42 protein-coding genes (2 of these 42 cut by a window edge) are annotated in these 57,671 nt (G+C 39.9%); 18 read left to right on the top strand and 24 right to left on the bottom strand.

Annotated features, from left to right (window positions below; genetic code table 11):
- Together KO529_RS15725 and KO529_RS15730 are read left to right on the top strand one after the other, a co-directional pair.
- Positions 1–317, top strand: the 3' portion of a protein-coding gene (locus KO529_RS15725) for a hypothetical protein (RefSeq protein ID WP_215948821.1). 82 nt of this gene lie to the left of the window's left edge; the window shows 317 of its 399 coding nt (coding positions 83–399); its start codon lies off the left edge, out of view; its stop codon occupies positions 315–317.
- A gap of 51 nt (positions 318–368) precedes the next feature.
- Positions 369–734 (top strand): hypothetical protein, encoded by a 366-nt coding sequence (locus KO529_RS15730; RefSeq protein ID WP_215948822.1) that lies wholly within the window; start codon positions 369–371, stop codon positions 732–734.
- On the opposite strand, the gene KO529_RS15735 is transcribed toward KO529_RS15730, so the two are convergent.
- From KO529_RS15735 to KO529_RS15745, 3 genes are all read right to left on the bottom strand, one after another.
- Positions 731–1,495, bottom strand: a complete 765-nt coding sequence (locus KO529_RS15735) for an exodeoxyribonuclease III (RefSeq protein ID WP_215948823.1) — start codon at positions 1,493–1,495, stop codon at positions 731–733. The genes KO529_RS15730 and KO529_RS15735 overlap by 4 nt on opposite strands.
- Positions 1,496–1,634: 139 nt before the next feature.
- A complete protein-coding gene (locus KO529_RS15740; RefSeq protein ID WP_215948824.1) occupies positions 1,635–3,317 on the bottom strand; it encodes an ABC1 kinase family protein in 1,683 nt (560 codons plus the stop codon).
- A 5-nt stretch (positions 3,318–3,322) separates the two neighbouring features.
- Positions 3,323–3,709, bottom strand: coding sequence for a hypothetical protein (locus KO529_RS15745; protein WP_215948825.1), 387 nt, complete (start codon positions 3,707–3,709; stop codon positions 3,323–3,325).
- Positions 3,710–4,001: 292 nt separating this feature from the next.
- Between KO529_RS15745 and KO529_RS15750 the strand changes: the two genes are divergently transcribed.
- Positions 4,002–4,211, top strand: coding sequence for a YgaP family membrane protein (locus KO529_RS15750; RefSeq protein ID WP_215948826.1), 210 nt, complete (start codon positions 4,002–4,004; stop codon positions 4,209–4,211).
- A gap of 105 nt (positions 4,212–4,316) precedes the next feature.
- On the opposite strand, the gene KO529_RS15755 is transcribed toward KO529_RS15750, so the two are convergent.
- Together KO529_RS15755 and pta are read right to left on the bottom strand one after the other, a co-directional pair.
- A complete protein-coding gene (locus KO529_RS15755; protein WP_215948827.1) occupies positions 4,317–5,507 on the bottom strand; it encodes an acetate/propionate family kinase in 1,191 nt (396 codons plus the stop codon).
- 24 nt (positions 5,508–5,531) lie between these two features.
- A complete protein-coding gene (pta, locus tag KO529_RS15760; protein WP_215948828.1) occupies positions 5,532–7,625 on the bottom strand; it encodes a phosphate acetyltransferase in 2,094 nt (697 codons plus the stop codon).
- A gap of 241 nt (positions 7,626–7,866) precedes the next feature.
- Between pta and KO529_RS15765 the strand changes: the two genes are divergently transcribed.
- Entirely contained in the window at positions 7,867–8,727 is an 861-nt protein-coding gene (locus tag KO529_RS15765) for a universal stress protein (protein ID WP_215948829.1), read from the top strand.
- Between the two features lie 101 nt (positions 8,728–8,828).
- On the opposite strand, the gene glk is transcribed toward KO529_RS15765, so the two are convergent.
- From glk to KO529_RS15810, 9 genes are all read right to left on the bottom strand, one after another.
- Complete coding sequence (gene glk, locus KO529_RS15770) at positions 8,829–9,905, bottom strand: glucokinase (protein ID WP_215948830.1); 1,077 nt, start codon at positions 9,903–9,905, stop codon at positions 8,829–8,831.
- 80 nt (positions 9,906–9,985) lie between these two features.
- Positions 9,986–10,930: a 1-phosphofructokinase family hexose kinase gene (locus tag KO529_RS15775; RefSeq protein WP_215948831.1), complete on the bottom strand. Its 945-nt coding sequence runs from the start codon at positions 10,928–10,930 to the stop codon at positions 9,986–9,988.
- Positions 10,931–10,975: 45 nt separating this feature from the next.
- On the bottom strand, positions 10,976–11,665 hold the full coding sequence (locus KO529_RS15780; RefSeq protein WP_215948832.1) for a 2,3-bisphosphoglycerate-dependent phosphoglycerate mutase: 690 nt from the start codon (positions 11,663–11,665) through the stop codon (positions 10,976–10,978).
- 11 nt (positions 11,666–11,676) lie between these two features.
- The gene (locus KO529_RS15785; protein ID WP_215948833.1) at positions 11,677–12,666 is read right to left on the bottom strand and encodes a 2-hydroxyacid dehydrogenase; all 990 of its coding nucleotides are present in this window, start codon (positions 12,664–12,666) and stop codon (positions 11,677–11,679) included.
- A 211-nt stretch (positions 12,667–12,877) separates the two neighbouring features.
- Positions 12,878–13,444 (bottom strand): cupin domain-containing protein, encoded by a 567-nt coding sequence (locus KO529_RS15790; protein WP_215948834.1) that lies wholly within the window; start codon positions 13,442–13,444, stop codon positions 12,878–12,880.
- 216 nt (positions 13,445–13,660) lie between these two features.
- Positions 13,661–16,069 carry a phosphoenolpyruvate synthase gene (gene ppsA, locus KO529_RS15795; protein ID WP_215948835.1) on the bottom strand — a complete coding sequence of 803 codons (2,409 nt, stop codon included), beginning with the start codon at positions 16,067–16,069 and terminating at the stop codon, positions 13,661–13,663.
- 270 nt (positions 16,070–16,339) lie between these two features.
- Entirely contained in the window at positions 16,340–16,930 is a 591-nt protein-coding gene (locus tag KO529_RS15800) for a DedA family protein (protein ID WP_111624654.1), read from the bottom strand.
- An 8-nt stretch (positions 16,931–16,938) separates the two neighbouring features.
- On the bottom strand, positions 16,939–19,458 hold the full coding sequence (mgtA, locus tag KO529_RS15805) for a magnesium-translocating P-type ATPase (RefSeq protein ID WP_215948836.1): 2,520 nt from the start codon (positions 19,456–19,458) through the stop codon (positions 16,939–16,941).
- A 92-nt stretch (positions 19,459–19,550) separates the two neighbouring features.
- Complete coding sequence (locus KO529_RS15810) at positions 19,551–20,003, bottom strand: pyridoxamine 5'-phosphate oxidase family protein (protein ID WP_215948837.1); 453 nt, start codon at positions 20,001–20,003, stop codon at positions 19,551–19,553.
- Between the two features lie 275 nt (positions 20,004–20,278).
- On the opposite strand from KO529_RS15810, the gene KO529_RS15815 reads away from it, so the two are divergent.
- The 4 genes from KO529_RS15815 to KO529_RS15830 all read left to right on the top strand — a co-directional run bounded on the left by KO529_RS15815 (position 20,279) and on the right by KO529_RS15830 (position 24,195).
- The gene (locus tag KO529_RS15815) at positions 20,279–20,788 is read left to right on the top strand and encodes a nicotinate-nucleotide adenylyltransferase (RefSeq protein ID WP_215948838.1); all 510 of its coding nucleotides are present in this window, start codon (positions 20,279–20,281) and stop codon (positions 20,786–20,788) included.
- Positions 20,789–21,169: 381 nt separating this feature from the next.
- Positions 21,170–22,252, top strand: a complete 1,083-nt coding sequence (locus tag KO529_RS15820) for an efflux RND transporter periplasmic adaptor subunit (RefSeq protein ID WP_215948839.1) — start codon at positions 21,170–21,172, stop codon at positions 22,250–22,252.
- A complete protein-coding gene (locus KO529_RS15825) occupies positions 22,249–23,511 on the top strand; it encodes an ABC transporter permease (RefSeq protein ID WP_215948840.1) in 1,263 nt (420 codons plus the stop codon). The genes KO529_RS15820 and KO529_RS15825 overlap by 4 nt, the downstream gene beginning before the upstream one ends.
- 9 nt (positions 23,512–23,520) lie before the next feature.
- Positions 23,521–24,195 (top strand): ABC transporter ATP-binding protein, encoded by a 675-nt coding sequence (locus KO529_RS15830; RefSeq protein ID WP_215948841.1) that lies wholly within the window; start codon positions 23,521–23,523, stop codon positions 24,193–24,195.
- 39 nt (positions 24,196–24,234) lie between these two features.
- Here KO529_RS15830 and KO529_RS15835 read toward each other — a convergent pair whose 3' ends face one another.
- Positions 24,235–25,611 (bottom strand): Gfo/Idh/MocA family protein, encoded by a 1,377-nt coding sequence (locus KO529_RS15835; protein WP_215948842.1) that lies wholly within the window; start codon positions 25,609–25,611, stop codon positions 24,235–24,237.
- 106 nt (positions 25,612–25,717) lie between these two features.
- A complete protein-coding gene (locus tag KO529_RS15840) occupies positions 25,718–26,428 on the bottom strand; it encodes a DUF1003 domain-containing protein (protein ID WP_215948843.1) in 711 nt (236 codons plus the stop codon).
- A 110-nt stretch (positions 26,429–26,538) separates the two neighbouring features.
- Between KO529_RS15840 and KO529_RS15845 the strand changes: the two genes are divergently transcribed.
- Together KO529_RS15845 and KO529_RS15850 are read left to right on the top strand one after the other, a co-directional pair.
- Positions 26,539–28,269, top strand: coding sequence for an APC family permease (locus tag KO529_RS15845; protein ID WP_215948844.1), 1,731 nt, complete (start codon positions 26,539–26,541; stop codon positions 28,267–28,269).
- 147 nt (positions 28,270–28,416) lie between these two features.
- Positions 28,417–28,674, top strand: a complete 258-nt coding sequence (locus KO529_RS15850; protein WP_215948845.1) for a heavy-metal-associated domain-containing protein — start codon at positions 28,417–28,419, stop codon at positions 28,672–28,674.
- 8 nt (positions 28,675–28,682) lie between these two features.
- Here the strand turns inward: KO529_RS15850 and KO529_RS15855 are convergent, their stop codons facing one another.
- On the bottom strand, positions 28,683–30,671 hold the full coding sequence (locus KO529_RS15855; RefSeq protein WP_215948846.1) for an amylo-alpha-1,6-glucosidase: 1,989 nt from the start codon (positions 30,669–30,671) through the stop codon (positions 28,683–28,685).
- Positions 30,672–30,678: 7 nt separating this feature from the next.
- Complete coding sequence (locus KO529_RS15860) at positions 30,679–33,315, bottom strand: MGH1-like glycoside hydrolase domain-containing protein (RefSeq protein WP_215948847.1); 2,637 nt, start codon at positions 33,313–33,315, stop codon at positions 30,679–30,681.
- 192 nt (positions 33,316–33,507) lie between these two features.
- Here KO529_RS15860 and KO529_RS15865 point away from each other — a divergent pair, with 192 nt between their 5' ends.
- Positions 33,508–34,017 (top strand): hypothetical protein, encoded by a 510-nt coding sequence (locus KO529_RS15865; protein WP_215948848.1) that lies wholly within the window; start codon positions 33,508–33,510, stop codon positions 34,015–34,017.
- A 250-nt stretch (positions 34,018–34,267) separates the two neighbouring features.
- A complete protein-coding gene (locus KO529_RS15870; protein WP_215948849.1) occupies positions 34,268–35,584 on the top strand; it encodes a Gfo/Idh/MocA family protein in 1,317 nt (438 codons plus the stop codon).
- A gap of 104 nt (positions 35,585–35,688) precedes the next feature.
- Here the strand turns inward: KO529_RS15870 and KO529_RS15875 are convergent, their stop codons facing one another.
- From KO529_RS15875 to KO529_RS15900, 6 genes are all read right to left on the bottom strand, one after another.
- Positions 35,689–38,307, bottom strand: a complete 2,619-nt coding sequence (locus KO529_RS15875; RefSeq protein ID WP_215948850.1) for an alkaline phosphatase D family protein — start codon at positions 38,305–38,307, stop codon at positions 35,689–35,691.
- 136 nt (positions 38,308–38,443) lie between these two features.
- Positions 38,444–39,535, bottom strand: a complete 1,092-nt coding sequence (locus KO529_RS15880) for a DUF5007 domain-containing protein (RefSeq protein ID WP_215948851.1) — start codon at positions 39,533–39,535, stop codon at positions 38,444–38,446.
- 22 nt (positions 39,536–39,557) lie between these two features.
- The gene (locus KO529_RS15885; RefSeq protein WP_215948852.1) at positions 39,558–40,202 is read right to left on the bottom strand and encodes a fasciclin domain-containing protein; all 645 of its coding nucleotides are present in this window, start codon (positions 40,200–40,202) and stop codon (positions 39,558–39,560) included.
- A gap of 31 nt (positions 40,203–40,233) precedes the next feature.
- Positions 40,234–41,778 (bottom strand): RagB/SusD family nutrient uptake outer membrane protein, encoded by a 1,545-nt coding sequence (locus KO529_RS15890; protein WP_215948853.1) that lies wholly within the window; start codon positions 41,776–41,778, stop codon positions 40,234–40,236.
- Between the two features lie 10 nt (positions 41,779–41,788).
- On the bottom strand, positions 41,789–44,980 hold the full coding sequence (locus tag KO529_RS15895; RefSeq protein ID WP_215948854.1) for a SusC/RagA family TonB-linked outer membrane protein: 3,192 nt from the start codon (positions 44,978–44,980) through the stop codon (positions 41,789–41,791).
- A gap of 206 nt (positions 44,981–45,186) precedes the next feature.
- Entirely contained in the window at positions 45,187–46,551 is a 1,365-nt protein-coding gene (locus KO529_RS15900; RefSeq protein WP_215948855.1) for a Gfo/Idh/MocA family protein, read from the bottom strand.
- A gap of 226 nt (positions 46,552–46,777) precedes the next feature.
- Between KO529_RS15900 and KO529_RS15905 the strand changes: the two genes are divergently transcribed.
- The 6 genes from KO529_RS15905 to KO529_RS15930 all read left to right on the top strand — a co-directional run.
- Entirely contained in the window at positions 46,778–50,869 is a 4,092-nt protein-coding gene (locus KO529_RS15905; RefSeq protein WP_215948856.1) for a hybrid sensor histidine kinase/response regulator transcription factor, read from the top strand.
- Positions 50,870–50,915: 46 nt separating this feature from the next.
- Positions 50,916–52,313, top strand: coding sequence for a DUF3472 domain-containing protein (locus KO529_RS15910; protein WP_215948857.1), 1,398 nt, complete (start codon positions 50,916–50,918; stop codon positions 52,311–52,313).
- A gap of 186 nt (positions 52,314–52,499) precedes the next feature.
- On the top strand, positions 52,500–54,056 hold the full coding sequence (locus KO529_RS15915; RefSeq protein WP_215948858.1) for an arylsulfatase: 1,557 nt from the start codon (positions 52,500–52,502) through the stop codon (positions 54,054–54,056).
- 69 nt (positions 54,057–54,125) lie between these two features.
- Positions 54,126–55,748: a beta-N-acetylhexosaminidase gene (locus KO529_RS15920; protein ID WP_215948859.1), complete on the top strand. Its 1,623-nt coding sequence runs from the start codon at positions 54,126–54,128 to the stop codon at positions 55,746–55,748.
- Positions 55,749–55,761: 13 nt separating this feature from the next.
- On the top strand, positions 55,762–56,721 hold the full coding sequence (locus KO529_RS15925) for a M20/M25/M40 family metallo-hydrolase (RefSeq protein ID WP_215948860.1): 960 nt from the start codon (positions 55,762–55,764) through the stop codon (positions 56,719–56,721).
- A 44-nt stretch (positions 56,722–56,765) separates the two neighbouring features.
- On the top strand, positions 56,766–57,671 hold the 5' portion of the coding sequence (locus KO529_RS15930) for a formylglycine-generating enzyme family protein (RefSeq protein WP_215948861.1). The gene runs 234 nt beyond the window's last position; the window shows 906 of its 1,140 coding nt (coding positions 1–906); the start codon lies at positions 56,766–56,768; its stop codon lies off the right edge, out of view.

A 57,671-nucleotide genomic window follows, 5' to 3' on the forward strand; every position in this document is an offset into this window, starting at 1 on the left:
GGACCAATATCATTGCATTTTGGAAGGATGAATCCAAATTTTTTACAGATCTGCTGGATAAAGAAAAGGTAAATAACTCAGAATATGGGCAGATGCTACAATATTTGGATAAGATCCACGAATCGCTATTTGATTATTTGGCAGCGGATATAGTAAACCATGAAAGGTTATTGTCCAGATTGGTAAGGGGAGAGGAAGGCTTGTCCGATAAGGATTATAGGGAAAAACACGCTACCCTAAAGGAACAGATGGATTTGTTTACCAACGACTTTAGGGAATTTAAAAAAATGGTATTTGGGTACGCCAAAAAATTGTGATATTACCTTAGTCTCATGTAATGCTGAAAAACTAATAAAGAACTGAATGTTATGGAAATCTCTATTTATACCTCAGAAAATAAGACAATGGATAGTATTGCCAATTTTTTGGAATTCTATTATAGCTTTCGATTGAAGCATTTGGCCAGTGATTTGCTGGAACAAGGTTTGTCTCCCGCACAAATTACGGAGGCGGTGGTCAAGGCCATGGCTGTAGGGAAATCTTCAGGTTTGGATATAGACCAACATTTTAGACCGGTATTCACGGGAATCCAAAAGCAAGTTGTGAGCGACTGCAAGCTGTCACATTTAGCCTATGGATTGGTACTTATGAATGCGGACGCCCAACTCCAGGTCGTAGGTGATTTTCAAGTTAGTGTCCTGCAGGAATTTATAGGGCATTACGGATCTTTCTAGAATTCTATTTCCAAGGAGATGGGACAATGGTCGGAACCAAAATAATCCGATAGGATATCCACAGACTTTATGTGGTCTACCAAAGACTTGCTTACCAGGAAATAATCTATACGCCAGCCCGTGTTTCTTTCCCGCGACTTAAAGCGATAACTCCAATAGGTATAGGCAACGGTATCAGGATGAAAATGCCGAAACGAATCCACAAAGCCGGATTTGATAAAATTGTCCATTCCGTCAATTTCAGTTTGGGTATATCCTGCCGTTTTGTTGTAGTTGCTTTTATCGTTCTTAAGGTCTATGGCCCTATGGGCCACGTTAAAATCCCCGCAAGCAATTACAGGTTTAGTCTTTTCCAGGTTTTTAAGGTAGTTCAGAAAATCGGCATCCCATTTTTCACGATAATCCAAACGATCCAATTGTTGTCCGGAATTGGGAACGTAGACATTTACCAAGTAAAAATCATTATACTCCGCACACAGTATTCTACCTTCGCTATCGTGTTCCGATACCTGCATATCTTTGCTTACGGCAAGAGGTTCTGTTCTGCTCAGGACTGCGGTACCGGAGTACCCTTTTTTATCGGCCGAATTGTAGTCTCTATGATAATGTTCCATTCCCGAAAGTGTCTCCTCTACCTCATGATCCTGTGCCTTGGTCTCTTGAAGACAGAGGATATCTGGTGCCATTTTATTTACGGATTCAAAAAAATCTTTTTTGGCAACGGCCCTAATGCCGTTGACGTTCCAGGAAATTATTCTCATTGTTTGGATTTTATTTTGGACACGGCCATGAAAAAAAACAGTTCGGAATAAAGATAATGATTCCGAACTGTTTTTATAAAATGATCACTTAAAGTTTTGCCCCATCTGTCATAAACCATAGGCAGGAATAGAATAAGGTTTACTCTTCCTTATTTCTATAAATTGAAATTAGAATAACCAATCCAATAATGGCGGAAAGACTAAAACCTATTGCGCCCAATACGGGTATACCACTAATTTTTGGAGGCATATCGGCCATGACCAAAAGGGCAGAGCCAATGGATAGGGCTGCAATAATAACCGCATAGACCAAACGGTTAAAAGCGGTCTTTAGGGACATTCTAAATTCGTCCAGGCCATTATGCTCATGTACAATGACCAATTTCCCATCTTTTATCTTATCTACAATTTCATTAATGTCGTCCGGTAATTTATCCAAGAGCGCATTGTAATCTTGAAATCTATTCAGGTTCTTTTGAAAAAGTCGTTTTAGGCCAAACCTTTTTCGGGTTATCTTGGCCATATAGGGTTTTAGATTATCCGTTATGTTGAATTCAGGATCTAATTTTAGGCCTACACCTTCAATTATAATCAGGGCCCTTATAAGAATATATAGGTAATGCGGTATGGTAATCTTATTCTCGTAAAGAACATTTTTAAATTGTTTCAGGGTAGTCCCCAACTTAATGTTATGGATAGATGTATTACTAATACCTTCAATTAATTCGTACAAATCATACTCCAATTTTTTTTCATCCGGGATTTCGGATTTTAAGGCAATCTTTTTTAAGACGGGAATTAATTTCTTTACATCTTTTTTCAAAAAACAAAGCAGTAGATCTGTAAGTGCCTCCTTGTCATTGGGCATTATAGTACCCATCATGCCAAAATCTATGAAGCAGATTTTTTGGGCCTCGGGTAACACAAATAGATTTCCGGGATGTGGGTCGGCATGAAAAAAACCATGTTCCAAAACCTGTTCCAAATATAGATCTACCCCAACTTTGGCAACGGCGCTGGAATCAATATTACTTTCCTTTAACTTTTCCAGTTCGGAAACCTTGATTCCATCTGCCCATTCCATACATATAATATGGTCATTGCTCAATTCACGATATAAATGGGGTACATAGATAGCTTCGTTGCCTTCAAAATTTTTGGCGAAATGTTCCATATTGTCCATTTCCCTTTGAAAACTAAGTTCTTCATTGATGCTTTTTTCAAAGGACTCCACCAACCTTAATGGCTGAAAGGCCTTGGCCTGTGCACTATATTTTTCCAAGGCCTCGGCAACTTCCTTCATAATGGAAATATCGGATGCAATAACATCCGCTATATTGGGGCGCTGTATTTTTAATACTACCAAATCCCCATTGAGAAGCTGCGCCTTATGAACTTGGGCCAGGGAGGCCGCTGCCAAAGGTTTGGGATCAATGGAAAGGAAATATTGGGAGCAGTGGATATCCAGTTCATTGGACAAAACTTTTTCTACTTCAAAATTCTGTAGGGAGGGAGCATGGTCTTGTAGTTTTTCTAGCTCTTTAACCAGCTCCGGTGGCAACATATCGTCCCGGTTGCTCATAATTTGCCCCATTTTTACATAGGAAGGACCCAATTCTTCAAGCACCATACGGATACGTTCAAAAGTGGATCCTGATAACTGCTTTTCTGTGTCAGGGTGTTTTAAAAGGTATTTTTTGGGGATGAACTTTCTAGCCTGGCTACTGGCCATAACATCTTGAAACCCATATTTGGTGAGGACCACAAATAGGGCGTTGTACCTTTTAAGATTTTGTTTCTGTGGAAGTTTTATACCAAACATAAAATTTATAGGTACTTGGTCAAAAAACGAAAGAAATCTTTTTTAAGGTCCGCATAAATCTCTTCCTGTACCTCCATTTTTTTTCGGAACTCCATATGTTTTTTTACCAATATGGTGTCCATGGCATCATGTGACACCAAATCTTGACCGGCCATGCGGGTTTCATGGATTTCGATTTCTTCCAATAAATCCTCGATAACTCCACCATGTAGGATAAATTCGTTCTGAAAGTGGTCCAATTGTTTTAATACCTCTTTTTTGGTCCATCTAGTAACCAGTTCGCTAAGCCTGTTGTTAAAAATAATGAGTTCATCCTGCCAAAAGAAGAGTTCCCTTCTCCAAATTTCGTGTTCAAAATGCAGGTTTGAATTATATATGATTTCTTTTTCCATGATAATTAGATTTAAATATTATAAATGTGGCGTACCCCAAAATTATTTAAATGTATCGGCCCCTGAAATGACATATATCATTTGAAGAGGGATACATATCCATTTACTTTGAATTGTCAATATAAAAATTGGGAAAAACCGAAAATAGGTTGCAACTTTAGCAATGAGGCCCCAAATGACACTTTGGTTAGTTTGAAGTTTATAGACAAAAAATTAATAAAAAAGAGACCTAAAGAATAAAATGGTAAGTTCATTTGGGCCTTTTCAAATTGTATAACATAAATTTATCGTCATGAAGAAAAATATGGGTAATTTGGACAGAACCTTGCGTTTTGTGGTTGCGGCAGCATTGATCGCGCTTTATTATAACGGTACTATTTCCGGGGTGTTGGGTATTGTACTGGTGGTTTTGGCCATTATCTTTTTCCTGACCAGTTTTATTGGTTTTTGTCCCCTGTACCTTCCTTTCGGAATAAGAACATGTAAAACAAAAAAGGAATAAACCTTGGTTTTGCCATACGGCAATTTTGTTTATTGGGGCCACTCATTGATCATCATGGAAAATTGGGTTTTCCTGCAGATTGACTCAAAATCTCTATTGTCAAAATTATAGGTTATGGGATAGACCATAGGCTTGTTTTGCAATTTCCAACTCTTCATTTGTGGGGACTACCAAAACTTTGACTTGAGCCTTGTCACTACCAATTTCCCTTATGTTGGAAGATTTTAACTCATTTTTAGAAGGGTCCATTGTTATGCCCAAATAGTCCAATTCGTTGCACACGAGACTTCTGAGCGTGCTGGAATTTTCACCAATGCCGGCGGTAAAGACCAGGGCATCCAAACCGTTCATGGCTGCTGTATAGGCACCTATATATTTTTTTATGCGGTAGGCGTTCATTTCCAAGGCCAATTCACATTCAGGATTTCCGGATTGTGCTTTGGCTTCAATATCCCTTAGATCCATATGCCCCGTAAGCCCTAACATACCACTTTTTTTGGTGAGTAAAGTATTTACTTCTTCCAGACCATAACCTAAATTATTTACCAAATAGAAGATAATAGAATGATCCAGGTCGCCACTTCTAGAGCCCATGATAAGTCCGTTGGAAGGGGTAAATCCCATGGAATGATCTATACTTTTTCCATCCCTTACAGCAGTGATACTGCAACCATGGCCCAGATGTATGGTAATTATCTTGGAAGATTTTAATTTTAAGAAGGAAATTGCCTTCTCGGATACATATTTGTGACTGGTACCATGAAAACCAAAGGCTTGGATACGATGATCTGTATATAATTCATTGGGCAAAGCGTATTTCTTGGCCTTCACTGGCATGGTCTGGTGAAAAGCGGTATCAAAAACGGCAATTTGTTTGGCAGTAGGAAAAGCTTCCTCTGCCAATATAATGCCTTCCAAATTATGTGGGTTGTGTAAAGGGGCCAATACAGAAAGTTCCCTTATTTTATCCTTTACCTCCTGTGTAATCACGGTGGTTTCAGAAAAGGTATTACCGCCATGCACTACCCTATGGGCGACAATCGCGATATCATTAACGTCTGCAATAACACCTTGGACGGAATCCATCAGGAGTGTGGCCATTTTCTTGAATCCGGCACTGTGATTGGGAATCACCATCACCTCCTCAATATCCACGGTATTGGTTTTATACTTTACAGTTGCATTTTTGGAGCCGATTCGTTCTATTAAACCCTTGCCTATTACAAGCTCCGAAGGCATTTGAATCAATTGATATTTAATGGAAGAACTTCCTGCGTTTATGATCAGTATGTTCATAGTTTTTGTTTTATTGGATTAAAATTATAGGCCTTGTGCCTGTATGGCGGTGATGACTACAGTGTTATAGATATCCTCCACTGTACAGCCACGGCTTAGGTCGTTAACAGGTTTGTTTAGACCTTGTAACATGGGGCCAATGGCCAGGGCACCTGTTTCCCTTTGAACGGCCTTATAGGTGTTGTTTCCAGTATTGAGATCTGGAAAAATGAATACACTGGCCTGTCCGGCCACTTCCGAATCCGGCAATTTACTCTTACCTACATTTATATCCACGGCTGCATCGTACTGTATGGGGCCTTCTACTTTTAAACCAGGTCGTTTTCTTTTGATAATATCTGTGGCTTTGCGCACTCTATCCACGTCTTCGCCCACTCCTGAAGCCCCGGATGAATAGGATAGCATGGCAATTTTGGGTTCTATGCCGAAGGCCGTGCTGGTTGCCGCAGAAGAAATGGCTATTTCCGCCAATTGTTCAGCGGTGGGATTGGGATTAATGGCGCAGTCCCCAAATATGGTGACACGGTTGGGGAGACACATAAAGAACACGGAGGACACAATGGAGACCTCTGGTTTGGTCTTAATAAATTGTAAAGCCGGTCTTATGGTATGTTGTGTAGTATGTGCTGCACCGGAAACCATTCCATCGGCATGACCTTTGTAGACCATCATGGTGCCAAAATAGGAAACATCCTCCATTAGATCTTTCGCCATGGCAAGGTTAACATTTTTTTCTTTTCGCAGTTCGTATAGGGTGGTGGCATAATCCATAAAATTGGGCGAAGATTTGGGGTCTATAATATCGAAGCTATTGGAATCCAAACTTATATCCAATTCTGAAATTTTTGCCATTATTTGCTCCTTATCCCCCAACAATGTAATGGTGACGGCATTGGTGTCCAGAAGTTTTTTGGTAGCCTTCAGAATGCGTTCGTCATTTCCTTCCGGGAGGACAATATGTTTCATGGCCGATTTTGCCCGTTTAAGAAGATTGTACTGGAACATTCTAGGGGTAATTCCCTCAGCCTTAAAAGTAATAAGTCGCTCGGCTAATTCATTTGTGGGGACATATTTTTCAAATTCCTGTATGGAGGTGGCTATTTTTTCCTTGTTTTCTGGATATATCCTGGGTTTAATGGTTCCTATGCGGTTGGTTACCGAAAAAGTACCATCGGCAACTGAAATGATAGGAATAATATCGGAAAGGCCCTCAATAAGTTTAATGATGGAATCCTCCGGTAATAGTCCGCCTGTTAGAACTATACCGGATAGATTGGGGTAATTTCTGGAGATGTTGGCCTGTAAAGCCCCTAGAATAATATCTGCCCTATCTCCAGGGGTGATGACCAAGCTATCCTTTTTTAAATGGGTGATGTAATTGCGGAGCTGCATGGCGCCCACGCTAAATTCACCGGCCTGATTGTTTATAAAATCTTCTCCGAACAAAACCTTGGCCGAAAGGGCCTGTGCAATCTCCTTTACGGTCGGATTTCCCAAAACAGGGTTCAAAGGGATAGCAGCTATCAATACTTTTTTTGGCAGTTTTGTCTTGAGACCCGATACTGCCTGTTCCAAATTTTCTGGCTGTACCTTATTGGCAACGGTCAGTAGTACTTCTACTCCCTTTTCCCTAAAGGAATCATAAGCCATGTATATATTTCCGACCAATTCTTGAAGGGATTTGCCCATGCCGTTGGCAATTATAATTGCCGGAATTCCTAAATTTTTGGCGATAAGCACATTAATGTCCCATTCTATGATGGCGCCCTCACCTGAAAAATCTGTTCCTTCCACCACTACAATGTCGAACCTATCCTCAATGGCCTTGTACTTATTGATGATATTACTTATAATTTCGTCATCCTTGTCCATATTTTTAAGTTGTACCACTTGGCTACGGGTATAGGCATAGGAATCCTCAAATTTCTGGTCTACTTCAAAATGCTTTAGTACAGTATCTATATGGTCATCGATCCTGCCCTTTTCAAAGTCATCTATAATGGGGCGGAAATAACCCACTTTCGCGGTTTTTCCCAATAATAACTGCATCATGCCCAAGGATACGATAGATTTTCCGCTATTGGGCTCTGTAGTGGCAAGGTATATGGCTTTGCTCATGAACTATTAATATTCTTTGAATTTATATAAACGATTCTTTTTCCAGTTGCGAAGTTCGGGCATAGAAAGATTACCATATATGATAGAAGTCATTTATAGATACGACAATAGGTTCTAATTTTAACCAATCAAATTTGTTCCATTAACAATTTAACTTCTTAAAATAGCAAGTATCTTAGGATGTACTCCAATCGGATCTGTTGCTTGCAAGTTTTGCTGATAAATTACAATACATCATAAAATGAAAACATTGCTTTATGCCACGGATTATTCTAAAAACTCGGTCTCTGCTTTGCAGTTGGCCTATAATTTAAGTCAGGACCTGGGAACTCGACTGGTGGTCACCCACACATTTAATTTACCTACTGTTTTGGGTGTGGAGGGACAGGATGACCGGCCTGTCCTTGAAGGGAATCCGTTTAAAATTCACCGTGCCCAGCTGGAAAAATTTTGCACAGAACACCTTGGAAGCAAGTGGGACAATCCCAAAATACAATTAGAGCCTGTACAGAACAGTTCGGTAATCAAAGGAATTATATCAAAGGCAGAAGAGTATCACGCCCAACTGATTGTGGTGGGTACTAAAGGAGCAAGTGGTCTTGAGGAAATGATCATGGGCAGTACCACCAAGAAACTCATAGAGAAAGCACCTTGTCCCGTAATTGCAATTCCCAATGATATATTGCCTAGAAATATGGATACCATGGTTTATGCCACAGATTTTGAAGAGGAAGATATACATGCCATTCAAAAACTTTCCGAAATAGCCAAACCTTTAAAAGCCAAAATTAAGGTAGTGCATATTTCAACGAACGAGGAATATGCGGGAGACTTATTAATGGAGTGGTTCAAGGAGATGCTCAAATCCAAGGTAGATTATCCAGAAATTGAGTTCGAACTATTGTTTTCGGAAGATGTATTTGATACCCTCAGAATCTATCTTGGGGTCGTAAATGCGGATATGGTAGTGATGCTGGAAAGGGAAAAGAAAGGATTTTTAAAAAAATGGTTCCATAGGGATCTAGTAAAAAAAATGGAGGATAAGGGCGAGATAATATTGATGAGCTTTAATGAACACAACCATAAAACCTTATTTTTTTAAGGGTATTACATGCTAGTTTACTGGGATTAGTCAAAGAATTCTTTATTGATGCCTTACAGCTAGCTTTTACTTTTATTTCTAAAGCCGTGAGGCATCAGACCTTAGTCCCATTGCAGAGCCATAGCGCCGTAATAAGCGGCCCCAAGAAGCGCCGTTTTTTCATTAAGGATTACCTTTACCGGTATCATTTCCAAGAGTGCGTTTAATCGCCCCGATTGTACAAAGTTGTTGTAGAATACGTCCCTTTTAATACCTGTTATTATTTTTGGTAAGATGCCCCCGCCTATATAAATACCACCCGTAGCCTTGAATTTTAGGGCAAGCTGTGACGCTTCTATAGCCAAGAACCTAATAAAAATATCCAAGGTTTCAACACAAACGGAATCTTTTCCTTCCATTGCCGTCCCGGTAATTACAGCAGAAGGATTGCCTTTGGACATTTGATTGCTCAGCCATTGTGGCTCCTTTATGCCACTTATTTGCCTCAAGAACACATATAGTTCCAAGATTCCGGGACCTGACAACAACCTTTCCCAGCTGACATGTTCATATTTTTTTTGGAAGTGTTGCAGAATTTCTATGTCCAATTCATTACGAGGACTAAAATCGCAATGGCCACCCTCACAGGCAAAGGGGTGGTAGTGCGATCCGTCCCAGAACATTCCTGCTTCCCCAAGTCCCGTACCAGGAGATATAAGTGCGGCATTGCCAGGTATATTTGTTCCGGACTTAAGTGTTTCGAAGTCTTTTTCTTGGAGCGCTGCCAGTCCGTAGGCATTGGCCTCCATATCGTTGATCAATGAAACAGAACGTATATGAAGTTCCCTACTAATTTCTCCGCTGTCAATTGCCCAAGGAAAATTAGTGCCATATACCTTGCCCCGAATTACGGGTCCGGCAACACCTAGACATATTCCATTTATCCTAGGCATGTCGTCCGTATGGAAGGTAGATACCATCTCCAAAAAGGATTTATATTTTTTAGTGGGATATGATTTTTCCTTCAAAGGAACCAGGTCTCCGTCCTGGATTTGAAAAAGGGCCAAATTTGTTTTAGTGCCTCCAACATCGGCGGCCAAAATTACTCCCTTATCCCGGGATATGTTGGTATTCATAAAAGCTAAGGGAATCTCCCCTTCATGGATGGCGGGTAATGAAAATCTTTGAATATTGTCCATAAAGTCTATCTTTTATACAATGGTTATGTTCTATTCCTGTAGTTTATTCTGAATCAAATTAAGTAATCCAAGGTTTACTTTCAAGTGTTTTTTTGTTCTAGGATCCATTTGTACAAATTATCGGCGTCATCCTTGTTGCACAATTGGGTACCTTCATGCATGGTAGCCGCTGTACCACAAGCTACCCCGTATTTTGCCATTTCGCTATAGGATTTGCCATTAAGCAAACTAACTACCATACCTGCCACCATACTATCACCTGCCCCTATGGTGCTTTTTTGCAGCACTGTGGGCGCTGGTATATGTTCTATGAGATCCTTGGTGGCCAATAGGGCTCCTTTCGGGCCCAAGGATACGACAAGTATCTCACAATCATGTTCCTTCAAAAACTTTTTGGCAAGGGGTTCCAATTCCATAGCTGAAATTGATGTAACACCACACAAAGTGCTTAGTTCCCCTAGGTTGGGCTTTAGCATAAATACTCTGGATTTGGTAGCCTTAGCCAATGCCTCCCCGGAGGTGTCCAAAATAAAGTGCACTTTTTTACTTTTGGCTATTTCGGCCACCAGAACGTAGAAATCATCCGGTATTCCCGGAGGTAATTTACCGCTGGCCACCAAGTAATCTCCTTCTTCCAGATTCTTTTCCAATTTTATTAGTAGGGCTTCCCACTCTTCCTTTTCAACCAGTGGTCCCGGCACTCCAAAGCGGTATTGTAAGTTGGTAGTGGTATCGGTAACAGCAAGATTATCCCTTGTCCATCCCTTAATGGGCACTACCATTTGATCAATACCTGCCTTGTCCAAAATTTGACTTAAATGTTCTACTGTAGGTCCGCCTGCCAGATACATGCAGAGTGATTTCTCTCCCAATTTTTTAAGGGCACGGGATACATTGATGCCACCACCTCCGGCATCGTAAGTTGGTGAGGTACAGCGTAGTTTGGTATTGGGGCTGATGCCTGCTACGGAGACACTTTTATCTATTACAGGATTTAAGGTAAGTGTTACTATTTTTTTGAGCATGTTGATTGAATTTTATGTTTTCCCATTTATTCGACTTAAATGGTGTTATTCTAATTTGTGATGTTCCGTTAAATTTTGGTTGCCGTCAAATTCATATATATGTGGTACGCCAGTGGGTACTTCTAAACCGGCTATATCTATAGAAGGAATATTACAAATGTAGCCAATAAGGGCACGTAGGGAATTACCATGTGCCGAAACCATGACCGTCTTACCTTGTACCAAATTGGGAACTATTGCTTCGAAATAATAATTGACGACTCTTTTTGAGCTGTCCTCTAGCGATTCCCCCGATGGCAAGACTGCCGGGTCTACATTTTTGTAGTTCGGGTCGAATTTAGGATGTAATTTGTTGTTGGGACCCAATTTCGGAGGAGACTCATAATATCCGCGCCTTATGGCCCAATATTTTTTTTCGCCCACCTCTTTTAAGGTCTCGTCCTTATTTTTACCCTGCCAATCACCGTAGTGCCTTTCGTTTAGTTTCCAATGATAGTAGGTATCTACATGCATTTGTTCACAATTGTCCAAAACGATCCAGGCCGTGCGTATGGCCCTTTTAAGATAGGAAGCAAAACATATATCGATGTTTATTTTATTGCGTTTAATGATTTCGCCAGCATTTTTAGCTTCCTCCTTTCCTTGTGGTGAAAGGTCAATATTGGTCCAACCTGTGAAGATGTTTTCCAAGTTCCAAAGACTTTGTCCATGTCTTATAAGAATCAATTTTCCCATTTATCATTAATTTAAAGGACTTCATTTTTACAAGGAAGGCCTTGCTCCAGGGAATCCAGATTTTCAAAGGTGGTTTGTGCAATATTGCCTAGGGCGGTATCTGTTAAAAAAGCCTGGTGGCTGGTAATCATTACATTTCTGAGGGTCATTAAACGCGCTATCATATCGTCCTGAAGTATATCTTCGGAATGGTCTTCAAAAAATAAGCCTTCTTCCTCTTCATAAACATCCATTCCATAATAGCCAATTTGTTGGGATTTAAGGCCGTTAATAACATCTTGGGTATTTACCAATCCCCCTCTACCGGTATTGATTAGCATTACCCCCTTTTTCATTTTGCCGATCTGGGCTTCGTTTATTAGATAATGTGTTTGTTCCATCAAAGGGACATGTAAGGAAATAATATCGGATTGGCTGCACAAGGTATCCAAATCGGTATAGGTGGCCTTGCATTCTTCTACCAGGCTTTGGTCTTTCATGTCATCGTAAGCCAGAATATGACATCCAAAACCATGTAGAATTTTAGCTACGATTCTTCCAATTTTTCCGGTACCGATAATTCCCACGGTTTTTCCGTGCATATCAAAGCCTACCAAGCCGTCCAGCGAAAAATTCATTTCCATTATGCGGTAATGGCTTCGTATCAATTTACGGTTCAAGGCCAAAATTATGGCTACAGTAAATTCGGCGATGGCATTGGGGGAATAGTCCGGTACCCGGACAACCCTCAGACCTAAGGATTTAGCATGGGTTATATCTACGTTGTTATATCCAGCTGATCGTAATGCAATATATTTAACCCCCATTTCATGGAGCTTGTCCAAAACAGGAGCAGAACCATTGTCCTGTGTGAAGATGCAAATGCCTTCACAGTCTTCTGCCAAAACTGTAGTATCTAGGGTAAGATAGGAATCCAACAATTTTAAATCATGTTTATTTGCATTGGCCTTGATTAAATATTCCTTCTCAAATTTGTGTGTATTAAAAACTGCTACTTTCATTATTTGGATTACAGACCACTAATAGGTGTTCTATTTCAATTTCAAAGGAAGTAATTAAGAGGCTTATCTAATATGATATTAATCATTATACATGTGGCAATTACCACATTATTTCGGCACTGAAAGTATAATTTTAAGCCAGTATGGGCTAATGGGCCTAATAGCCACTAATCAGGTATTTAATATTTTTTAAAATACCCTGGTAGGTTGTTTATTCAACTTTAAGGGGTGGTCCAACTATCTTCATTTCATTATCCGCAAATAAATGTTCCATTTCTTTGGGACTGGGTTCGTGGTCTAATTGGGACACGGCTACAAAAAAATTCTCCATTTTGCCAGCGGGTTGAAAGATGACAAGCATTTTACCTCTTTCCGAGACTTGGGTCCAAGCATGTGGCACTTTTTTGGGCAAAAATATGCTGTCCCCAACATTTAGATCAAAAGTTTCTTCCCCAACCTTAAAGTAGTAGGTACCCTCTAGGACATAAAACATTTCATCTTGGAAGTGGTGTACATGCAAAGGGGTCCCTTTTCCTGGTGTAAGTGAGGTTTGTTCAAAAATGGCCAGGTCCTTATCGGTATCACTACCGGATATTTTGACATCCAAAATATTGGCGTTTACTCCTTTCAAGGTTATGTGCCCGTGTATTCTGCCTTCGCCAGCCTTAACCTTAAAGCCTTTGACTTTTCTTCCAATAGCATCTTCTATGGATGAAAAAGATAACAAAGGCAATGTAGTCAGCGCAGATAGCGCTACGATAAAGCTATTTCTTTGCATTTTCTAAAGAATAAAGGTTAAAAGGGGAAGTAAGAACATACCTTGTTGTTCCTATACCTAAGTTACGGAAAATGTAGATTGAACATGAGGAAATTATGCAATCATAAAAATAAATTTTTGCTTAGCGCGATAAGTCATTAAATATTGAGATTTATTTCAAAAAAAACTGGTTTAGAACCTAAACTGGCGATCTAGGTCTTAATGGTTTTTATCACATTAATTACTACTTTCCGCCATTCCAAAGCTGATTTTACTTTGCTCTGCCAAATTGATATTCTTGATACCATCAATGAGCGCATCCGGACTAAAGGAGATGGAATTGATACCTTTTTCTACAAGAAATTGTGCAAACTCCGGATAATCACTGGGAGCCTGTCCGCAGAGTCCAATTTTTGTATTTGTTTTATGGGCCGAAGCAATGACCATAGCGATCATTTTTTTTACTCCCGGATCATTGGCATCAAAAATGTCGCTTAAGAGTTCCGAATCGCGATCCACACCCAAGGTCAATTGGGTAAGGTCGTTGGAACCAATGGAGAAGCCGTCAAAAAAATGTGCGAACTCTTCGGCGAGAATTACGTTGTTGGGAATTTCGGTCATCATATAGAGCTGCAGGCCGTTTTCGCTTCTTTTCAATCCGTAAGCTGCCATAAGATCTACTACTCTTTCTGCTTCCTTAAGGGTACGACAAAAGGGAATCATAATCTTAACATTATTAAAACCCATTTCCTCCCGGACCATTTTCATGGCCTTGCACTCCAATTCAAAAGCTTCCTGATATTTGGGATGATAGTAGCGTGATGCTCCCCTAAAACCAATCATGGGGTTGGACTCCAATGGTTCAAATTCCTTACCACCTATTAAATTGGCATATTCATTGGATTTAAAATCACTGGTACGCACAATAACATCTTTGGGATAAAAGGCGGCTGCAATGGTGGCAATGCCCTCTGCCAGTTTATGCACAAAATAATCGGCCTTGTCAGGGTAGTGGTGGGTAAGTTTTTCAATAAGCGCTTTGGCCGAAGCATCTTTCAGGTGGTCAAAATGTTTTAAGGCCATCGGATGAATTTGTATGGAATTATTGATAACAAATTCCAATCGCATAAGACCAACTCCGGAAGTGGGATAAAATGATAGTTTGAATGCCTGTTCCGGATCTGCCAAAATAAGCATGGGTTGGGTTGCGGGTTTTTTAAGTGATTTAATATCCACTGTTTTTTCATCCCATTTCAGTAATCCATCGTACACTACACCAGTATCCCCATCCGCACATGAAATGGTGATATCTTGGCCATCCTTTATTGTTTTTGTAGCATTAAGAGTGCCAACAATGGCGGCAGCACCTACCTCACGGGCAACTATGGCTGCGTGACTTGTGCGTCCCCCTTGGTCCGTAATGATGCCGGCCGCTTTTTTAAGGATGGGATCCCAATCGGGATCTGTCTTTTCGGTGACAAGAATTTCTCCCGGTTGTAGTTTATCGGATTCTAATGGACTATGGATAATCCGTGCTTTCCCAGCCGATATTTTGTTGCCCAGACCCATTCCTCTAGTAATTTCCTTACCTTTTTCCAGTAAGGTATAGGTACTGATTTTAAGTTTGTCCTTTTTTGCACTTTGTACCGTCTCCGGTCTGGCCTGGACTATAAACAATTCATTGGTCAGTCCGTCCTTTGCCCATTCTATATCCATTGGACGTCCATAATGCTCTTCAATGATCATGGACCATTGTGCAAGTTTTATCACTTCGGCATCGGTAAGTACAAATATTTCCTGTTTTTCTATTTTGGTATCTAGGTTAAGGGTACCACTGCCCGAGCTATCGTAAATCATGGTTTTTTCCTTGCTGCCCAATTTTCTGGAAATTATGGGTTGGCGAATGCTATTTTTCAAACTAGGTTTATACACAAAGTATTCGTCGGGATTTACACTTCCCTGAACTATATTTTCACCTAGGCCCCAAATACTGGAGACAAGAACTACTTTATCAAAACCGGTGTCCGGATCTAAGGTGAAATTTACTCCGGAACAGGCCAGATCCGAGCGCACCATTAACTGAACGCCTATGGATAGCGCTACCTTTGTCTGGTCAAAATGATTGTCTTCGCGATATTTTATGGCCCTATCTGTAAACAGGGAAGCATAACATTTATGACAGGCGGCTATCAATTCATCAAACCCCTTTACATTGAGATAAGTTTCCTGTTGTCCGGCAAAACTGGCGTTGGGAAGGTCTTCTGCCGTAGCACTACTGCGGACCGCCAAGGAAATCTGGTTACCGTATTTTTTAACTAGTACATTATATCCTTTTTCAAGGGAAGATTTGATGGCTTGTGGAAAATCCGCTTTGGCTATGCTTGTTCTTATAGCACTCCCTACTTCCCGTAAATTTGAAAAATCTTTCTTATCCAATTTTGCAATTTCGGCGAATATGGATTCCTTTAATTGCCCTTCTTTCAGGAAAAGCCAGTAGGCGTCAGAGGTGGTGGCAAATCCGTCAGGTACCTGTACACCCGTTAAGGTCAGTTTCTGGTACATTTCACCCAATGAGGCATTTTTGCCTCCTACTTCGGGCACATCGTTTATATCTATTTCGTTAAAGTGTTTTATGTAGTTTTTCATCTGCTAGATTATTGCGTTTTTTGAACATATCAATTCGATAACCAATATCACCCAATCCTGCGTGGTATAAAATGATATTGATCAGTTCCTAACAGTATGCGATTGGAGATATTTTTGTTAAAGAATTTAAAAGGAAAAGCTGTCGATAAATATATGAATTACGTAGTTGTAGGGCACTTTAACTGTAAATAGCTGACCACTTTAAATTGAAGTTAAGTTTGTTTTGGTAAACCTTCCCATTTAGGTTTGCAGAGTAGTATTAAGAACATCTCACTTTGACAACCACTTACTTACTAAAACACTAATTATAACAGCCATGAGGAGTATAATGCCGCCAAAAACGGAATGGCGAACAATATCGACCTGATTTATTAGTTTTTCCATGGCACTGTGGAAGAAAAAACCCAAGCAAATATAAACTGAAACATATGCTAAGGAACCCATCATGTTTACGAGAAAAAAATTACGGTAATGCATTTTACCAAGTCCGGCAAGGATGGGGCCAAAAAATCGTACTTTGGGAATAAAGGCAATAATTAGCAAAGTGCGGACCTGATGCTTTTTCAATTTATCCTGAAATTTTTTTAAGATTTGCGCCCTCTTCTTTTGTTGTAATTTTTGTGTCCATTTATTTCCTGTGAAGGCCAAATAAAAATAAATGTTGTCTACTACCATTAGTCCCAGGAGGGCCGCTATTCCCGCAAAGATTGGGTTAGCTATGTCTGTATGCGTGAGATAACCAACGGTTACCAAAACCAATTCTTCTGGAATTGGGGTTAGTTGGTCGATTATAAAGAACCAAATAAAGATTCCTAGATAGGAGTAATGTGCAACGTAGTAGGTTATATCGTGTGTCTCCATAATCGCCTTCAAAAGTGAATCGTCCTATAAAAATATTTTTTTAGGATTTCATTTGCTATACCATATAATACCACCACACCCATAAGCATGAGCACGGTTTGAAGTGGTAATACCGAAAGTTCCAATATTTTCCCCAAAGGAGTGTAGGGCAATCCTATTCCCAGGATAAACATGCCTAAGGTGGTAAACAATAAGAATTTTCCAGGTTTACTTTTATAGAATACTTTTTTGGAACGTAGCACCCATAAAACCACAAATTCTGTTAGAATGGTTACCATAAACCAGCCAGATCTAAAATGTTCCTGATCACTTTTGGTGATATATATTAAAATAGCAAATGTCAGAAAGTCGAAACATGAGCTTAGCAAACCAAAACGAATCATAAATTTTTTAATGAACTTAAGGTTCCATTTTTTTGGCATAGCTATCCAGTCTTCATCCACATTATCTGATGGTATGGTCATTGCTGGAAAATCCGATATAAAATTTGTTGCCAAAATTTGTTTCGGAAGCAAGGGCAGGAATGGCAAAAACATGGAGATTATGGCCATGCTAGTAATATTGCCAAAATTGGCACTGGTGGTCATGAAAATATATTTGATGGTGTTGACAAAAGTTTTCCTACCGGTTATAATACCATTTATCAAGACTTTAAGTTCTTTTTCCAGCAATATAAAGTCTGCGGTGTTTTTGGCTACATCAACCGCGTTCTCAACGGAAATTCCTACATCAGCAGCCTGAATGGCAGACACATCATTGACCCCATCGCCAATATAACCTACCACATTACCGGATTTTGAAAGTAGATTTACAATTCTTTCCTTATGACTTGGTTCCAGTTCAGCAAAAATGTCTATTTCATTTACCTTTTTTATTAAAGCGATATCATCCAATTTATTTAGATCGGCCCCGGTCAATACCTTTTTTTCGCTGATGCCCAACTGTTTTCCTACGAAGAGACTTACATTTTTATTATCGCCGGTAAGGATCTTGAGAGTAATGCCCAGGGTTCTCATTTGTTTTACTGAGTCAACCACTCCGGCCTTTACCGGGTCATCCAAGAAAATCATGCCTAAAAAGGTCATTTCTTTCTCCATGGAACGATCTATAATTTTTTCCTCCAAAGGTTTATAGGCCAAAGCAATAATTCGAAGTCCCTTTTTAGTGGATTCTTCGAAAAGGGTATTAATTTTTTTTCGGTAGGATTCAATAGCTTCTATGCTGCCATTGTTATCCACATAGGTGCAGACTTCCATTACTTTTTTAAAAGTTCCCTTTGTAATTATGAATTGGGAACCATTTTGTTCCACAAGAATACTAAGCCGTTTACGCGTAAAGTCGAAGGGGACTTCATCCAATTTTTTGTAGTTGGTCAAATCCAACTTGTGTTGTTGTTTTATAGCTTTATCTATTGGGTTGGCATAGCCTGTTTGGTAGATGGCATTTAAATAGGCCATATCCATAATCTTTTCATTTTTTATGCCATTGGTATCCAAATAGTCATGTATGTGAATTTCACCAGAAGTAAGGGTCCCGGTTTTATCGGAACAGAAGATATTCATGCTGCCAAAATTTTCAATGGACACCAATCGCTTGACGATTACTTTTTGTGAGGCCATATGTCTGGCACCATAGGCTAAATTTATACTTACAATGGCGGGTAATAAAAAAGGAGTAACCCCTATGGCCAGGGTTAGGGAGAAAAGGAGGGAATCTATAAACGGCTTCTCGAAATAGACATTGACTGCAAAAATAATAAGGGCAAGCATAAGAGCAATCTCCATAAGCATATAGCCAAACTTTCGCAATCCTCTTTCGAATTCTGTTTCTACTTTATTGGATTTTATCTTTTCTGCAATTTTGCCAAATTCCGTGTCTTTTCCCGTCAATACGGCAATAGCTTTAGCAAAACCACTGGTTATATGGGTTCCTTTGAATAAGCAATTGTAGCGATCTTTTAAGCTGGTGTCCACAGGCAATTTTCCTAACTTTTTTTCCTCCGGATAGGGCTCCCCTGTCAACATTGCTTCATTCACGAAGAGGTCATTGGCTTCAATGATTAGGCAGTCGGCAGGCACAACATCACCAGCGGATAGAATAACTATATCTCCGGGAACTACTTTTTCCAAATCGATGGATTGTTGGGTGCCATCCCGTAATACTTTGGCGGTCACTTTTACCATTGCCAATAATTCTCTGACTATGTTTTGTGCCCCTCTTTCTTGCCAAAAGCTTAGTACCCCACTTAAAATAATGATGCAGAATATAATGATGGCATCCACATGTTCTCCTAAAAAAAAGGAAAGGATATCTGCAAATAATAGCAGTGCCATAAAAGGACTTCTAAACTGATTGAATAGAAGCCAAAAATCTGATACATGTGAATTAGGGGCGAGGGTAATAGCGCCCGCCTTCTCCGTACGTATTTTTATTTCCTCTTGGGTAAGTCCCTTTACAGGATTTGAATTCAGCTCCTCGACCACTTCATCACTATATTTGGTCCAAAAAGGTGCTATTGACTTGGCCATGGGCTGTGAATTGAGTGGTTCAAAAAAATGGAAGTTTCACATTTTGGGAAATGGCTGGAAAATTGGGGGAACTAACCTTGTCGATTACTTATCTAGGTCTCTTTTCTTTTTCCAGTAATCTCTACTATTTTGATGCGATATACCGTTGGAGTTCCACGAGAGTACAATTTGCTGGAAAATTCACTAATAAATTCGGTTTCCCTATGCTCTTTCTCTAGGATAAGACCTTTTACCCCTTCTGTAAATTGATGCAACTTAAATTTGGCATCGGTACCTTGGAGTTCTTCGAAAGTGCCATGGGCCATTACCGATTGCCAATTGTTGGATGATTTTATTTCCTCTACCAATAATGTCACCGCAGTATTCTTGCGCATGGCATCTATCTTATGTCCGTCCGCCGAATAACTTATTAAAGAATGATCATCCTTATCATAATAATAGGTAATAGGGAGAACATAAGGCTTGTCCAGATATATATACCCAAGGTGTCCGGTATAATTGCCTTTTAATAAACGTAAACTTTCGCTGGTGGTCAAATTTGTCATATTCTTTTCTGTAATCTTTAAACTATACTGTAACAGTTCTATGTTATACTCTAAAAGGCATTTCGTATGAATCCTTGATAGGATCAAATCTAATTCCTTCTTTTTTGGTAAAATATGATATTGGTCAGTTCTGACTTCTGTATGTCAGGGTTTTCCTTATTAAATGTACCTGAATGACTTAGGTCATTGTAGAAGCCTTAAGAATAGGATAATTTGTTATCAATGGATCACAAACATCCATATTAACACTAATTAATAATTAAAACTTAATGATCATGAAAAAAATTCTATTTGGTTTATTAGCCTTTGGACTAACCACCCAAGCCTTTTCTCAAATTATCCCTACGGTGGAGCTATCGGAGGTAACGGTATACGCCACGAACTATAAGTACCTTAACGATATAAACACGGGGGAGCTGGCCTCCATACCGGTGAAGCTTCTGCAGCAAAAGGTGGCGACCTATGATATTAAAAGCTCCGAATTCTATCAGGATGATTATGACCTTTACAACATTACGTTCTTTATTCCCGAGGGTAAAATTCTTGCCGCGTATGATGGCGAAGGGAAATTATTGCGTACTGCTGAAAAGTTTAAGGATATAAATCTGCCAACCTCTGTAAGGAAGTCCATTGCAGATCGTTTTCCTGAATGGGTTGTTACTAAAGATATTTATTTGGTCTCCTTTACCGATGCCGCAGGTGCCAAGAAAACCTACAAGGTTAAATTGGAGAACGGGGATAAGATGTTAAGGGTAAAACTGGATGAAACAGGTAAATTTCTTTAGGATTTTTAATAGGTCTTACCTTTTACAAAACAATGGGTAGGAACTGATCCTAAATTCTGGTAAAGGACATTTCCATAGCGTTGGGATTAATAAGGCGCTTTGGAGATGTCCTTTCTCTATGGATTTATTTCAATCCCTTTAAGCGGGGAGTAATTGGGTGTACTAGTAGGGAATTGCTGGTAATTTGGATTATTGCGGAGAGATGTAGTTAAACCAAGAAGCCCAATACAACTGTATTCATTTTTTAACAAACATAAAACTCTTGTTTTAAGCTGGCTTGATTAATAAAGAATACCTTATGCCTAAACACTTATATGATTTTTCTCATATTCTTTAACGTATATTTCCCTTTATTTTGGGCTATCATATTTTATATTATCCATGAGGAATTTTATATTGATCTATTGTCTTTTTCTTTTGTTATCCTGTGGAGACAAACAAGAAAAGATTTTTCCCACTAAAATCCATTTAACCGAATCGGTCTATGCTTCCGTAACCGTGCAGCCAGATAGTCTGTATCAGGCTTATGCCCCTGTAGCGGGCATTTTGGATCGTAATTTATTGGAAGAAGGGGATTTGGTAAGTCAGGGTACACCAATAATTCAAATCGTGAACAGTACCCCAAAGCTTAATACGGAGAATGCCCGATTGACCCTAGAATTAGCACAGGCAAATTATAATGGAAGTTCGGCGGTTTTAAGTTCGTTGGAAGATGAGATCCAATCGGCAACCTTATCCTTTAAAAACGATTCCATGAATTATTTAAGGCAAAAGAGGCTCTGGGATCAAAATATTGGTTCAAAAGTGGAGTTCGAGAATCGCAAACTAGCCTATGAAATTTCAGGGAATAGTTTAAAGCAACTTAAAAATAAGTATGTACAGACCAAGAACGAACTTTCTACCCAAGTTCAGCAAGCGCTCAACAATTATAATACCTCACAGATTTCAACCAAAGATTTTACCGTTAGCAGTAAGATCAATGGAAAGGTTTATGCCTTATACAAAAACCCAGGGGAAATAGTCAATACTATGGAGCCTTTGGCATCCGTTGGCAGTGCTACGGATTTTATTATTGAATTGTTGATAGACGAGGTCGATATAGTAAAACTTCAGTTGGGCCAAAAGGCCCTTATTACGTTGGATGCTTATGGGGATGAGGTCTTTGATGCCAAAGTAAGTAAAATATATCCCAAAAAGGATGAGCGCTCACAGACGTTTAAGGCGGAGGCCATTTTTAACAATCCACCTAAAGCGCTTTACCCGGGTTTGGCAGGGGAGGGAAATATAATTATTTCTGAAAAGGAAAGCGTCTTGACGATTCCCAAAGAATTTTTGTTGGAGGGGAACAAAGTAAAGACCCCGGACGGACTTGTTGAAGTTGTTCCCGGGTTGCAAAATTTGGACCGTGTAGAAATTATAAAAGGCATTAATGAGTCTACGGAAATTCTAAAACCTGAAGAATGATCAATTGGAGGGTCATATTGAACATCGCCAAAACCCATCTGCTCACCAAGATGAAATCTACGGTCACCGCCTCCCTAGGCGTTACCTTTGGTATCGGGGCCTATATTACTTTGATTAGTTTTATGACAGGGCTCAATGAAATGCTGGACAGCCTTATTTTGAACCAAACACCCCATATCCATATCTACAATGAGATAGAGCCCTCGGATAAACAGCCCATTGCCCTTTACCAGGAATTTGAGGATGCCTTTAATGTGGTTAATTCCATTAAGCCAAAACAAAGTCAAAAGAAAATTCACAATGGTCTGCCTATCCTGAATTATTTAAAAAAGGACAAAAAGGTTTATGGTGCCACACCCCAACTAAGAGCACAGATTTTTTATCTCTCGGGGTCCATAGAATTAGGGGGAAACTTGGTAGGAGTGGATATTATGGAGGAGGCAAGGCTCTCCAACATTGGTGATTATATTGTAGAAGGAACACCACAAGATCTAAAAAATAGTGAAAATGGAATACTTTTAGGGGCAGGCCTTGCCAAAAAAATGTCGCTTAAGGAGGGGGATCGTGTACAGGTCAGCACCATAAAGGGAGATGTTTTTCCACTAAAAATTGTGGGGATATACCAAAGTGGTATTGCTGATATAGACAATATTCAAAGTTATGCCAATCTCAAGACGGTTCAACGTATTTTGGGGGAGGCCCAGAACTATGTCACGGATATCAATGTAAAACTGTACGATATTAACGAAGCCACGGCCATGGCAAGCAGTTTGGGAAAACAGTTTCAAGTAAAGGCGACAAGTATCAACGAGGCCAATGCCCAATTTGAGACGGGATCCAATATCCGTAACCTGATTACCTATGCCGTGTCCATTACATTATTGATTGTCGCCGGTTTTGGAATCTACAATATCCTCAACATGCTCATTTATGAAAAAATGAAGGATATCGCCATTTTAAAAGCTACGGGATTCTCGGGCAATGACGTGCAGCTTATTTTTATGAGTCAAGCCATGATCATTGGCGCATTAGGTGGGATTCTTGGGCTTATTGTTGGGTTCGTTCTTTCCAAACTAATAGATAATGTGGCCTTTCAAACCGAAGCATTGCCAACCATTACCACCTATCCCATAAACTATAATATATGGTATTATGTAATAGGATTTTCCTTTGCCCTGATTTCGACCTTCGTAGCCGGTTGGTTGCCATCCAACAAAGCAAGGCGTATAGACCCTGTGCGTATTATTAGGGGAACATAATCAAGAAAAATGGAGTTCGTTTTAGAGACAAAAAACATCAATAAATACTTTGAAAAGCCCGTGAAATTTCATGTGCTCAAAGATATTTCATTCGGAATAAAAAAGGGGGAATTTGCCTCTATCATGGGTAAATCGGGATCAGGGAAGTCTACCCTGCTTTATATTCTGTCTACCATGGATACGGATTATACCGGTGAACTATATTTGAACAATGAATTGATTACGGGTCAAAAACACAACAAACTGTCCCAGATCCGAAATAAGAATATAGGATTCGTGTTCCAGTTCCATTATTTATTGTCGGAGTTTAGCGTATTGGAAAATGTGATGCTGCCTGCCAAAAAATTGGCAGAGAAGTCCCTAGCGGAAATAGAACATGATGCCATGGAGAAGCTAAGAATGTTGGACATAGAAAAGTTGGCCCACCAACGTGCCTCAAGGATATCGGGTGGGGAAAAACAACGGGTGGCAATCGCCAGGGCTTTGATAAACAATCCTGCTATTCTGATGGGAGATGAACCTACAGGGAATTTGGACAGTCACAATTCCGAAAATGTCTTCAGTATATTTAAGCGGCTTAAAGAGGAGGAAGGTCTTTCCCTTTTAATCGTTACCCATGACGAGGACTTTGCAAAACGTACCGATCGCATCATCCAGATGGAGGATGGGCGTATTCTGGATTAAACATGTATTGGTTATAACTCGTCCTTAACCAGCTTAGCTCTATTTAAAATCATTGGGATGTGGATGATTCCAAGGGGCTCGATAATCCCTTTGTAAAAGCGCCGTTGCCTCTGCATCATTTACCACCACAATATTTTTAGGGTCATAGATCAACGGTCTTCCGGTGGCCATAGCCATATTGGCCAAAATACAGCTAGCTGTGGATACATGTCCTTCCCGGATATCGGCAATAGGCAAAGTTCCTTTATCAATAGCGGCAAGGAAATCCAACATATGTAATCTGGTGGCCGGTGCTGCGTTCAATTCTATATCTTTTTCGGTGAGGTCCTCCGGATATTTTTCTTTTTCATAAATAACGTCCATATGGATCTTTTCCCCATCCCCATGCGGAACAAAGTCAGCCCTCATGGTGCTTCCGGACAATGTGCCTTTCTCCCCATATAATTTAAAGGACCATGGGTAATCCGGGTCTGCAGGGGTTCCCCAACTTCTATGCTGCCATACGCAGTTGAGTTCCTCATATTCAAAGATGGCGGTTTGGGTATCGGCAATATTGGATTTCCCGTCTTTTTGTACATAGATTCCCCCTGTAGAACTTATTCTTTTTGGCCAATCCAACTCTAGCATCCACCTTACGGTATCCAACATATGCACGCACATATCGCCCATAATGCCATTGCCGTATTCCATAAAGGTTCGCCACCATCGTCTGTGGGGAATTCCATCATAAGGACGCAGGGGAGCGGGTCCGGTCCACATTTCATAATCCAAAAAATCAGGAACCTTTTCTATAGGAGGATTGCCATTGGCCCTCATATGGTAATAGCAACACATTTCCACATGGGAAATTTTTCCCAATAAGCCTGCGTCCACTATATTTTTTTTCGCATCTATAAGATGCGGGGTACTCTTACGCTGGGTTCCTACCTGAACTACCCTGTTATATTTTCTGGCGGCAGCTACCATGGCCTCGCCTTCAATGACATCAACACTTATTGGCTTCTGTACATAAACGTGGGCCCCGGATTTTAAGGCCTCAATGGCCTGCAGTGCATGCCAATGATCAGGGGTACCTATAAGCACAATATCCAAATCTTTTTCGGCGAGCATTTTTCTATAATCCCTATAAGTTCTCGGGGTTTTTCCCGATGGCTGCCTAAGACTGATGAGGTTTGCTGCTTCTTTTAGTAAATTGTCGTCCACATCACAGATAGATACCACATCCACTTTGGTGACTTGCATAAGCCTAAAAAGATCGCTTTTTCCATACCAACCCGTACCAATTAGCCCAACACGAAGTGGTTTATCCCGGTAAATGAGTTCCATGCCATAGGATCCAAAGGAGGAAAGTGCCAAGGATGCCGCAGCCCCTTTTATAAAATGTCTTCTGTTGATGTTAAAAATCTTGGTGTCCATGGTTGATTTCGGTTTTTTTTTGGTTTTTAAAAAATACAAAATAACTTCAATCCTTGACGTAAATTCTGTGTAAAATTTTGAGATGTGATTATAGCACCTTTAACACCTAGCTTTTCTGTTGTCCTTTTATTTGCCTCATGATGTCTTCCATCATTTCGACCTGAACTTGCTGAATGTTCAATAACTCTTGTTGTTGATGCATGATAAGGTGGTCCAACTTTTCGTGCAGGATGCGAATTTCCAGTTCTGCTTTTAAATTAACCATATAATCTTGTTTGGCACGCTCCCTATCCTTTTCCTCCTGCCTATTTTGACTCATCATGATTACCGGAGCCTGTAATGCCGCCAAACAGGATAGAATTAAATTCAGAAGTATAAAAGGGTAGGGGTCAAATCCTTTATCCAATAGGAAAACAATATTGATGACCATCCAGATAATTATAAAAATGCCAAATAGAATTATGAATCTCCAGCTTCCACCAAAGCTGGCAACCTTGTCTGCCAATCGCTGACCAAAGGAATAGTCTGTTGCAGCATTCAACCCTTCCCTCTGGGTGGTGATTATTTTTTGTTGCTCTATCGTTTTAAGTACATCCTCTTCCAAAGTGGATAATTCACCTACCTCATGGCTGAGATAGTCGGACAGGTATTTTTGCCGGTATAGATTAAGTTCGGAAACAGAAATGGATTTTTTCGAATTTATTTCTGGATGTTCCTTGTGGATAAGATCCATTATGGATTTTCGAATTGTTTTTACAGGAACCTGTTCGCTGATCGGATATTCCTTTAAGGAAATGGCGCTTACAAAGGTCTTCATGTCTATAGCGTTTTATCTAATAAATGTAAGTTATTTTCTTTCCTTATGAAGATAAAGTTGTGTTATTACCCTTATCTTTAAATAAGAATTCATTCCTTAATAATTTTTGGATGAAAAAAAAATTGAATCAGCTGGAGGCAACGGCTATATGTGGTAACGACATAAGTTCATCCTGTTTATATGTTTCCGCATTGGCCATCGTTTACTCCGGTCAGTATGCCTGGATTTCCCTTTTGGTAGTGGCCTTTGTCCTGTTTCTCTTTAGGAAAATTTATGGCGAGGTAGTGGGAGCACTACCATTGAACGGAGGGGCATATAATGCATTGTTGAATACTACTAAAAAGTCGACCGCATCCCTAGCGGCCGCATTGACTGTTTTGTCATATATGGCAACGGCCGTGATATCGGCTAGTGAGGCAGTAAAATATGCATATAGTATATGGAGCTTTATTCCTGTTTTGCCGGTAACAATAGGCTTGATGTTTTGTTTTATGGCCTTGGTTATCATCGGAATTGGTGAATCTTCCAAGGTGGCAATAGTTATTTTTTTATTTCATCTTCTTTCCTTGTCCTTATTATGTACTTTTTGTATCGTCTTTTTTGCTCAGAATGGTTTTGAAACCCTAATATTAAATTATAAGGTTCCGGTGGAGGGTAGTGTTTTTAATGCTTTGTTTTTAGGGTTTTCTGCTGCGATGTTGGGGATAAGTGGCTTTGAAAGTTCGGCCAATTATGTTGAGGAGCAAGAGGCAGGTATTTTTCCAAAGACCTTGCGCAATATGTGGGTGGTGGTTACTGTTTTTAATCCATTGATTGCATTTCTGGCTCTCGCCATTATCCCACTTCATACCATTGAATCCAATCAAGATGCTCTGCTTTCCCACATGGCCAATGTATCCGGGGGTAATTGGCTTTCCATTCTTGTGGGTATTGATGCGGCATTGGTGTTGAGTGGAGCCGTACTTACCTCTTTCGTTGGAGTGGGAGGACTTATGGAGCGCATGGCATTGGACAGGATTCTGCCCAAATTTTTATTGAAGAAAAACAAGTCGGGCAGTTCCTATATGATCTACACGCTTTTCTTTATACTTTGTGTTTCCATATTATTGGCCACTAAAGGTAATCTGGCAAAATTGGCCGGAGTTTATACCATAGCCTTTTTATCGGTTATGGTATTGTTCGGATTGGGAAACATGATGCTTAAAATAAATAGGGCCAAATTGCCACGCCCGGAAAAATCAAGTTGGTTGGGCCTAACGGTGGCCATCCTGGCGGTGATGGTAGCTATGGCAGGGAACATTTTTCTTAATCCCTCTTATTTGGCCATATTTACGGAGTATTTAATCCCAACGCTTATTGTCATATTTTTTATGCTGTACCGCACTTATATTTTTAAAGGCTTTCTTGATGTTTTGAGCTATGTATTTCCGGATAGGGGACACCTTTTTAAAACTTTGAATCGACATACCAAGGAATTACTGGCTGCAATTAATAGACAACAGTTTGTTTTTTTTACCAATCATGATGATGTGGCCACCTTGAATAAGGTGATGCTTTATATTAAAAATAATGAACCAACGAGAATCCTTAAAATTGTTGCCGTAATAAATGAGGAACATACCATAACACCCAATCTAAAGAAGGATATAGAGGTTTTGGATAGGGCCTATCCAGACATTCATATCCAATTTATTGAAGAAGTGGGTGTGTTTGGTCCAGATAAAATAAAGGAACTTTCAAAACGATGGGGAATTCCCACTAATTTTATGTTTATTGGCTCCCCTGGGGATAAATTTCCCTATAAAATCCAGGAATTGGGTGATGTAAGACTCATTATCTAATGATTGTTGCTTTTAAAGTTATGATAATTATGACCTTTGTCTATCCTTGTTTTTGTAAATTTATAGGAGGCTTACCCATTATGATAAAATCTAGGTTTAGGAGATGTGTAGGTCAATTAATTATTTATAGATAAACAGAAATTTATTATGAGTATTCTATCAGAAAATGTAATTCCCGGCAATCATGGAAAAGTTTTTGGAACCAATGCCAAAGAGGCCAATGACCTACGGAGAATTAAGGAGAACCTATTAAAAATCGAAGGTGTAAAAAATGTAATTTTTAATGATGATTTCCCAGTAGAGTTCACGGTACATACTACTAAAATGGTTGAAATAAAAGATATTGAAAAGATGGTCAAGGGAGTTGGGTTTCATGCCATACCCAAAGGGCTGTTTTCTTTGTAGGGGAATATCTAAATTTCCCTTTGGGCCTTTTTAGGGTTTTGTTCTGGTTCTGATGTTATTTCCTGTTCAATTTTGTCCAGCCCAAAATCGATATATAATTTAATAATGGCCGCTACCGACCAAGCTTGGTGAATACAACCTTTTCCCTCTTGCGGGTCGCTACCGTTAAAAATCTCGGAAATACAATGAATGCCATTGTCCTTATAAAAATGTTCGCGTAAAGGCTCCAATTCCAACATTACTTTTTTCTTATTATTTAGGGTGGTTCCATATATTTTGAAATAGGCCTGAAAATATTCATGAAGTAGAAAAGGCCATACCGTTCCTTGGTGGTAAGCATGGTCCCGTGACCATTGGTTACCTTCATAGTTAGGTTTATATTCAGGACTAGCCGGATCCAAGGTACGAAGTCCAAAGGGGGTATAAAGTTTGTTTTCCACAGCCTCAAAGATGGACTTTTGTTGGTTGATGTCCAAAACGCCGAAAGGTAGACTCAGACAGTATATTTGATTGGGCCGTAGAGTATCGTCCTGTGAGACACCAGGGATGATCACATCATATAAGGTTCCTTGTGGATTGGTAAAAAACTTGGTAAAATTGGATTCAAACTTGGCAATTAAGTCAAGGTAACGGGATTCAATTTCAACTTCAAGAATTTCGCAGAAATTTTCGTAAATCTTAAGGGCATTATACCAAAGCGCATTGACTTCCACAGGGCAGCCTATTCTTGGGGTAATGACCTTGCCCCCTACAATGGCGTCCATCCATGTCAGCTGTACCGTGCATTCCCCGCCGTAGATAAATCCTTCCTTCGTAACGTGAATATTGTAGCGGGCACCCGCAATATGCTGGTCCAATATATTCTTTAATATTTCAATATGATCTTTTAGGAATGCAATATCCTCGAATTTTTTTTGGTAGTCATAGCTGGCCACGAAAAGCCAAAGCGTGGCGTCCATAGTATTGTAATGTACCGGGTCTTTGGAATTATCTGGAAATCTGTCCGGGATCATCCCCTGATCCACACTTTTAAAAAAAGTATTCAAAATGGATTTGGACAGCTCTTTTTTACCAGTGGCTATGGTTAATCCGCGCATGGCGATCATAGTGTCCCTTCCCCAATCCGTAAACCAGTGATAGCCGGCAATTATGGACATGCTATTGGTAGACTTTCTTTGGACCATAAATTGTTCACCGGATAACATGAGGTCTTTAAAAAACCCAGGTGCCAGCATTTCTTTGTTCATTGTACGTTTTTTGCCGTCTAGGGATTGAATTTTTTTTATTCCTTCCGCTATTATGTTCTCCTCAATAGTGAAGTATAATATTAGATCTTCCCCAGGCTGCAGTTCATGTACTAGATATCCGATTCTATAATAGTCGCAGACCGAACCCAGGCCACGGGCTTTACCCTTGGAGAGGATAATATTTTTAAACCAACAACGGGCCTCAAAATAATGTCCAGCTGTCCACCCGGTAAAAACCGGATTACTTCCATACTTGGGGTATGTTTTTAAATGGTCATTATTGAACTCGGTAAAGAAATTATAGCAGGAAGCTTCTTGAAAGGTAGTATGAAAGTCGTTATAGGCATAAAGGGGATGTAACTCCAGGACCAATGGTCTTTTTCCATTGTTGGTATAGGTAAGTACAGTGGTGTTGGATCCGGATATCATTTGTACATTTTTCCGCAAATCCCAATCACTATCGGCAAACTGCCAGGTAGGAGAGGGGGCAACATCAAAATTCTTTAAATATTTACTTCCATCCGGAAAAACTACTTTTGGATATTGATTGGTGGAAATATTATGATATTGGCCATCTATTAGAACCCGTTCTTCAATTTTTGCCACCACCACAGTGCGGTCGGTAGGAGGCTCTAGGGCAGCGACCAATAGACCGTGGTACTGTCTTGTATTGGCACCGTTGACGGCTCCTGAGGCATAACCGCCCAGTCCGTTGGTAGCCAACCATTCTTTTCTAAACAAATTTTCCAAATTACTATTATATTTCTTCCATTAAATTAGCCACCAAAGCGGTCCATCCGGTTTGATGTGAAGCTCCAACACCTCTACCACTGTCCCCGTGAAAATACTCATAAAATAAGATAAGGTCGTTAAAATGTGGGCTTTGGTATTTTTCTTCGTGTAATTGGTGAATGGGTCTATTACCGTCAGCATCCTTTTCAAAAAGTAGTATCAGTCTTTTGCCAATTTCATCACTAATATCCTTTAAATTCATCATATTGCCATTACCAGTGGGATAAGGGAATTTTAGTTTATTCCCAAAATAGCTATGATACTCCCTTAGGGAATTAATAAATAAATAGTTCATGGGCATCCAAATAGGCCCCCTCCAATTGGAGTTTCCTCCAAAAAGTCCAGTGGTAGACTCCGCAGGTTCATAATTAATCCCATAGGTTTTTCCATCTATGTGGATGGTGTAGGGATTTTCATGTATTTTGGACAGTGATCTAATGCCGAATTGCGAAAGAAATTCCTTTTCGTCCAAAATACTTCCTATCAGCTTCTGCAAACGCTCTTTTGGCACCAACGATAATAGAACATCCTTATTTTCGGAGTATTCTTCCATTACCTGATATTTTGCGTTTTCTATACGGTGTCTACGAAACCATTCCATACTTTTTCTAAACCTGGGTAGTTTGTCCAAATATTCCTTCTTGATATTCAATACCGCTGTAAGGGATAACAATCCCGAAATGGAACGCACTTTAATGGGCATAGATTCCCCATTAGGGAATATCAACTTATCATAGAAAAAACCTTCGCTTTCATCCCATGACCCGTTATAATCCTGACTTATGTTATTCAATGCTTCTGCAATAAAGACAAAATGGCCAAAGTACTTCATGGTCATATCCTCAAAAGATATGTCTTCCAATGCTATTTCAAGGGCCATCTCCAACATATTTAGGCAGTATAAGGCCATCCATGAGGTTCCATCAACCTGTTCCAAAACCCCTCCCCCTGGAATATCGCGACTACGATCAAAGACCCCAATATTATCCAGGCCTAAAAATCCTCCTTCAAAAACGTTGTTTTCAAGACTATCTTCCCTGTTTACCCACCAGGTAAAATTTAGGGCCAATTTGTTGAACATCCGTTTTAAAAAGATAAGGTCCCCTTTACCGGTCCTCTTTTTTTCCATTTGATAAACTTGTAGGGAGGCCCAAGCTTGTACGGGTGGATTAACATCGCTGAAATTCCATTCGTATGCCGGTATTTGTCCGTTTGGTGCCATATACCATTCCTTGGTAAATAACAACAATTGATCCTTGGCGAAACTGGAATCTACCAAGGCTAGGCTAACACAATGGAAGGCGGTGTCCCAGGCCGCGAACCAGGGATATTCCCATTTGTCCGGCATAGCAAGGATATCATGGTTCCTCAGTGTTTTCCATTCCTTGTTTCTGCCGTTAAATCTATTTTGTGGCGGGGGCATCTCCTTATGGTCTCCGTTAAGCCACCTTTCTACTTCGTAATTGTAATATTGCTTGGACCATAACAGTCCGGCAATAGCCTGTTTCTGTATTTCTTTGGCTTCTTTGGAAGTAGTTTTAAAAGTAGCATCCAGAAATTCTTGGGATTCTTGGATTCTTTTGGTAAAGGCAGTTTCAAAACTCTTATCGAACGGGGTTTCCAAAGAAGAGGCGGTCAATCTTAATTTAATCGATTTTGTTTCCCCAGCTTTAAGATATATCTCGTACAAGGGTGCAAATTTGGTGCCTTGATTATTTTTAGAAATAATGGAATAATCGTTGTTCACTACGGAATTGTGAAAGAGATCCTTTTTGAAGGGATGATCGTTCGGCTGCGCATAGACCTTCTCCATATTGGTCTCGTTCTCGGTAAACAACAATCGGGTTGGTTCTTCAAAATATAGGTTGTATTTGCCAACATAAATATGGTCTATGGAGACAAAGGTTTGGTCTTTAAGGGTTTGTTTTTTTATGATCGGTTTTTCGGGCATGCCTACGAAACTCCACAGATTTCTGGTCCAAAGAGTGGGTAGAACATGTATGGGAGCAGACTTGGAACTTCTATTGCTAATAGATATTTTTATGAGAATATCCTCGTTGTCCGCCTTTGCATATTCTGTAACAACATCAAAATATTCATTGTTATCGAAGATGCCGGTATCCAAAAGCTCGTACTCGAAATCATACTTGCCCCGCTTCCTGTTTTCTTCCACCAATTCTATATAGGGAAATTCGTTCTGTGGATATTTGTACAGATGCTTCATATAGGAATGGGTGGGGGTATTCTCCAAATAGTAATAGAGCTCCTTAACATCCTCGCCGTGGTTCCCTTGAGGCCCTGTTAGGCCAAATAGTCGCTCCTTTAAAATACTATCTTTACCGTTCCATAGGGCTATTCCGAAGCATATATTACAATATCGGTCAGATATACCGGCAATCCCATCTTCTCCCCATCTATAAGCCCTACTTCGGGAGTCTTCGTGCGAAAAGTAGTTCCAGGCATCTCCATCCGGACTGTAATCTTCCCTAACCGTCCCCCATTGCCGCTCACTTAAATATGGACCCCATTTATGCCAATCCTTCGTTTTGGATCGGGAATCTTCCAATCGCTTTTGTTCTTGAGCTATTTTTTCTTTAGTCATTCAATTAAGATCACATAAAAAGGCCCATGCGGTTGACCATTGTCTTGCGCTATCGGCACTTTTGAATTCTATAATTAAAGATAGCATATGTTTAACACATTTTTAACCTGTCAACTGTATAAATAATAACTTGGATGGCATTTTTTTTGAGGCCAATGATGAAAAACGGAGGTTTAATTAAAATTTTTTAAAATGAAAAAATTTGTGTTTTCCCTTTTGTCGGGTCTGATTTTGGTTGCATGCCAGGCACAGGACGACCGCAGTAAATCCAAGGTTGATCTGGCCGAAAAAAATACGGACAGTATTTCTGTGAATAAACCGAAAATTAGCTGGAAGGTTGATAAAAAATACGATGAGAAAGGAAATGTAATAGGATATGACTCCATTTACTCCTATTCCTACAGCAATCTAAAGAACTTGCCAAAGGAAATGAATCTGGACAGTATTATGAATTCAATGAAGTTTTTTTCACAGGGTAATTTATCCTCTTTTATGGAGGGCCATAATTTGGGGCAGTTTATGGATATGGATTCCATTATGAACGGAAGTCAATATTTTAAGGATTTCTTTGAAAGACAACGTAGCAATAACTTTTCGGACATGCGGGAACTATTCCAACAAATGGATTCCCTTCAAAATATGATGATGGAAAGGCATCGGAATTTTAAACCGGAAGCTATTGAAGAAAAGTCCAAACTATAAGGAAATTGTCCTTTTAGTGTTAGCTGCTAAATATGGTCGGATTTTTGGTGTTAGGTAAATTTACTTTCGGTTTTTTGGGATAACATAGAATATTTAACATAATCGATGCTATTCTGTAAAAATGTACATTGTACGTTTCCAAATAAATCTCTATCTTGACAACCCATTCTTGTCCTCCAATTTTTTATGAGGCAATGATTAGGTATTTTTTTAATTTAAAACATAAAAAACTAAACAAACAAGTAACACCATGACCAATATTAAAAACAGTAGAAGAGATTTTGTTAAGAGCAGTGCTCTAGTAACAGGAGCAATGATTTTACCTACCATGCAGATGAATGCTATGGTAAATGTCGCTAATGACAAGAAATTAAAGATAGCCTTGATTGGTTGTGGTGGTCGTGGTACAGGTGCGGCGCAACAGGCCTTGAAGGCGGATCCCAATGTTGAATTGGTGGCTATGGCCGATGCTTTTGAGGATAGGTTGCAGGGAAGTTTAATGAATTTGCAGAAGGAGTTTAAGGATAGCAAGAAGGTAAATGTTCCCAAGGCCAATCAGTTTGTTGGTTTTGATGGCGCTGAAAAGGCCATAAACATGGCAGACGTGGTTATTTTGGCGACTCCTCCAGGATTTAGACCCCAGCATTTTGAATATGCCGTTAATGCAGGAAAGCATGTATTTATGGAAAAGCCGGTTGCCACGGACATACCTGGAGTACGAAAGGTATTGGCAGCGGCGCAAGTGGCAAAGGATAAAAAACTGAACGTGGTTGTTGGTCTTCAAAGACATTATCAGGACAACTATTTGGCAGGGATAAAACATATTAAAGACAATAAGATCGGAAAAATTGTTTCCGGACAAGTGTATTGGAACAGTGGTGGTGTTTGGGTAAGGGAAAGACAGCCTGGACAATCCGAGTTGGAATACCAGATGCGCAATTGGTATTATTTCAACTGGTTGTGCGGAGACCATATTTTGGAACAGCACATCCACAATATAGATGTTGCCAACTGGTTTATTGGGGAATACCCAATATCGGCACAAGGATTTGGTGGAAGGCAAGTAAGGACGGGAAAGGACCATGGGGAGATTTTTGATCACCATTTTGTAGAATATACCTACCCAAGCGGTGCGGTAATCGCTAGTCAGTGCCGCCATATGCCAGAAACTATGAGTAGGGTAGCGGAAACATTCCAAGGTACCAAGGGTACTATTGAGACCTATGGTGATAACACCTTTATTAAGGATTATGCCGGTGGGGAAATATTTACCCATAGAGGAAAGGATGATCCAAACCCTTATCAGGTAGAGCATATTAAACTTTTTGAATCTATTAGGAACAAAGGAGTTATTGCCGATGCGGAGAATGGGGCTATGAGTACAATGAGTGCAATTATTGGTAGAATGGCAACTTATTCTGGAAAGGTAATTAAGTGGGAGGAAGCCATGACTTCCAACATTGACTTGGCTCCGGACAATTTAACATGGGATTCACCAGCACCGGTGCAACCTAATGCCGATGGTACTTATAATATTCCAATCCCAGGAAAGACGGTAGTGATTTAAGTTTTTAAATACTTATGATAATTAATCCCAAACTTTCTATAATCGTAGAAAGTTTGGGATTTTTTTATTGGTCCATATAGCGTTAAAAGAAATACCGAGCCATTTTATACAAGACTAACCTCCAATATTCGTTTGTTGATTGTTTTGGCCCTAATATTTTTTAGTGTCTTTTTTCTTTTGTTTTGCGTATCCAGGATTACGATGGTATATTTTCCTTCATCGAAGACTTTGGGGGCAAAGGTGTTGGTTGCCATACGAATGGAATAAACTAACTGATGGTTTTTATCGAAAATTGAAATAACCGGTTTATTTCCGTCGACAACCTTAATGGTAGGCAACCAGGCTACAGCCTTTTTGCCATAATTGTCCTCTTGTTTTATGGTGATTGGCCATCCTGGGAATTGTTCATTTTTATTGCTGCTAGGGTCGGCATATCTAGGCCAACAGGCCGTGGTTATGGTTCTTTCTTTCTTATTGAAGGTTACCAATCCGTATCCTGTGGCCCTATTGTGAACAATGGCAGGCTCAATCCCGGTATTGAAAGGATTGCCTACGGCACGGACAGATATTTTATTCCCAAATCCGTCCACATGATTACCCACATAGGCGGGATTTTCATAAGTATGTTCATCGCTTTTCACTTCCGGCCAGAATCTTCTGGGCCAAATATTGTTCAAGGCAGGACCGGCAAAGGCATAACCGCTATCTCCGTGCTCATCGGTGCCATATTGGATAAAACTTCCCAAATGTTGGTCACCGGCAATATGAAATGCATAACATTTTCTGATGGCCTCAACGGCCTTATCCCTTTCATTTGCAGGCCAGCCGTTGGAATCCATATCTACGGTAGGGACATCCCCAAGTACGTATTCTCCCTTTTCAGGAATAGGTAAGGAGGGAACCACATCATCGTTAAGGGCCGTTTTTGGTAAGGTGGCTACTGTGGCAAAATTGGTCTGGGATAGCACTACTTTCATTTCTATACCATTGTTCCAATCCTGGGTCCAATGATCTATAAATTTGTGCTGCCTCTTTCCTAAAAGTACGGCATCCAGATCCCGGTGTTGTTTTATATTAAATTCTTTGTTCTGTATCCAACCATTTCTAACCTGGGCTTCCGGAGGTAATACATGCTTTGGGGCCGATTTAAACTTTCTGTCCTCCAAGATGGCAAAACTAAGTCCAGCATAATTCCAAGTCGTATAATAAACGCCGATATTCTGTTGTACGGGAGTAGGGTCGTAGGGATCCGGTAAATGGCTGGTTTGGGTAAATTGTACCATGTTGACCCATTCGGCAGGCATTTTATATCCGCCAGAATCCTGTGCCAGCATGCCATGTCCTTCACTGGTATCGGCCTTTTTTCCACTCTCGCCCCATACATTACCGTGGTATACATCATGATCATCTGGGATTATGGCGCAGGGTTTGTGCCTAAACAATTCCCTGTAAGACCAACCGAACATCATCCATTTTCTAAGGTAATCCAGACATAGATTGTCCAGGTCACCACTGCGTTCTGCTCCATATCCACCGGTACCCTCGTAAAATTGGTCACCCAGGAAAAGAATAATATCAGGATTTAATTTGGACATATTTTCGTAAACGTCGTTATCTGGAAAACCATAGTGGAAATTACAGCTAAAAACAGCTGCTGAAACCGATACCTTATCCATTGGTTCTTGGGCTATGGTTCCGTCGTAGGTGTATTGGTGGGTTGCGTTTTTTAAAGGAATTTCTACCAAAATACGGTACGGAACATCCGTGCTGGCACTCCAGTTTTCAACAATGAAGCTTATTGCTCTTCCTATATGTTCCAACTTGGTATTATTGGCGGTTTTCCAAATGCCTTGCTCCTTGAATTGCAGAATTACGGTATGACCCTCAATTTCTTCAATGGGAGCTAACTGTGCTGTTAGTTTTAGCTTTTGGTCTTGAAGGGTGTATTGGGCAAAGCAAATAGGTCCATATAATTGGTCCTTGTTTGAAATAAGATTATCTGCGGATATATTCCAATTGGAAAATGAGGCAGAAGGTTGGGATGCGTTACTCTTAGCCGTTTTTAAATCGGCGAGCAGGGCAAAATTGCCTTCAACACTTTTACCATCAACGGCTATGTTTTCCTGGGTATGAATTAGTTGATCGGTTATGGAGTCCAGTATCAAAACCTTTAATTGGTATTTATTTTCTGAAGGCCTAAACTCTGCTGCCAATTTGAAGTTATTTGGAATTTGTGAAAGCTTGGTTTCGAAGGATTCATCCCCTACCTGTAGCGTACCATTAGGGTTAAGTCCTATATTGAGCCCTTTACCAAAAACGGCAGCGGATCGGTAATCCTCGAAGGGACCTTTACATCCCAGTCTTATTCCCAAACAGCCTTTATCAGTAGGTGATATATTATTATTTAATAAGTTTATTTCCACATTCACCTGTAATGGGGACAGATATTCCGTTTTTTGAACGGTCAATAACTGAAGGTTTCTATTTTCAGCACTAATATTGCAAACGACCGTTCCATTTTTAAGTCGCCAATCCTGCAATCGGTTTCCCCAATATTCGGGACCTACCCATTTCATATCGGGCCAGTTGTGCCAATTGCTTTTAAATTGTATTGTTTCAAGTATTTTATTTTGGCCTACTAATCCAAATGGGAACGCCGAAGCGGAAAAGCTGGGCAATAGGGTTCCCAGTGCAATGGTCTTGATGTATTTTCTTCTGTTCATGCTTGTTGACTTCAAGTTGTATAAAGTAGTATAATTGTTGTCATTATGGCTAAAAATAAATAAAAAAATGGTTTGAAATGGGAACCAAAGTTGCGCCAAAACAAACCATTTATAAGGTATACTAAACTAGTTTATATTATTCCTTTATCTTGGTATATGGTATTTTCATTTTTATCTCCCAGGTACCGGAATCATTTATTTTGATTCCCCAGCGTATATAGGCCCTGTTTCTAATTTCTCCAGTGTCTGGATCTATATATGGTGTCCAATCTTTAGGTCCATTATCTGCTTCAAAGGCTGCAGTGTCCACTGTAAAGGCATCATCTGTGGTTAGGTAATACATTAAATAGGAGTTGGTCCCGGTAGCATAAGTTCTTCCGTACTGAGGGAACGGTGGTGCCGGTAGCGAGAATGTGGAACCAGTTGCATCAACTTCCGTATCTACAGAATTGTCATGATAGTTTTGTAAGAAGGTTGACCCGGATGGATAGAAGACAACCTTTTCTGGATTTAATGGTTTATCATAACTGTCCGCGATGATCATTTTCACTTTAACCCCCAAAGCTGGTTCTTCACTTACCTTGGTTACTGTTATATAAGGATGGGTACCATCCAAAACACTGGGAACACCGTTGTCAAAATCGTTCATAATGGTAGAGGTATAGGCTATGTCATAAGCGCCGCCACCTTTGCCCAATTGCAGTCTTGAACGCATTTCTGTTGGGAATTCAACCGGTTGAAAATCATCCAATTTTACTATTACAAAGTCATCCAATTGACGCTCCCCCCTTACGTTGGTAGCTTTAACGTTTACCTTGTAAATGTTATTATTGGTTACAAACTTACTCGCCTGGGTAAAGGCCAATTGTCCGCTTACTTCATTGATCATGATGGTGGGGTAATCTCCCAGTTCCAACTTTTCTTCCACTAATGCCAAGGTAGTATCGGTTTCGGCATTAAAGGCGGACTTCCAAGTTAACAGCTCATATTCGTCGAACAAATCGTTGGTAGGGTTGCCTTGGGCATCCGTGATACTTGTAATCTCCCATTTTAAGGGGTAGGTTGATCCTTCTATGGCCGGTGCGGCCCCAACTTTAAACACCCCACGTGGAACGGCTATGGTGTCTTCCAAAGCATGGATATTGTCACTGATGTAACCCACTTCCGGTGGTTGACAAGATGCAACCATTACGATAATGATCAGTATGGAATAAATTATATTTTTCATCTTTTTGTTTTTATGATTTTTATTAGTCCCTTTCAAAATTGAACAAAGTATGGTTTCCCTGTAGGACATGAATAACTCCATTGGTAGAGATTAAATTGGAGGTTTTTACTACCACCTTATCATCATCATCTATGTTATCCCATTCGTCCCAGTCATCACCTTGTTTATAAGTGAAGTACACATATTCGGGTTTGGAATCCAACTCATTATTATATTGATCTGTTGGTTCCAAGGAAATTCTTTTTTCTTCACCGTTTACGGCAGTATAGATTTTTCCTTGGTCCTTGGTCATGTTTTCCCTTCTTATTTTTCCGGAAAAAATATAACCCCCCATATATTTGGTAAGGGTATCCAAAGGAATATCGTTTACGGTAAACTGGGCTTGTGGATCTACTTCCCTCATATCTGCCAGTACAGCGTTCACATAATTCTTAATGGAAAGATTATTGGGAGCAAAGATGGTGTTGTTTCCGTTCACCAAATCGGCCATTCCTGCTTTTTCAATTAATAGGGCCAAAGTATCCAACTGACTATGGGCTTTAAAAAATTCCATGGTGGTAGTTCCCACCTCTGGACTACTAATACCTCCATCTACAAGGTAGTTTCCATCCTTATCACAGGAATAAAGGACTACAACGGCTGTTAGTATGATTATTATTTTTTTCATCGTGATTGTTTTCTTTAGTTCTAAAATTAGTCTACAATTTACCTCTCCAGTATTCTGTTTGTAGAATGGAAGGATTCCTCGATATCACTGAAGGAAGGACAGGCCAGAAATATCCTTTTTTGGCATTTCTTGCTTGGTTTACCCATGGCACTCCATCGTAATAATCCATACGTATTCTATCATAACCAGATTGGGCTTCACCAACAAATTCAATGGCGCGCTCATCAAATATGGCCTTCATTAGGGATTCGCGGTCTGTTCCTCCCGTATAATCCGGAACATTGGCTTTGCTTCTAATCTCATTTAAATCAGAAATAGCAGGACCCGATAGATCTTTTCTGGCATTGGCCTCTGCTCTTAATAAATACATATCTGCCAACCTGAATATTAAGATATTGGATTCAGAAAATTGGGCATAGGCATCTTCGGAAGCTTCATCCTGTGCAGAATGCGAGTATTTCTGTAGGTAGGAGTAGTCTGCATTGGTTCCATATTCATAAAAGAAAAGATCCTTACGCACGTCATTAGCTCTATCGGCATCTGTGGCCATCATCTCATTACCATAGAAATCTGGATCCATATAAGGACTTATACCGGTATTGACACTTTGCCAAACAGGGTAATTTAATGTAAGTCCAGTATGGTTATCATCATATTGAAGCAACCTAAAGGATTCGTTCATATCCGCGCTGATATTGATTTCGAACAAGCCGGTCTTGGATTGACCGATGCACATTTCATCAAACCCCTCTTTTCCTTCGTTTACATAATCGATTAAACTGGCACCACTATTATTGATAACTGATGTAGTTGCGTCAATGGCTTGCTGTAACATCTCGGGATTGTCATTGTCCCTTCCTGCATACCAAAGTGTAATGTGGGCCTTTAAGGCTTCTGCGCTTGCCTTGTTGGCAGTAATAGCCCAATTGGAGGCTCCTGGAGTGGAATACTGCAATAATCCAATAGATTTATTAGCGGCTTCCAGAGCATAATCCAACACTTGCAATTCATCAACCCTTGCATTTTCAACAATGTATCCGTCCTCAGAAATAAGCTGATCGGAGCTTTCTATGGATTGCTCTACAATAGGCACATCTCCCCAGATACGGGCCATATAAAAATAGGTCAGTGATCTAATAAAGGCAGCTTCTCCCAAAAGGCGATCTTTTTCAGACTGGGAATCGAACATATCTACGGGCATATCCGCTATATATTGTTCAATGGTATAGGCCCAGTTGGCGGCTCTATAGAAGTTTTTCCAGTTCATGGAAGCATCTCGGTAAGCCAATACGTAATTGCCACTACCTTCAATGTAGTTAACGATCCAGTTGCGACTGTTCATAAAGGTCATTCCGGTCCATTCACCCCAATATAGAAAATTGGATTGTGTCATAATAGCTTCCTTAAAAAGACCATAGGCACCAGCAACGGCCTGTTCGGCGTTTGCCTGACTATCCCAAAAGACATCGGGATGGGTAATGCTGATAGGCTCCTGGTCCAATAAATCGGAACAGCTGGCTGCACCTAGTAAGCCCAGGACCATGATATATATTTTAAAACTTTTTATCTGTTTCATCGTTTATAATTTAAAATTTTGTATCAATTCCAATGGTAATTGTCCTAGCTTGTGGATATCCGTTTCCATAAGTATGTCCTTTGGCATCCACCATGGAGGCATCTACTACCTTCTTGGATCTCTGCCATTGGTAAGGGTTCAACATTGCTCCGTAGATTCTTAAACGGGATAGGCCAATGTTCTTCATAAAGTTATCGTTCTGATCAAAAGTGTATCCAATGGAAGCATTGTTAACTTTCCAATAATCACCACTTTCTATCCAAAGGGTCTGATTGCCCCTGAAGCCGTAAAATGCTCCAAGTGTTGGACTCTGTGGGTACATGGCAGGAAAGTCTACACCGGCAGCACCATCACCAGGCTGTTGCCAAAATGTATATTCACTTAGGTCGGCAAGTCCTCTTCTGGCCCAATCATCACCACCCCTATCGTAGCTATCCATATAACTGTTTAACACGGTATTCTTTATATCGGCACCAAAGGAGAATTGACTATAGGCTTGGAAGTACCATTTTTTGTACTGCAGGTTTATATTGAATGAACCTGTAATATCGGGGATAGGAGAGTAGTCTGTAGTTAATTTTAGATCGTGCTCCTCATTAAGTAAGTAATCCCCGTTAAGATCTTGCCATATTGGAAAACCTGGGCGGATATTGGCCCAAGCGGATTTTCCTTGCAAAGGTTCTCCAGTAAATGGATTTACAGGCAATTGATCTAGATCATCAATGATATAATCATTAATGAACATCTTGTACAGGTTAAGCGGACGCCCAACAACATATCCATAATCACCTCCTATGTAATCCTGGTTGCCATTTGGCAATTTGGAAACGTAGTTTTTGTTTTGAGCAAAACCAACGGACAATTCCATTCGAAGGTCGTTCTCCCTAGGGAAAACGTGGTAACGTAGCATGGATTCCCAACCGTAGTTTAATACCCCGGCTACGTTTGTAGGAGCGGAGTTATAACCGGAATAGGCGGGGAAAGCAACATCAAAAAATAACTTGTCCGTACTCTTGTTATAGGCATCAAATGCCAAACTTACCCTTCTGTTGAACATATCCAGGTCAAACCCAACATTCCATTGTTCGGTTTCTTCCCATGAAAGGGATGCATTCCCAATTTGGTCGTAATTTGGAATAACCCCGGTAACACCACCGTAACTGGAAACATTCATTTGGTTGGCCCAATAAGGGTTTCCACCATAACCTAAATTGTATTTTCCGAAACGTAGGTAGTTTTCTGGGAATTGCTTCCCGTTGATACCCCAGCTACCCCTAATTTTTAAATAATCTATAAAACTGGAAATATGGGGCTTAAGGAAGGGCTCATCCGAAATAACCCAACCTGCATTTAGGGAAGGGAACTTGGCCCAGCGTACATCTTTACCAAATCTGGAGGAACCATCAATACTGAAGTTTCCACCCACCATATAACGATTTTTGTACTTATAGCTCACACGCCCAAAATAGGATACCAATGCATTGGCACTTATATCGGTATATCCACTTATTTGGTCTTGGGTGTACCTGTTGTTAATTGTTTGAATAGCATCACTACCAAAACCAAAGGCGGTCATGGCCATGTCTTCATATTTGTTATAATCTACCCTATTTCCCAATACTCCAGTAACTTCATGATCGTTATTGGCACCAATGTTTTTAAATAGGCTTAAATAGGTTTCAGCGGTCAAGTTTTTTCTGTTGTACAAAGCATAACTTGCAAAACCATCTCCTTCTGTCCTTATGGTAGACGGCTCATAAAAGTTCTTCTTATTGCTGTCATAAACAAAGCTTAGTTGGGAGTTTAGGCTAAGGCTTGGTAAAAGGTCAAAGGTGGCAAAGTTGGAAATGGTAAAGTTAACTGTCCTATCCTCATTTAATTTGCCTTCCAGCTCCCCACTTAAGGACTGTTTTCTTTCGTCAGTGATATAAAATAGGGAAGATTGTAGTCCGGCCGGATCTACAGGTAGGGAAGAGTTAAGGTTAAAACTTCCTTGGTAAGGGTTTCCTTGTCCAGTTTGTAGATCGGTATGGGTAAATCTTGTAATTAATTGGTTGCGAAACTTTTCCCCAGCAGTAAAATTAAGATTGGAGGAAAAAGTAACCCTATCAACACCAGTACCTTTTATAACACCTTCCTGGTTGTCATAACCTAGGGAAACCCTATAGTTGGTTTTCTCACTACCACCACGAACACTAAAATCGTACTGCTGATCAATCCCGGTTTTATAAAATAAACCTTGATAATCTACATTATTATTAAATGCAGGGTTTATACTGTCGGTCAAGACCATTGGTGTTTGTCCGGATTGTAATTCGTCCGTATGCCACCATCTTTGGATCATCCCCATTTTGGCTTGCCTTTCAGCGCTTCCTGCCAACATTGGTACCAAGTTGGGTTTGGGTTGCAACCCTAAACTGGTGGAAAACGAAAATTCCGGTTTGTCAAGGGCTACACCTTTTTTGGTTTCAATGATGATAACCCCATTGGCTCCCCTGGATCCGTAAATGGCCGCTGCTGAAGCATCTTTAAGTACATCTATACTCGCTATGTCGTTAGGGTTCAGTGAGGCCAAAAAGTCAACGTTGGAGACACCATAACCGGCTAAATCCTCTAAACTGGTCTGTACCCCATCAATTACGTATAACGGACTACTGTAGGCCAAATCGGCATCGATATCCCCGCCTATACTGGTGTTACCACGAATAATTAGTGCACCCCTACCTGCAGGTGCTCCTGTCATATTCACACTCTGGATACCAGTGGCTTGGGTAGCGATCAATCCTGATACGTCCAATACCGGAATTCCTTCAATATCGTCGCTCTTAATACTGGAGACAGCACTGGTAACATCCCTTTTAAATACCTTTTGGTAACCAATTAAGACTACATCGTCCAATTGGGTAGCATCCGGAGCCAAGGTGATGTTTATCTGTGTTTGGTTTCCCACAAGGATTTCCTGTGGTTTAAAACCAAGATAGGAAACTGTTAAAATGGATTGTGGACCTTGTACGTCAATATAAAAATTACCATCAAAGTCGGATTGTGTTCCGGTAGAGGTTCCTTTAACTACGACAGAAGCTCCTGGTAATGGAACTCCATTGTCATCGAAAACGGTTCCTTGGACCGTTTTATTTTGAGCGTGGGCTAAATGGCCTACACTCAAAATTAGAATTAGTAAATAAAAAAATGGTTTTTTCATTGATCTAGTTTAAATTAATAATCGGTTGATGTTAAAATTTGAAAAATTCTTGTCGAGCTAATTTTTTTAAATGTTTCTGTTCATATTCTATTTGGGTTTTACTTTTGTGTAGTGTCTGTTACTTTTTAAACCCATTCCATTTTCATGAAATGGGTTTTGAAAAACAACTAACTCAAACAACTCAATAAGCAATTCTATATTTACAACTAGTATGTGTCCTTAATCCAGTTATAAGGTTTTCTTTTGATCCAAGTACCTCTGGTGAAATCAGGGAAATCCTGTGGTTCCCCATTATTTTCTATAGATAGTTCGGAAAGTGGTGTAACGGCACTCCATGCGGCAGCATCATAGGCATCCATAGGAGGTGCAATATTTTCTTTGGCCGACTCTATAAAGGCATTTATCACATAAAAATCTATACCGCCATGACCAGCTTCCGTAGCACTGCTTCCGAATTTTTTCCAAAGCGGATGATCATATTTTTCGAACCAGGAATCCATATTCTCCCATCCATGTCCTTCTGTAGTTCCCTCAATATGGATTCGTTGGGTGTGGTAATCGAAGTCCGTAAGTCCCTGTGCCCCCTGAACTTTAAAACCTAAGGAGTAGGGGTGGGGGTTGTTTACATTATGGGTAACTATGATAGTTTCCCCGTTGGAAGTTTCTATGGTAGAGGTAATGATATCACCTTGTTTAAACTTTAATTTGGCATTGGGATGATCTTCACCAGCGGTATCCACAATATATTTATGTAGACCAACACCTTTGGTAGCATGTGAAGTAAGTGATAAAAATCTATTTCCCCTGTTTATATCTGCCATAACCGCTATAGGTCCAAGACCATGGGTAGGGTAGACATCTGCATTTCTCAACAGGGAATGCTGTGTTCTCCAAGCCGATTCGGAGATACCTTTGGCGCCGAATTCGGCACCCTTTCCGTAGGCAGTTTTTCCGTCATTGAATTTTACCCCGCGCAGATCGTGCTGATATCCACATCTAAAATGTAATAATTCCCCAAAAACATTCTGTTTAACCATATTTAATACGGCAAGCACATCACGTCTATAGTTTACGTTTTCCAAAATCATGAGGTGGGAACCGGTTTCCTCATGGGTGTTGACCAAATCCCAACATTCCTCAAGGGTATTGGCTGCGGATACTTCAAGGCCGGTATATTTACCAGCTTTCATGGAGTCTACCGCCATCTTTGTATGCCATAACCAAGGAGTGGCAATGACCACTGCATCTATGTCTGCCAGTGCCAATAGGTTTTTATAATCGTGCTCATTTTTTCCAAAGGCTTTGGCCTTCTTTTGGCCAGCTTTTATTATATGATCCTGTGCAATATCAATACGGTTTTGGTCTATGTCACATATGGCCGTAACCAAAACATCCGTTCTTTTTAAAAGGTTATCCAAATGATTGGTTCCCCTTAATCCAACACCAATTACACCTACTCTTATTTTTTGGGCGTCTTTTGCAAAACCATTTCCTAAACTTAGATTAGGCAATAGGGCTATACCAGCTCCTGTAATGGCGGTCTTCTTAATAAAATTTCTTCTTTGGTTCATATTTTCCTTAATACAGATACTTGTTGTTAATGTTCCACAAATATTAATATTGTGTTAATTATTTAGGTGTTCTTTTTTTGCGTTCTAGGGGTAAATTTTCGGATTATTTCGATATTTGAAGTTTTTTTCCACCTTTTTGCAAAAAATACCTCCTTTAGGTTGACACCAATTATAGGTACATTTGTTTCGGACAGAATTAGGAAGGATTAATTGTAATTGTTGCAGTTTGAACAAGAAAATAAATAGGAATAAAATTTACGCTCTATATGTACTGGGGCTGTTTTGTTGGTCCTATTTGTCAGGACAGCATTCTTCTAATTTTATCCACCTTCCCAGTAAACTGGATAACCGTAATGTAAAGGTTACCCATACCGTACAGGATAGCCTGGGTTTTGTTTGGTTGGCCCATGCAGAAGGTATATCCAAATACGATGGTTATAATTTTGAATTTACTCCCAAAGAGTCAATTTTTAAGGAGGATACTGCTTCAGATGAATTAAAAAAAATATTTAGGGATGCCAAGGGGGTAATTTGGGCTTTATCCATGAATGGGCAAATATCCTATTTGGAGAAAAATGGAAGGTTTTTGTCCATAGACAATTCCATAGAGGGGTTTCAGAAGAAGCACAAGGTTAATATTGTCAACGAGGATAATGGTATTATTTGGTTGGCCACGGACAAGGGAGTTATATATTCCTATGACCACGGCAAGGGAATTGTGGATAGTATTACCACCATTCCCGGTAATTCTTCAGGTCTAAATGAAGTGAATTCCTTGGTGGTTAGGAAATCCGATCAACTTATTGTAAGCACCTATAAGGGACCTATGTATATTTATTATTTGGGAACCAAACGTCTAGAGACATTGGAGGTGCCCTATGACTATACCCTGGCAGACAACAGCCTACTGCTGCTGGATAAAAAAAATAGATTATGGATCGGTTCGTCCTATGTGGGGCATGGGATAATGGTTTATGATTTTGACAAAGAATCCTTTGTTCAGGATGAGATTATAAATGAGCAATGGCGTAGTCAGTTAAATGAATTGTTTATATCAATGTATTGCGATGTAAATGGTTTTATTTGGTTGGGAACCGATGGGGATGGTCTGTACAGGTTGGATACTGAGTCTGGCGAATTGACAATTTATAAGCACAATTATCTTAATGGGTTTTCCTTGAGTACCAATACAGTAATTGGTATAAACGAAGATTTAAAGGGCAACTTGTGGGTACTTACCAATTATGGGGATATAAACATACTGCGCAATAAGAATAATCAGATAAATTTTCATTCTGGAGCGGTGCAGGGAAGCCCTGCACGGGTGTTGTCTTCCTACAGGGCAAAGGATGGAACACTTTGGATAGGGACGGACGGGGACGGAATTACCAAGGTTGACGAAAATGGAGTTGAAAAGCAATTTTTTAACAACTCGGCCCAAAGTAAAGGGTTTTATATTCACTCTATCAATGAGGACAATAGTGGCAATATTTGGATAGGGACCTATAAAAATGGATTGTGGGTTTATAATACGAATAAAGGCCGGTTCTCTAAGGTGCCTTTGAACAATTCCAAGAATAATATGGTTTTGGACGTTCGATTTATTTTTAAGGACTCCAAAAGTAGATTATGGGTGACGACCGACATGGGAATTTATTTGTTTTCGGAAAGAAACAAATTGTTGGCGCGTTTTGAAAATGGCACAGCCGGATTGGTGGGATCCATTTCCCAATCTGTTGTTGAAGATTCTTCAGGGACCGTTTGGCTTGCGTGTAATGGAGGTGGGGTATTTAGGTTCAACGAAGATGGTAGCGATATTGCTAAATCCAATTTTACCCGGTTCCAACATGTCAACGATACTCTCATTTCCAATAAGAATTATGATATCTGGTCCATGGCCGCCAGTAATGCAGATGCCATATGGTTGGTTATGGTAAGTGGGGAATTGATTAAATTTAATATTGCTGACCAACAAGTTGAAAAAATAAAGATAAACGGGACTTATGACAATACCATCTTTAGATCCGTAATATTGGAGAACAACGATAATTTATGGTTGGGTTCAACCAAGGGCATCTGGCATATAAATGTAAAGGATTCCATATCTAGGGTGTTTCAAAAAATAGATGGACTGCAGGATGATTCCTTTATGCAGCGCAGTGCGCATGTGGGATGGGATGGGAATATTTATTTTGGGGGGTTAAATGGAGTAAGCTACTTTAAGCCCAATCAACTTAAAAAAGAAGAAACAGTAGCCAAGTTATTTATTGAAGATATTGCTATCCTAAACCAGCCCGCCATAAACGTCATTCCGGAACAAATTACCGAGGGGGTTGAAAAATTGGAGGCACTGGAACTGGACCATGACCAATCATCATTTGCCTTTCGATTTTTGGCAATAGACAATGTGCTGTTTTCCAATTATAATTATGCCTATAGACTTAAAGGGTTTAATGACAATTGGATAAATTCCGAAAAGGAACGTTTGGCAACTTATACCAACATACCTCCCGGGAATTACCTTTTTGAAGTCAAGGCCAGTACCGGGAACGGGGAATGGGACATAAAAGAAACATCTGTTGCTATAACCATTTTACGGCCGTTTTGGCGATCAAATCTGGCTCAGTTGATTTATTTGTTTTTAATTATTGGCCTACTTTATGGAACGGTCATCTGGATCAGACTTAGGAACAGGGTAATTGCAGATGAACTGGAACATAAACATGAAAGGGAACTTTACGCCCTAAAAATGGATTTCTTTGCCAAGATGTCCCACGAAATTCAAACCCCTTTGACCTTGATTTTGATTCCTTTGGAAAACATGTTGCAACGTGCTATGAAAAGTGGTAATGTGCTGTTGCAACAGCGCCTCAAGCTAATTTCCAACAATGCTAATCGATTATCCCGAATTGTATTTGAATTAACTTCTTTAAGGGACAAGGAATTGGAGAAACTGGTATTAAGGGCGGCAGAACACAATATTGTTGCCGATCTAAAGGAAATAACCAGCTCCTTTGAGGAGCAAGCCATGTTCAAGGGAATCCATTTTAAATGTAGCTACCCCAGTGATGAGTTGAAAATGTGGTACGATAAAGATAAAATGGAACATATTTTCTTTAACCTTCTATCCAATGCCTTCAAATTTACACCTAAAGGAGGGGCTATTTCATTAGATGTAATTGTGGAGGACTGGGAAAGAAATGTTAAAATATCCGTTACCGATTCCGGACCGGGTATTCCAAATGAGGAGTTGGAAAATATTTTCCAATTGTTCTATCAGGCAGATACAGGGAAACAAAAAATAGGGACGGGCATAGGGCTGGCCCTAACCAAGGAATTGGTGGATCTGCACCATGGGAAGATCGATGTAAAGTCGGACCCGGTCAAGGGAACCTGTTTTAGTGTAAGTTTTCCTATGGATAAAAATAGGAATGAGAGTGTACAAAATGAGGTAACCTTGGAAGAGGCTATTATGGAAGTTGAGGAGGTTGAATATGAAATGAAGGAGGAAAATATAGTCACAGCTTCAGCTAAATTGGCGAAGACCATTTTAGTGGTAGAGGATAATTATGAACTACAAATATCATTAAAAGATATCTTTTCCGATTACTACAATGTTCTGCTGGCGGAAAATGGGGAAGAAGGCTATGCCTTGGCCTTGGAGCACAATCCGGACCTGATAATAAGTGATATTATGATGCCGAAATTGGATGGTATTGAAATGAGCAAAATGCTTCAAAGAAATGAGCTCACTACCCATATCCCAATTATACTTCTCACCGCCAAAAAAGCAGCAAAAAACAAAATTTTGGGGTTGCGGACAGGGGCGGTCGAATACATAAACAAACCCTTTAATATTAATGAACTGGTTCTAAAGGTGAATAATATTATTACCCGTAGTGACCGGTTAATTATGAAATATAAGAACGACCTAATTACGACTCCCAAAAATGGAGGAAGTAGGTCCCAAGATGAAGTTTTTCTTGAAAATCTGGTAAATCTTGTGGAAAATCAGATTAGTAATCCAGATTTTAAAACCGAGGATCTGTCACAGGATCTAAATATGAGCTATTCTGCTATTTATAGAAAATTTCAGGGGCTAACGGGGAAGAAAATAGTAGATTTTGTTAGGACCATGCGTCTTAAAAAGGCAGCGGTTTTAATTGGCGATTGCAATTACTCGGTATCCGAGGCAGCGTTCCTGGTGGGCTTTAATGATCCCAAATATTTTTCGAAATGCTTTAAAAAAGAGTTTGGTAAGAGTCCTCGAAAGTTAAAGGGAAAAGTAGCTCATCTAGAGGGTTTTAAATTAAAGTGAACAGGACAAAATATTCAAAAAAAACGATAATAATACAATGATTAAAATGATAGCAATAACGAATGTTGGCCCCAGGTTTTTTAAAGTGGCTACTAAAAGCATTAAAGCAAGTACTAAAGGATACAAAAATGTAATTGGACTAGGTTTACTATTAGTAGTGGGCTCTTGTACAACTTTGGCCAAGCAGGATAATCCTGAAGAAATATCCTTGGAAAAATTAAGCTTAACCGATAGCATAAAACCGGGAGGCAATAGCTGGGTGGTAAATGAGGTAAGGGATAATCGACATCTTATTTCTGATGAGGGGATAAGGAATTGGAATGATGCGAATACGGTTATAAGAACCTATTTTAAAACCGATCAAGTAGGACAATTAAATGTGGGACTAAATCTTAAAGTGAGCGAAGGTTTTTCCAAAATCAGAGTTACCTTGGACGGAACCACAAAGGAGATCGAAGTCTCCAATCAAGATTTTGAAACAGTGGATGTAGGCGTTTTCAAAATTGCCACACCTGGTTATCACTTTGTGGAACTTCAAGGATTGGAAAAAACAGCAAGCAATTTTGTGGAGGTCAATGAGGTACTTATAGGTGGACAGGCAGCCAATGGTAAGCTTACTTACGTAAAGGAAGACTTTTATTGGGGTAGAAGGGGGCCATCTGTACATTTAAGCTATACCACTCCCGAAAACACCGACATACTTTGGTTTTATAATGAAATTACGGTTCCTGAAAACGAGGATGTTATTGGATCCTATTATATGGCCAATGGCTTCGGCGAGGGCTATTTTGGAATGCAGGTGAATTCTGAGACTGAAAGGAGAATCCTGTTTTCTGTCTGGAGTCCGTTTGAAACCCAGGACCCAAAAAGTATTCCGGAGGAATATAGAATAATTTTGCTAGGTAAAGGGGAAGGAGTAACCACAGGCGAATTTGGTAACGAAGGCTCAGGTGGACAAAGTTATAAAGTGTTCAATTGGAAAGCTGGCAATACCTATAAATTTTTACTAAAAGGTGAACCTTCTGTAAATAATTCTACTGATTATACCGCCTATTTCTATGATTCGGAATCTGAAGAATGGAATTTAATAGCCAGTTTTAGAAGACCACATACCTCGACCTATTTAAAAAGACCACATTCCTTTCTAGAAAACTTTAGGACAGAAGTAGGCCATATTTCCAGAATGGGAGAATATACCAACCAATGGATTTACGATACCAACGGGCAGTGGCATGAACTTACCAAAGCCAAATTTACGGCAGATGCTACCGCCAGGAAGGGATCTAGGGAAGATTATGCCGGAGGGGCCGTTGGCAACAAATTTTTTATGAAGAATTGTGGATTTTTTAATGAAAAGACCTCTATAGATACCTTTCATGAAAGGACTGCTAACGGAGTAGCTCCAGTGATAGATTTTTCACTACTTCAGAAACCAATACAATAGCAATTTATTAATTTGGAAATGCGTTAGTTTGAGAATTAGTAAATGAGCAAAAGGAATGGAAGCGTGCAATTGATGTTAAAAAAAATATTGATTGCTTAGTGGCCATAAAAAAGAGAAAAGAAAATAGAATTAAGACTTTAGTTATTAGATAAAACAGGCGCCAAGCTAGAAACAAGAAAAAAACTTATGAATAAATTAATTGCTCTAATTTTAATTCCATTCACCTTATTAAGCTGTAAGGATGAAGGTAAAAAAGAAGATAGTGTAATTCCAGCATCAAGACCAAATATAATCTACATTTTGGCCGATGATCTTGGATATGCCGAACTGGGTGCCTATGGTCAGGAGAAAATTGAGACCCCCAATATTGATGCCCTGGCAAAGGAAGGGATGTTGTTTACACAACACTATACAAGTGCTCCAGTCTGTGCCCCTGCACGTTATATGTTGTTAACGGGTACTCATTCCGGGCATGCCCATATTCGTGGTAATGAGGAATGGGGAGAACGCGGGGAGGTATGGAATTACAAAGCAATGGCCAAAGACTCCGTATTGGAAGGGCAGCGCCCCATGCCGGACAGCACCATTACAATTGCCAAAAAATTAAAGGAGGTAGGGTATAGCACCGCTATGTTCGGTAAATGGGGATTGGGTGCGCCCCATACCAATTCTATTCCCACAACAATGGGATTCGATTTCTTTTTCGGATATAACTGTCAGCGACAAGCCCACACCTACTATCCGTTGCACCTTTACAAAAACGAAAAAAGGGTACATTTAAATAACGATACTATAGCGCCAAGTACTAAGTTGGCCAAAGGGGCAGATATTAATGAACCAGCAAGTTATGCGCCTTATACATTAAACGATTATGCTCCCGATCTTATGTTTAAGGAGTTACAAGGTTTTGTAGATAGGAACAAGGAAAATCCATTTTTTATTTATTGGGCCACGCCCATTCCCCATGCGGCTATCCAAGCTCCCCAAAAATGGGTGGATTATTATAAAAATAAGTTTGGGAAAGAGGAACCCTATTTGGGTGAAAGAGGATATTTTCCACATCAAAACCCCCATGCCGGTTACGCTGCAATGGTTTCTTATTTGGATGAAAATGTTGGGAAACTAGTAGCGAAGTTAAAAGCAGACGGGTTGTACGAGAATACTTTGATCATTTTTACCTCGGACAATGGCCCCACTTTTAATGGAGGTACGGACTCACCATGGTTTGATAGTGCCAAACCATTTAGGAGCGAGCTTGGTCGTGGAAAAGGCTTCGTTTATGAAGGGGGGATTAGGGTACCAATGATTGCCACATGGCCCGGCAGTATAAAACCTGGTACCACAACCGATCATATTTCCGTACACTATGATGTTATGGCCACATTGGCAAATGTTGCAGGTTATGAGGCGCCAAAGTATACCGACGGAATCAGCTTTTTGCCCACTCTAATTGCTGGGGATCAAGAGAAGAAACACGACTTCCTGTACTGGGAGTTTCCGGAATATGGTGGGCAATTGGCGATCAGAATGGGCGATTGGAAAGTTGTGAAATCTCATTTGAAGGACAAAAAAAATGAACCAAAACTGGAACTGTTCAACCTGAAGACAGATTTAAAAGAAACTACAAACGTCGCGGATCAACACCCCGAGATACTGGAAAAAGCGGCCAAGATTTTGGAAAGTCAGCATACGGAACCCACTATTGAAAAATTTAGGATTCCGGCCCTTAGTGACGGTCTGTGAAGAAATGGAATTATATTATCTGCAAAGAACTTCCTGTTAAATGATTTTAATTAGCAATTATTGAAAAAAATGAAGAACATTAGAATTGTTTTGCCTTTGGTTTTATTTTGGGCTTTATCTAGTATTGGACAAAACACTGGAATAATTCCACAACCTTTGAGTGCGGATTTGAAAGAAGGGAAGTATATTATTACTTCCAATACGCCTATAATAGCTGACAGCCCCAACCAACAAAATGCAAGCTATCTCCAAGAATTATTGAAAGTTGAATATCAGAAAGAACTGAAAATCAAAAGAAAAGGGGGAAAAGGAATCATCCTTACCCTCGACCCTGGATTAGCCCAGAAATTAGGGGAAGAGGGATATGTCTTAAAGGTTGTTAATAGTGCCATATCAATTTCAGCTGGAACATCTGCTGGTGTTTTTTATGGTATAATGTCCCTTAGGCAGTTAATTGGGGAGGATAGTGATAATGGGAACCTTTCAATTTCCGGGATCAGCATCGAAGATGGTCCAAGATTTAGCTGGCGTGCATTTATGTTGGATGAAGGCCGATATTTTAAAGGAACTGAACAGGTGAAAAAACTATTAGATCAGATGGCACTTCTAAAGATGAATGTGTTCCACTGGCATTTGACTGATGATCAAGGATGGCGATTGGAAATAAAAAAGTATCCCAAATTGACGGAAATTGGATCTTTCAGGAACAATTCCCAAATAGGGGGTTGGGATAGTGCAGAAAGGTCTAACACCCCTCATTCCGGATATTATACCCAGGAAGAGATTAAGGACATTATTGCATACGCCAACGAAAGACAAATTACTATTATTCCTGAAATCGAAATGCCCGGTCATGCATCTGCAGCTATTGCCGCATATCCTTATTTGGGAACTATTGGGGAACTCAAGGAGGTACCTACCATTTTTGGGAAGCTCCCAGATTCCTTTAATGTGTCCGATCCACGGGTGTACGAGTTTCTTGAAAATGTACTTTCAGAGGTTATGGAATTATTTCCTAGTAATATAATCCATATTGGCGGTGATGAAGTAAAATTTGATGCATGGAAATCTTCAGTGGAAATTCAAAATTTCATTAAAGAAAACGGATTGACATCTCCAGCAGACTTGCATATTTTTTTTACAAACAAAATCTCGAATTATTTAAATCAGAATGGGCACCGAATGATGGGCTGGAATGAAATTCTTGGAGAAAATGTACATGAATGGCAGGAAGCTACGGACATGGAGGTCAAAAAAAGCTTAGCCAAAAATACCTTGGTACATTTTTGGAAAGGGAATTTGGATTTGGTATCTAAAGCGGTTCACGACGGATATGATATAGTAAATTCATATCATGAATATACCTATTTGGACTATTCCTATAAATTTATCCCACTGGAAAAGTCCTATAGTTTTGACCCCATTCCTGAAGGATTGGAAGAAAGATTTCACGACAAAGTTATTGGGAGCGGTTGCCAAATGTGGGGAGAATGGATTCCTGAAGCCATTGACATGGACAAAATGATTTTCCCTAGAATAGCTGCTTATGCAGAGGTAGGTTGGACATCCAAAACTAGAAAAGATTATAGTGTTTTCCGTTCCAATTTAGACCGATTGTTGATTAGATGGAGAGGTCAAGGCATAAGTTTGCCGATGAATTTTGAAAAGGCAAAATTTGAAGAAAAGAAGTAAAGAACATCGATATATGAAATTAATTATTGCAATTTTCTTGTTGGGCAGTTGGTTCAATATTTGCATCGCACAGGAAGATATTACTACCGTTGAACTTAAGGAACATATTTCTTATTTAACGGCCGACAAAAATTCTGGAAGATATCCCGGAGGAAAAATCAATAAAAGGATTGTCAGATATATATCCAAGGATTTTAAAAAGTCGGGAATACCTCCCTTCAAGACATCCTATAAGCAGCCTTTTGTGGCCCAATTAAGGGTAAAGAAAGGGGAGGTTCCTAAAAATACCGTTGAGACATGGAACGTAATAGGCTTTATAGAGGGTAATGATCCATTATTAAAGTATGAATACATTGTTTTGGGCGCCCATTACGATCATTTGGGAATGGGGGGCGGACCATCATCAAAGTCCGATAAAATTGGGATACACCATGGCGCGGATGATAATGCAAGTGGTACTTCGGCATTATTGGAAATAGGGGAGAAGCTAATGGCCCACAGGTCAGAATTAAAAAGAAGTATTTTGTTGATCGCTTTTGGGGCAGAGGAACAAGGGCTGTTGGGCAGTAAATATTTTGCGGACAATCCTGTTGTTCCGTTGTCACAGATTAAATTAATGATCAACATGGATATGGTAGGCAGGTTAAACGATGCCAAGCAGGTCTATATGGGTGGAGCCGGAACCTTTCCGGGTGGTGTGGAGTTGATGAAGGAATTAGGCCCGCCCTTGGGCTTGTCGCCGGTAGTTCATGCGGGATCGGTAGGAGGTTCGGATCATGTTTCCTTTTATAAAAAAAATATTTCCGTACTGGGGATCCATACTGGGGGTCATCCACAGTATCACACCCCAGAAGATACGGTAGAGCTGATTAACTTTGAGGGACAAAAACAGGTTTGCCATTATATATTCAATGCTATTATGAAAGTGGCTTCAACATCTTATGACATGAAATTTATTCCGCAAGGGGAATAGAATCATTTTCGTTCTTTACATTTGTAAGGATTAAAAACTATAGAATGCAAAAAATTAATGTTATAAGTGCCCTTTTTGTTATGGCTTTGATGGTTCAATGCAAGGAGGAAAAGAAGTCGACCAATAATGTTGAAACTAGTGACGCAATATCGGAGGTTGCGGAATCAGTGGTCGACACAACTCCTATCTTGGTAGAAAAACCAGAAAATATTAATGCACCGGATGGTATGGTGTGGATTCCAGGTGGTGAATTCATCCAAGGTGCCGTACCCCAGGACAAAATGGCAATGGACCATGAGAAACCTGCGCATAAGGTAAAGGTAAATGGTTTTTTTATGGATGTAACAGAGGTGACCAATGCCCAATTCGCAAAGTTTGTTAAGGAAACAGGTTACATTACTGTGGCCGAACGGGCAATAGATTGGGAGGAGATGAAAACTCAAGTTCCAGAAGGAACTCCAAAACCCCATGATTCCATTTTGCAACCAGGCTCTTTGACCTTTAAGAAAACCAAAACTTCCGTGCCCAACCTTTACGATTTTTCACAATGGTGGAACTGGACCATTGGGGCCAATTGGAAACAACCCAACGGGCCAGGAAGCACCATTAAGGGAAAAGATAACGAACCTGTTGTACAAGTGGCCTATGAGGATGCACTGGCCTATTGCCAATGGGCCGGTAGAAGATTGCCTACCGAAGCTGAGTGGGAAAGAGCTGCCAGAGGCAATAAAACTGAAAGTATTTATTTCTGGGGTGATGACGATTCTGTTTTGTCCCAAATGGCAAATACCTGGGAAGGAGAATTTCCGGTAACCAATAGCAAAGCGGATGGTTTTGAACAGCGCGCAAAAGTTAAATCCTATCCTCCCAATGATTTTGGCCTGTACGATATGGCCGGTAATGTATGGGAATGGACCAGTGATTGGTACAATACCAATTATTATAACGAA

The organism is Arenibacter algicola (assembly GCF_018860365.1).
GTDB lineage: Bacteria > Bacteroidota > Bacteroidia > Flavobacteriales > Flavobacteriaceae > Arenibacter > Arenibacter algicola_B.

What these genes read in the sequence shown, in the direction of transcription:
- KO529_RS15730 (WP_215948822.1), top strand. Translation starts at nt 369, where the DNA reads ATGGAAATCTCTATTTATACCTCAGAAAATAAGACAATGGATAGTATT.
- KO529_RS15735 (WP_215948823.1), bottom strand. Translation starts at nt 1,495, where the DNA reads ATGAGAATAATTTCCTGGAACGTCAACGGCATTAGGGCCGTTGCCAAA.
- KO529_RS15740 (WP_215948824.1), bottom strand. Translation starts at nt 3,317, where the DNA reads ATGTTTGGTATAAAACTTCCACAGAAACAAAATCTTAAAAGGTACAAC.
- KO529_RS15745 (WP_215948825.1), bottom strand. Translation starts at nt 3,709, where the DNA reads ATGGAAAAAGAAATCATATATAATTCAAACCTGCATTTTGAACACGAA.
- KO529_RS15750 (WP_215948826.1), top strand. Translation starts at nt 4,002, where the DNA reads ATGAAGAAAAATATGGGTAATTTGGACAGAACCTTGCGTTTTGTGGTT.
- KO529_RS15755 (WP_215948827.1), bottom strand. Translation starts at nt 5,507, where the DNA reads ATGAACATACTGATCATAAACGCAGGAAGTTCTTCCATTAAATATCAA.
- pta (WP_215948828.1), bottom strand. Translation starts at nt 7,625, where the DNA reads ATGAGCAAAGCCATATACCTTGCCACTACAGAGCCCAATAGCGGAAAA.
- KO529_RS15765 (WP_215948829.1), top strand. Translation starts at nt 7,867, where the DNA reads ATGAAAACATTGCTTTATGCCACGGATTATTCTAAAAACTCGGTCTCT.
- glk (WP_215948830.1), bottom strand. Translation starts at nt 9,905, where the DNA reads ATGGACAATATTCAAAGATTTTCATTACCCGCCATCCATGAAGGGGAG.
- KO529_RS15775 (WP_215948831.1), bottom strand. Translation starts at nt 10,930, where the DNA reads ATGCTCAAAAAAATAGTAACACTTACCTTAAATCCTGTAATAGATAAA.
- KO529_RS15780 (WP_215948832.1), bottom strand. Translation starts at nt 11,665, where the DNA reads ATGGGAAAATTGATTCTTATAAGACATGGACAAAGTCTTTGGAACTTG.
- KO529_RS15785 (WP_215948833.1), bottom strand. Translation starts at nt 12,666, where the DNA reads ATGAAAGTAGCAGTTTTTAATACACACAAATTTGAGAAGGAATATTTA.
- KO529_RS15790 (WP_215948834.1), bottom strand. Translation starts at nt 13,444, where the DNA reads ATGCAAAGAAATAGCTTTATCGTAGCGCTATCTGCGCTGACTACATTG.
- ppsA (WP_215948835.1), bottom strand. Translation starts at nt 16,069, where the DNA reads ATGAAAAACTACATAAAACACTTTAACGAAATAGATATAAACGATGTG.
- KO529_RS15800 (WP_111624654.1), bottom strand. Translation starts at nt 16,930, where the DNA reads ATGGAGACACACGATATAACCTACTACGTTGCACATTACTCCTATCTA.
- mgtA (WP_215948836.1), bottom strand. Translation starts at nt 19,458, where the DNA reads ATGGCCAAGTCAATAGCACCTTTTTGGACCAAATATAGTGATGAAGTG.
- KO529_RS15810 (WP_215948837.1), bottom strand. Translation starts at nt 20,003, where the DNA reads ATGACAAATTTGACCACCAGCGAAAGTTTACGTTTATTAAAAGGCAAT.
- KO529_RS15815 (WP_215948838.1), top strand. Translation starts at nt 20,279, where the DNA reads ATGAAAAAAATTCTATTTGGTTTATTAGCCTTTGGACTAACCACCCAA.
- KO529_RS15820 (WP_215948839.1), top strand. Translation starts at nt 21,170, where the DNA reads ATGAGGAATTTTATATTGATCTATTGTCTTTTTCTTTTGTTATCCTGT.
- KO529_RS15825 (WP_215948840.1), top strand. Translation starts at nt 22,249, where the DNA reads ATGATCAATTGGAGGGTCATATTGAACATCGCCAAAACCCATCTGCTC.
- KO529_RS15830 (WP_215948841.1), top strand. Translation starts at nt 23,521, where the DNA reads ATGGAGTTCGTTTTAGAGACAAAAAACATCAATAAATACTTTGAAAAG.
- KO529_RS15835 (WP_215948842.1), bottom strand. Translation starts at nt 25,611, where the DNA reads ATGGACACCAAGATTTTTAACATCAACAGAAGACATTTTATAAAAGGG.
- KO529_RS15840 (WP_215948843.1), bottom strand. Translation starts at nt 26,428, where the DNA reads ATGAAGACCTTTGTAAGCGCCATTTCCTTAAAGGAATATCCGATCAGC.
- KO529_RS15845 (WP_215948844.1), top strand. Translation starts at nt 26,539, where the DNA reads ATGAAAAAAAAATTGAATCAGCTGGAGGCAACGGCTATATGTGGTAAC.
- KO529_RS15850 (WP_215948845.1), top strand. Translation starts at nt 28,417, where the DNA reads ATGAGTATTCTATCAGAAAATGTAATTCCCGGCAATCATGGAAAAGTT.
- KO529_RS15860 (WP_215948847.1), bottom strand. Translation starts at nt 33,315, where the DNA reads ATGACTAAAGAAAAAATAGCTCAAGAACAAAAGCGATTGGAAGATTCC.
- KO529_RS15865 (WP_215948848.1), top strand. Translation starts at nt 33,508, where the DNA reads ATGAAAAAATTTGTGTTTTCCCTTTTGTCGGGTCTGATTTTGGTTGCA.
- KO529_RS15870 (WP_215948849.1), top strand. Translation starts at nt 34,268, where the DNA reads ATGACCAATATTAAAAACAGTAGAAGAGATTTTGTTAAGAGCAGTGCT.
- KO529_RS15875 (WP_215948850.1), bottom strand. Translation starts at nt 38,307, where the DNA reads ATGAACAGAAGAAAATACATCAAGACCATTGCACTGGGAACCCTATTG.
- KO529_RS15880 (WP_215948851.1), bottom strand. Translation starts at nt 39,535, where the DNA reads ATGAAAAATATAATTTATTCCATACTGATCATTATCGTAATGGTTGCA.
- KO529_RS15885 (WP_215948852.1), bottom strand. Translation starts at nt 40,202, where the DNA reads ATGAAAAAAATAATAATCATACTAACAGCCGTTGTAGTCCTTTATTCC.
- KO529_RS15890 (WP_215948853.1), bottom strand. Translation starts at nt 41,778, where the DNA reads ATGAAACAGATAAAAAGTTTTAAAATATATATCATGGTCCTGGGCTTA.
- KO529_RS15895 (WP_215948854.1), bottom strand. Translation starts at nt 44,980, where the DNA reads ATGAAAAAACCATTTTTTTATTTACTAATTCTAATTTTGAGTGTAGGC.
- KO529_RS15900 (WP_215948855.1), bottom strand. Translation starts at nt 46,551, where the DNA reads ATGAACCAAAGAAGAAATTTTATTAAGAAGACCGCCATTACAGGAGCT.
- KO529_RS15910 (WP_215948857.1), top strand. Translation starts at nt 50,916, where the DNA reads ATGATAGCAATAACGAATGTTGGCCCCAGGTTTTTTAAAGTGGCTACT.
- KO529_RS15915 (WP_215948858.1), top strand. Translation starts at nt 52,500, where the DNA reads ATGAATAAATTAATTGCTCTAATTTTAATTCCATTCACCTTATTAAGC.
- KO529_RS15920 (WP_215948859.1), top strand. Translation starts at nt 54,126, where the DNA reads ATGAAGAACATTAGAATTGTTTTGCCTTTGGTTTTATTTTGGGCTTTA.
- KO529_RS15925 (WP_215948860.1), top strand. Translation starts at nt 55,762, where the DNA reads ATGAAATTAATTATTGCAATTTTCTTGTTGGGCAGTTGGTTCAATATT.